The 42,160-nt window shown below is 72.0% G+C and carries 42 protein-coding genes; 16 read left to right on the forward strand and 26 right to left on the reverse strand.

The annotated features are described in order from the left end of the window. The first annotated feature begins 278 nt into the window (after nucleotides 1-278). The 4 genes from ACFXB5_RS28670 to ACFXB5_RS28685 all read left to right on the forward strand — a co-directional run bounded on the left by ACFXB5_RS28670 (nucleotide 279) and on the right by ACFXB5_RS28685 (nucleotide 3,177). A complete protein-coding gene (locus tag ACFXB5_RS28670; protein ID WP_385212850.1) occupies nucleotides 279-959 on the forward strand; it encodes a hypothetical protein in 681 nt (226 codons plus the stop codon). Nucleotides 960-1,076: 117 nt separating this feature from the next. Then, on the forward strand, nucleotides 1,077-1,328 hold the full coding sequence (locus ACFXB5_RS28675) for a hypothetical protein (RefSeq protein ID WP_044572350.1): 252 nt from the start codon (nucleotides 1,077-1,079) through the stop codon (nucleotides 1,326-1,328). Nucleotides 1,329-1,339: 11 nt separating this feature from the next. Further along, nucleotides 1,340-2,500 (forward strand): SPFH domain-containing protein, encoded by a 1,161-nt coding sequence (locus ACFXB5_RS28680; RefSeq protein WP_385212852.1) that lies wholly within the window; start codon nucleotides 1,340-1,342, stop codon nucleotides 2,498-2,500. 245 nt (nucleotides 2,501-2,745) lie between these two features. Beyond that, a complete protein-coding gene (locus tag ACFXB5_RS28685) occupies nucleotides 2,746-3,177 on the forward strand; it encodes an NUDIX hydrolase (RefSeq protein ID WP_201854125.1) in 432 nt (143 codons plus the stop codon). A gap of 40 nt (nucleotides 3,178-3,217) precedes the next feature. Here ACFXB5_RS28685 and ACFXB5_RS28690 read toward each other — a convergent pair whose 3' ends face one another. After that, nucleotides 3,218-4,108, reverse strand: coding sequence for a LysR family transcriptional regulator (locus ACFXB5_RS28690; RefSeq protein WP_385212854.1), 891 nt, complete (start codon nucleotides 4,106-4,108; stop codon nucleotides 3,218-3,220). A 108-nt stretch (nucleotides 4,109-4,216) separates the two neighbouring features. Here ACFXB5_RS28690 and ACFXB5_RS28695 point away from each other — a divergent pair, with 108 nt between their 5' ends. Both ACFXB5_RS28695 and ACFXB5_RS28700 read left to right on the forward strand, forming a co-directional pair. Continuing rightward, the gene (locus tag ACFXB5_RS28695; protein ID WP_385212856.1) at nucleotides 4,217-5,218 is read left to right on the forward strand and encodes a PhzF family phenazine biosynthesis isomerase; all 1,002 of its coding nucleotides are present in this window, start codon (nucleotides 4,217-4,219) and stop codon (nucleotides 5,216-5,218) included. 32 nt (nucleotides 5,219-5,250) lie between these two features. After that, a complete protein-coding gene (locus tag ACFXB5_RS28700) occupies nucleotides 5,251-6,264 on the forward strand; it encodes an NAD(P)-dependent alcohol dehydrogenase (protein WP_385212858.1) in 1,014 nt (337 codons plus the stop codon). Nucleotides 6,265-6,285: 21 nt separating this feature from the next. Here ACFXB5_RS28700 and ACFXB5_RS28705 read toward each other — a convergent pair whose 3' ends face one another. Further along, complete coding sequence (locus ACFXB5_RS28705; protein ID WP_385212859.1) at nucleotides 6,286-6,837, reverse strand: MarR family winged helix-turn-helix transcriptional regulator; 552 nt, start codon at nucleotides 6,835-6,837, stop codon at nucleotides 6,286-6,288. Between the two features lie 207 nt (nucleotides 6,838-7,044). On the opposite strand from ACFXB5_RS28705, the gene ACFXB5_RS28710 reads away from it, so the two are divergent. Beyond that, nucleotides 7,045-8,115: an alkene reductase gene (locus ACFXB5_RS28710; RefSeq protein WP_385212861.1), complete on the forward strand. Its 1,071-nt coding sequence runs from the start codon at nucleotides 7,045-7,047 to the stop codon at nucleotides 8,113-8,115. A 30-nt stretch (nucleotides 8,116-8,145) separates the two neighbouring features. Here the strand turns inward: ACFXB5_RS28710 and ACFXB5_RS28715 are convergent, their stop codons facing one another. From ACFXB5_RS28715 to ACFXB5_RS28775, 13 genes are all read right to left on the reverse strand, one after another. After that, nucleotides 8,146-8,916 (reverse strand): hypothetical protein, encoded by a 771-nt coding sequence (locus ACFXB5_RS28715; protein WP_385212863.1) that lies wholly within the window; start codon nucleotides 8,914-8,916, stop codon nucleotides 8,146-8,148. 16 nt (nucleotides 8,917-8,932) lie between these two features. Next, entirely contained in the window at nucleotides 8,933-9,181 is a 249-nt protein-coding gene (locus ACFXB5_RS28720; protein WP_385212865.1) for a hypothetical protein, read from the reverse strand. 102 nt (nucleotides 9,182-9,283) lie between these two features. Then, entirely contained in the window at nucleotides 9,284-10,387 is a 1,104-nt protein-coding gene (locus tag ACFXB5_RS28725; protein ID WP_385212867.1) for an ABC transporter ATP-binding protein, read from the reverse strand. Then, nucleotides 10,384-11,211: an ABC transporter permease gene (locus ACFXB5_RS28730; RefSeq protein WP_385212920.1), complete on the reverse strand. Its 828-nt coding sequence runs from the start codon at nucleotides 11,209-11,211 to the stop codon at nucleotides 10,384-10,386. Before ACFXB5_RS28730 ends, ACFXB5_RS28725 begins: the two co-directional genes overlap by 4 nt. Before the next feature lie 143 nt (nucleotides 11,212-11,354). Next, nucleotides 11,355-12,221: a molybdate ABC transporter substrate-binding protein gene (gene modA / locus ACFXB5_RS28735; protein WP_385212869.1), complete on the reverse strand. Its 867-nt coding sequence runs from the start codon at nucleotides 12,219-12,221 to the stop codon at nucleotides 11,355-11,357. 62 nt (nucleotides 12,222-12,283) lie between these two features. After that, nucleotides 12,284-12,673, reverse strand: a complete 390-nt coding sequence (locus tag ACFXB5_RS28740; protein WP_385212871.1) for a molybdopterin-binding protein — start codon at nucleotides 12,671-12,673, stop codon at nucleotides 12,284-12,286. Nucleotides 12,674-12,793: 120 nt separating this feature from the next. After that, nucleotides 12,794-14,245 (reverse strand): NAD(P)/FAD-dependent oxidoreductase, encoded by a 1,452-nt coding sequence (locus ACFXB5_RS28745; protein WP_385212873.1) that lies wholly within the window; start codon nucleotides 14,243-14,245, stop codon nucleotides 12,794-12,796. Beyond that, on the reverse strand, nucleotides 14,235-14,546 hold the full coding sequence (locus ACFXB5_RS28750; protein ID WP_385212875.1) for a (2Fe-2S)-binding protein: 312 nt from the start codon (nucleotides 14,544-14,546) through the stop codon (nucleotides 14,235-14,237). The genes ACFXB5_RS28745 and ACFXB5_RS28750 overlap by 11 nt, the downstream gene beginning before the upstream one ends. Next, nucleotides 14,527-15,765, reverse strand: coding sequence for an NAD(P)/FAD-dependent oxidoreductase (locus ACFXB5_RS28755; protein WP_385212877.1), 1,239 nt, complete (start codon nucleotides 15,763-15,765; stop codon nucleotides 14,527-14,529). The genes ACFXB5_RS28750 and ACFXB5_RS28755 overlap by 20 nt, the downstream gene beginning before the upstream one ends. A 50-nt stretch (nucleotides 15,766-15,815) precedes the next feature. Continuing rightward, entirely contained in the window at nucleotides 15,816-16,502 is a 687-nt protein-coding gene (locus ACFXB5_RS28760; RefSeq protein ID WP_385212879.1) for a GntR family transcriptional regulator, read from the reverse strand. Nucleotides 16,503-16,529: 27 nt separating this feature from the next. After that, entirely contained in the window at nucleotides 16,530-17,531 is a 1,002-nt protein-coding gene (locus ACFXB5_RS28765) for a proline racemase family protein (protein WP_385212881.1), read from the reverse strand. Between the two features lie 61 nt (nucleotides 17,532-17,592). Beyond that, the gene (locus ACFXB5_RS28770) at nucleotides 17,593-18,504 is read right to left on the reverse strand and encodes a dihydrodipicolinate synthase family protein (RefSeq protein WP_385212883.1); all 912 of its coding nucleotides are present in this window, start codon (nucleotides 18,502-18,504) and stop codon (nucleotides 17,593-17,595) included. 145 nt (nucleotides 18,505-18,649) lie between these two features. Beyond that, nucleotides 18,650-20,704: a TerD family protein gene (locus tag ACFXB5_RS28775; protein ID WP_385212922.1), complete on the reverse strand. Its 2,055-nt coding sequence runs from the start codon at nucleotides 20,702-20,704 to the stop codon at nucleotides 18,650-18,652. Between the two features lie 512 nt (nucleotides 20,705-21,216). On the opposite strand from ACFXB5_RS28775, the gene ACFXB5_RS28780 reads away from it, so the two are divergent. After that, nucleotides 21,217-22,614: a cellulose binding domain-containing protein gene (locus ACFXB5_RS28780; protein WP_385212885.1), complete on the forward strand. Its 1,398-nt coding sequence runs from the start codon at nucleotides 21,217-21,219 to the stop codon at nucleotides 22,612-22,614. 83 nt (nucleotides 22,615-22,697) lie between these two features. Then, the gene (locus ACFXB5_RS28785) at nucleotides 22,698-23,042 is read left to right on the forward strand and encodes a hypothetical protein (RefSeq protein ID WP_385212887.1); all 345 of its coding nucleotides are present in this window, start codon (nucleotides 22,698-22,700) and stop codon (nucleotides 23,040-23,042) included. A gap of 43 nt (nucleotides 23,043-23,085) precedes the next feature. On the opposite strand, the gene ACFXB5_RS28790 is transcribed toward ACFXB5_RS28785, so the two are convergent. From ACFXB5_RS28790 to ACFXB5_RS28800, 3 genes are all read right to left on the reverse strand, one after another. Continuing rightward, complete coding sequence (locus tag ACFXB5_RS28790; protein WP_385212889.1) at nucleotides 23,086-23,331, reverse strand: hypothetical protein; 246 nt, start codon at nucleotides 23,329-23,331, stop codon at nucleotides 23,086-23,088. Further along, a complete protein-coding gene (locus ACFXB5_RS28795; protein WP_385212891.1) occupies nucleotides 23,328-23,771 on the reverse strand; it encodes a hypothetical protein in 444 nt (147 codons plus the stop codon). Before ACFXB5_RS28795 ends, ACFXB5_RS28790 begins: the two co-directional genes overlap by 4 nt. A 187-nt stretch (nucleotides 23,772-23,958) precedes the next feature. After that, nucleotides 23,959-24,657, reverse strand: coding sequence for a response regulator transcription factor (locus tag ACFXB5_RS28800; RefSeq protein WP_385212893.1), 699 nt, complete (start codon nucleotides 24,655-24,657; stop codon nucleotides 23,959-23,961). 185 nt (nucleotides 24,658-24,842) lie between these two features. Here ACFXB5_RS28800 and ACFXB5_RS28805 point away from each other — a divergent pair, with 185 nt between their 5' ends. The 5 genes from ACFXB5_RS28805 (at nucleotide 24,843) to ACFXB5_RS28825 (ending at nucleotide 29,520) form a co-directional block, all read left to right on the forward strand. After that, on the forward strand, nucleotides 24,843-26,255 hold the full coding sequence (locus ACFXB5_RS28805; protein WP_385212895.1) for an aldehyde dehydrogenase family protein: 1,413 nt from the start codon (nucleotides 24,843-24,845) through the stop codon (nucleotides 26,253-26,255). A gap of 59 nt (nucleotides 26,256-26,314) precedes the next feature. Further along, entirely contained in the window at nucleotides 26,315-27,415 is a 1,101-nt protein-coding gene (locus ACFXB5_RS28810; RefSeq protein WP_385212897.1) for an AMP-binding protein, read from the forward strand. Nucleotides 27,416-27,649: 234 nt separating this feature from the next. After that, nucleotides 27,650-28,060: a hypothetical protein gene (locus tag ACFXB5_RS28815; protein ID WP_385212899.1), complete on the forward strand. Its 411-nt coding sequence runs from the start codon at nucleotides 27,650-27,652 to the stop codon at nucleotides 28,058-28,060. 87 nt (nucleotides 28,061-28,147) lie between these two features. Continuing rightward, a complete protein-coding gene (locus tag ACFXB5_RS28820; protein ID WP_385212900.1) occupies nucleotides 28,148-28,813 on the forward strand; it encodes a DUF3105 domain-containing protein in 666 nt (221 codons plus the stop codon). Beyond that, complete coding sequence (locus tag ACFXB5_RS28825; protein WP_385212902.1) at nucleotides 28,810-29,520, forward strand: DUF305 domain-containing protein; 711 nt, start codon at nucleotides 28,810-28,812, stop codon at nucleotides 29,518-29,520. The genes ACFXB5_RS28820 and ACFXB5_RS28825 overlap by 4 nt, the downstream gene beginning before the upstream one ends. A gap of 60 nt (nucleotides 29,521-29,580) precedes the next feature. Here the strand turns inward: ACFXB5_RS28825 and ACFXB5_RS28830 are convergent, their stop codons facing one another. The 8 genes from ACFXB5_RS28830 to ACFXB5_RS28865 form a co-directional block, all read right to left on the reverse strand. After that, the gene (locus ACFXB5_RS28830; protein WP_385212904.1) at nucleotides 29,581-30,192 is read right to left on the reverse strand and encodes a TetR-like C-terminal domain-containing protein; all 612 of its coding nucleotides are present in this window, start codon (nucleotides 30,190-30,192) and stop codon (nucleotides 29,581-29,583) included. Nucleotides 30,193-30,404: 212 nt separating this feature from the next. After that, nucleotides 30,405-31,883, reverse strand: a complete 1,479-nt coding sequence (locus ACFXB5_RS28835; protein WP_385212906.1) for an alpha/beta hydrolase — start codon at nucleotides 31,881-31,883, stop codon at nucleotides 30,405-30,407. A 417-nt stretch (nucleotides 31,884-32,300) separates the two neighbouring features. Continuing rightward, nucleotides 32,301-33,599, reverse strand: a complete 1,299-nt coding sequence (locus ACFXB5_RS28840; RefSeq protein WP_385212908.1) for a cytochrome P450 — start codon at nucleotides 33,597-33,599, stop codon at nucleotides 32,301-32,303. After that, nucleotides 33,596-34,240: an ATP/GTP-binding protein gene (locus ACFXB5_RS28845; protein ID WP_385212910.1), complete on the reverse strand. Its 645-nt coding sequence runs from the start codon at nucleotides 34,238-34,240 to the stop codon at nucleotides 33,596-33,598. Before ACFXB5_RS28845 ends, ACFXB5_RS28840 begins: the two co-directional genes overlap by 4 nt. Further along, nucleotides 34,221-34,580, reverse strand: a complete 360-nt coding sequence (locus ACFXB5_RS28850; protein ID WP_256655905.1) for a DUF742 domain-containing protein — start codon at nucleotides 34,578-34,580, stop codon at nucleotides 34,221-34,223. The genes ACFXB5_RS28845 and ACFXB5_RS28850 overlap by 20 nt, the downstream gene beginning before the upstream one ends. Continuing rightward, nucleotides 34,577-35,005 (reverse strand): roadblock/LC7 domain-containing protein, encoded by a 429-nt coding sequence (locus ACFXB5_RS28855; protein ID WP_201854154.1) that lies wholly within the window; start codon nucleotides 35,003-35,005, stop codon nucleotides 34,577-34,579. Before ACFXB5_RS28855 ends, ACFXB5_RS28850 begins: the two co-directional genes overlap by 4 nt. A gap of 14 nt (nucleotides 35,006-35,019) precedes the next feature. Beyond that, nucleotides 35,020-36,651: a sensor histidine kinase gene (locus tag ACFXB5_RS28860; protein WP_385212912.1), complete on the reverse strand. Its 1,632-nt coding sequence runs from the start codon at nucleotides 36,649-36,651 to the stop codon at nucleotides 35,020-35,022. 239 nt (nucleotides 36,652-36,890) lie between these two features. After that, nucleotides 36,891-39,647, reverse strand: coding sequence for a SpoIIE family protein phosphatase (locus ACFXB5_RS28865; protein WP_385212914.1), 2,757 nt, complete (start codon nucleotides 39,645-39,647; stop codon nucleotides 36,891-36,893). Nucleotides 39,648-39,942: 295 nt separating this feature from the next. Between ACFXB5_RS28865 and ACFXB5_RS28870 the strand changes: the two genes are divergently transcribed. Both ACFXB5_RS28870 and ACFXB5_RS28875 read left to right on the forward strand, forming a co-directional pair. After that, nucleotides 39,943-40,413: a hypothetical protein gene (locus tag ACFXB5_RS28870; protein WP_385212916.1), complete on the forward strand. Its 471-nt coding sequence runs from the start codon at nucleotides 39,943-39,945 to the stop codon at nucleotides 40,411-40,413. Nucleotides 40,414-40,461: 48 nt separating this feature from the next. Continuing rightward, on the forward strand, nucleotides 40,462-42,000 hold the full coding sequence (locus ACFXB5_RS28875) for an ATP-dependent DNA ligase (RefSeq protein WP_385212918.1): 1,539 nt from the start codon (nucleotides 40,462-40,464) through the stop codon (nucleotides 41,998-42,000). Nucleotides 42,001-42,160: the final 160 nt, after the last annotated feature.

The following is a 42,160-nucleotide window of genomic DNA, read 5'->3' on the forward strand; positions in this document are numbered from 1 at the left end:
CCCCCGGGGGGCCTGGGGCGGAGCCCCTGCCACGCGGCGGAGCCGCATATCGATGCTGCGGGAAGGGGCGGGGAGGGGAAAGATCCGCCGGACACCCCCTAGTAGGTCAAGTGTCCCCACACCCATAGTAAAGGTACAGTAAAGGGGCGTGCCTCCCGGGTCACCGCTGCGGCCCGCGCCGAAATCGGCTCCGCGTAACCTGCGGCTTTCCTGTGTCTGCTTGATTGGCCCCCGGGTTGCCTGTCGTCGGCACAGGTTTATCGGCAATACTTCCGGCCGTGGAGCAGAGCACTGGACCGATCATCCCGCCCATGCACACCGCCGGGACGGATCCGGGGTATATCCCCGGCCTGACGTCCCCGCGCCCTGCCGATAAGGAGGAGGACGCCCCGGACAAGGCAGCGGCGGAGCAGCCGCCGGAGGAAGTCACCGCCGAGGACGAGCCGGAGCTCGACGAGGAAGAGGGCGTCGAGGCCGAGGCGGAGTCCGACGGCGAAGCCGACGCGTCGAAGGACGTCGTCGCGTCCGATGGGGAAGCGGACGACGACGAGAAGGAGGACGCGGACGAGGACGAGGACACGGACGGCGGGGCCGTTTTCGAGGTATCCGACCGGCGCGGTGCGATACGAGCCGGGCGCCGAGGGGTCGTATTCGAACTCGACGGCGAGAAGGCCGAGTTCGGGTGGGACGAGATCGGCGCGGTGGAGGTCGACACCCCGCGGTTCGGCAAGCGCTTCGGGATCACCGTCTATACGACCAACCGGCGCTGGTACACCGCCGATGTCGAGGCACCGGCCCGCAAGCTCCTCAAGGAATGGACGGCGGAGCTGGACGCGGTACTCGACGCGTATTTCGAGGACTCGAAGGACGCCGGGGCCGAGGCCGAGACTGAGGCCGAGAGCAAGGCCGACGAAGCCGACGGCTCCAAGGACACCGACGCCAAGGACGCCACCTCGTAGCGGCCGCCCCCGCGGGTGGCGGTTCACCCGATCCCCGCTGCGCACAACCGTATCCGGCGCCGGGAAAACGGTCTAACGTCGGATTTCAGCAGCGGAACTACGGGGGGCGGCTGCCGCATGACACCGGATGATCCTGTGATCGGTCGCACCGGGGTGCTGCTTCTCGGCACCCGTGGTGCCAGTGGTCCCGGCGAGGTCCTGGTGCGCGTCAGAGGCGGCTCGGAGACGTTCCTCGCCTGGTCCTCCGACCCGCTGCCGCAAGGCGCGTCCGTCCTCGTGATCGACTTCCGCGGCTCCCGCCAGGTCGACGTCATCGAGTGGACCGATCCATTGAACGCGTCGTCCGGCGGGGCCGGCGGCGCCGGTTGAGGAGACGAAGGATGTTCGGTTACCGCGTGCCCGCACCCGACCAGGCGATGCTGATCTCGGGTGGCAGGCGTGGACATGGGGGTGCGCCGTTTCGCGTGGTGACCGGGCACGGCAAGTTCGTGCTCCCGGTCTTCCGCAAGGTCCGCTTCCTGACGCTGGCGATGTGTGAGGCCGAGGTCGCGGAGAAGTGCGTCAGCCGGCAGGGCATCACGCTGACGGTGCGCGCGGTGATCGCGTTCAAGGTGGGCAATGACACCGAGTCCATCGTCAACGCGGGGCAGCGGTTCCTCTCCGACCAGGAGCAGATGGCGGTGCTGACAGGGCGGATCTTCGCGGGTCATCTGCGGTCCATCATCGGCTCGATGACGGTCGAGGAGCTCATCACCGAGCGGCAGAAGCTGGCCACCGAGGTGCTGGACACCTCCAAGGCGGAGATGGCGAAGATCGGTCTGATCGTGGACTCGTTGCAGATCCAGTCGATCGACGACGGCGACACCGGCTATATCGACGCGATGTCCGCCCCGCACAAGGCCGCCATCCAGCGGCAGGCCCAGATCGCCCAGGCGCAGGCCAGCCAGGCGTCGGCCGAGGCGGAGCAGGAGGCGGCGCGCAACCAGGCCGAGTACGCGCGGCAGACGGCGGTGGTGCAGGCCCAGTACAACGCCGAGGTGGACCGCGCCCAGGCGCAGGCCGCCCAGGCCGGACCGCTGGCGGAGGCGCACGCACAGCAGGAGGTGCTGTCCGCACGCACGGAGTTGGCCCAGCGGGCGGCCGATCTGCGGCAACAGCAGCTGGTGGCCGAGATCGTGAAACCGGCGGAGGCGGAGGCCGAGCGGATCCGGGTGGTGGCGCTGGCCGAGGCGGAGCGGATGAAGATCCAGGCGGAGGCGGCGGCCTCACACGGTCGGGTCGCGCTCGACCGCATGCTGATCGACCAACTGCCGCAGATCGTCAAGGAGGCCGCCTCCGGGCTCTCCGGGGCGAACGTCAACGTCCTCAACGGGGCGGACGGGCTGGGCGAGATCGCGGCGGGCCTGGTCGGCCAGGGGCTGACCATCCTGGACGCGGTACGGCGCAACATGGGCGCCCCGGGCGCCGAGGGCGAGGCCAAGCGGCAGGGCGAGCCGAAGCGGCGGGGTGGGGCGGACGACGGCGCGGTCGAGGTTCGTTAGGGGGTGTCCGGCGGGTCGTGACGCCTGCGCGGGCTGCTTTCCCCTCCCCGCCCCTTCCCTCGACTGGGGCTCCGCCCCAAACCCCGGACGCCCTTCGGGCGTGTCCTCAATCTCCCCCAGCTACCGCTGGGAGGTGCCCCCTGGACGGGCCGCATGCCACGTGCCGGACACCCCGTAGGTGCCCCGGCCCTGTCCGGGCGTTGCTACCGTGAGAAACCCCAGCCAGCCGAGAGGGCCGAGGAAACGTGACCACTGACCGCCCGCACCGCGTCAGCGTCGCCGGAGTCATCGTGGACGAGCGCGGCCGGGCGCTGCTGATCAAGCGGCGCGACGGCAGCACCTGGGAGCCGCCGGGCGGTGCGCTCGACCCCGACGCCACCATCCCGGACGCCCTGCAGCGCGAGATCCTCGAGGAGACGGGCGTCAAGATCGCGCTCCCGGCCGCGCTCACCGGGGTCTACAAGGACATGACCGACCTCACCGTCTCCCTCGTCTTCCGCTGCGAGGCCCTCGACGGCACCCCCGCCACCGGCCCCCGCACCCGCGCCTGGCGCTGGGCCACCCGCGCCGAGGTCCCCGATCTGGCCGACGAGGCGTACGCCGTGCGCGTCCTGGACGCCCTGGACACCGCCACCCCACCGGCGATCCGCGCCCACGACGGCGTCACGCTGGTCTGACGTACGGCCCGCCTCGTCCGGCGGTCGTCTGACGCACGGCTCACGCCGCCAGCAGCCGCGTCAGCTCGTCCGCCACCGCCCGCGCCGCCGGGCTGGTCCAGCGGCGGCGGTGGCGGGTGAGCTGGACGGGCACCGGGGGGATGGCCGGGCCGTGGACCTCGGCGAGGTAGCCCTCGGCGAGCTGGCGTTCCACCGTGGCGCGGGGGAGCAGCGTCAGGCCGAGGCCCGCGGCGACGCAGGCGCGGGCGGCCTCGATGCTGCCGAAGCGGGTGAGGCGCGGCGCCGGGCCGGGGAGGGTGAGGAGGGTGCGGACGAGGTGGTCGCTGTAGGAGCAGCCCTGTTCGTGGACGAAGAAGCTCTGCCCGGCCAGTTCGTCCCAGCCCGCCTCACGTCCGGCCAGCGGGTCGCCGGGGGCGGCGACGTAGACAAGGGGTTCGCGGGCGATGGGGCGGGCCACCAGGTCGGCGTCGGCCACGTCCTGTTCGAGGAGGAGGACGAGGTCGAGCCGTCCCGTACGCAGCCCCTCGACGGCCGCCGCGCTGCCCGCGGGGTGGAGGTGGACGTCGATACCGGGGTGGCTGCGGCGCAGCGAGGCGATCACGCGGGGGAGGTGCGAGGCGCACAGCGACTCGCCCGCGCCGAGGGCCACCGGGCCCTCCACCGCGCCGTCGCCGTTTCCGGCCGCCGCCACCGTGCGCAGCCGGGCCTCGGCGTCCAGGACCTCCTCGGCCTCCGTCAGCAATCGGCGTCCGGCGCTGGTCGGCAGGGCGCCTGAGGGCAGCCGGTCGAAGAGGCGGGTGCCCAGTTCCCGTTCCAGGGTGCGTATCTGGACGGTGACGGTGGACTGGGCGAGATGGAGCTCGGTGGCGGTCGCGGTGAAGCTGCCGGTTCTCGCCAGGGCCGCGAACGTCTTCAGGAGTCGTGTGTCCACGAGGGTCAGGATAGATGGCCTCCGACCTGCTCTCATTGGGTTTCTCGATTGACTCCAGCGAAAGGAATCGTTGGACGCGATACCGGGGGCGGTGGAACCGTGGACGGCATGACCGCACCCACCGAACCCACCGCGTCCGCCACCACGTCCGCCAGCACGTCCGCCACATCCACCAGGCGCACCGCGCCCACGACGTCCACCGCGTCCACCGCCTCCACCCCGGGTGTCGACGTTCTGCGCTACTCCGCCTTCACCACCCGGCCCGACGGCGGCAATCCCGCCGGTGTGGTCCGCGACGCCGCGGCCGTCGCGGACGACGACGCGGCCATGACCGCCATCGCCGCGCGGATCGGCTACTCGGAGACCGCGTTCATCACCGAACGGGACGAGACCGCGCGCCGCTACCGGCTGCGGTACTTCAGCCCGCTCGCCGAGGTCGCGTTCTGCGGACACGCCACGATCGCCACGGCCGTGGCCCTCGCCGAGCGTGACGGCCCGGGTGAGCTGGTCTTCGACACGGCCTCGGGCGAGATCCGCGTCGAGACCACGGCCGACGGCGACGGCCCGCCCCGCGCCACGCTCACCAGCGTTCCCACGCGCTCGCGCCCCGCCGACCCGGGCACGGAGCTCGAGCCGACGCTGGCGGCGCTGGGTTGGTCCGCGGACGACCTGGACCCGGCCCTGCCCCCGCATGTCGCCTTCGCGGGCAACGACCACCTCGTCCTCGCCGCCGCCACCCGCGAGCGGCTGGCGGACCTCGACTACGACTTCGACGCGCTCGATGCGGTGATGCGGCGGCGCGGCTGGACGACGGTGCATCTGGTGTGGCGCGAGACGGCGGAGGGCGAGGGCTCCACGGACAGGTTCGTCTTCCACGCCCGCGATCCGTTCCCCGTCGGCGGGGTGGTCGAGGACCCGGCCACCGGCGCCGCGGCCGCCGCCTTCGGCGGCTATCTGCGGGTACTCGGCCTGGTCGGCGGCCAGACCCGGGTCCGTATCCGCCAGGGCGAGGACATGGGCCGCCCCAGCGACCTCCTGCTCGACGTCACGCCCGACGACCCCCGGGCGCGGGTCAGCGGCCAGGCCGTCCCGATCCCGCGGACCGCGTGAGAAGAGGAACGCGTGAGAAGAGGAACGGTGTGATGAAGACGCGCTACTACCACCTGCCGCGCCTCACCGGCGTGGACGCCCTCCGGCTGGACGAGCGCGAGGTGCCCGCCCCCGGGCCGCGTGAGGTGCTGGTCCGGATGCGGGCCTGGTCGCTCAACTACCGGGACTTGATGATCGCGTCGGACACGTACGGACGTGCCCTGAAGCCCGATGTCGTACCGCTGTCCGACGGCGCGGGCGAGGTCGTGGACGCCGGTTCCGAGGTCACCCGGTGGCGGGAGGGCGACCGCGTCGCCGGGATCTTCATGCCCGGCTGGCTCTCCGGGCCGCCCGCCGCGCGGAAGACGGCGGGCGCGCTGGGCGGCCCGGCGGACGGGGTGCTCGCGGAGTACGTCCTCTTCGACCAGGAGGCCCTGGTCGCCGCCCCCGCGCATCTGGACTTCGCCGAGACCGCGACGCTGCCGTGCGCCGCGGTGACCGCATGGCACGCGGTGGCGGTCACCGGTGGGCTCACCCCCGGCCAGACGGTGCTGACCCTGGGCAGCGGCGGAGTGTCGCTGTTCGCCCTGCAGTTCGCCGCACTCGGCGGGGCGAGGGTGCTCGCCACCTCCAGCGACGACACCAAGCTGGAGCGACTGCGCTCGCTCGGCGCCACCGACGGCGTCAACTACGCCCGCACCCCCGACTGGGGCCGCGTGGTGGCCGAGGCGACCGGCGGCGGGGTCGACCACGTCGTGGAGGTGGGCGGCGCGGGCACCCTGCCGCAGTCGCTGGAGGCCGTACGCGTCGGCGGGCGGATCAGCCTCATCGGCGTACTGTCCCGGGACGGCGGGGCCGACCCGGCCGCCGTACTGCTCAAGGGCGTCACGCTGCAGGGGATGTTCGTGGGCAGCCGGGAGATGTTCGAGCGGATGAACCGCGCGATCGAGCACCACCGGCTGCGCCCCGTCGTCGACCGCGCCTTTCCGTTCGCCGAGGCGCCCGCCGCGTACCGGTACTTCGCGGGGCGGGGGCACTTCGGGAAGGTGGTCATCACGGACGATTGACGGCGCTCCCAAAAGCTGGTGTCAACGCCTCGTCTCCGCCGCCCCCGCGGAGTCGGTCACGGCCTGGGCGAGGTTGCCCTCCAGGCGCTCCAGGGTGCGCAGGGCCGCGGCGCTCTCGTCGTCGGAGAGGCCCGCCGTCGACATGTCCTCAAGCCGGCTCCAGATCCGCTCGACCTCGTGGCGCAGGGCTTGGCTGGCCACCGTGGGTTCGACGATCGTCGCGCGCTTGTCGGTGGGCGAGGGGCTGCGGCGGACGAAACCCGCCTGCTCCAGGCGCCGGACGGTGCGGGTCATGGTGGCGGCGTCGGAGTCCAGCAGCCGCACCAGGTCGGTCTGCCGCTGCGGGCCGAGCTCCCACAGATGCATCATGACCAGCTCCTGGCCCGGATGCAGGCCGATACGGCGCAGCAGCTGTCCGGCGAGCATGCGGTGCAGACGGGCCAAGCGGAAGATCGCGTGACTGACCGGCCCGCCGCCGGCCGCGGTGGGCACCGGGACGGTGGCCACCTGCCCCTTCACCGCGGGCCCCGTCACCGCAGGCCCCTTCCCGGCCTCCGGCGTGGAGTGCGTCATCTCATCCTCACTTTCCTGTTTGGGCAGGGTAAGCCTACCTTCCGAGCGGCGCTCCTGCCCGTCCCTTCAGGCATTGATCGTCATATGCCCAGGCAGAAGCATGTAACCCACATCACACTCACCTCCAGGAATGGCTCCGCTCCATTTACTTGTTCGGCTAGGTGATTTACTTGTTCAGGCAGGCATCACCCATCCCAAGGAGGAGCCATGACCACCCCCTTCGATCCGATCGTCCTGGGCGGCAAGCACCTGGCCAACCGCGTCGCGATGGCGCCGATGACCCGCAGCCGCGCCTTCGGGCCCGGCGCGGAGCCGACGGAGCTGATGGCGACGTACTACGCGCAACGGGCCGGCGCCGGGCTGATCGTCACCGAAGGCATCCAGCCCTCGCCGGTCGGCCAGGGCTACCCCGACACCCCCGGACTGCACACCCCCGGGCAGGTGCGGGCGTGGCGAACGGTGACCGACGCCGTGCACCGGGAAGGCGGCGTGATCTTCGCGCAGCTGATGCACACCGGGCGGGTCGGACACCCGAGCCTGCTGCCCGACGGACTGGTGCCGGTGGGGCCTTCGGCGGTGGCCGCCGAGGGCCAGGTCTTCACCCATGAGGGGCCGAAGGACTTCGTGACGCCGAGGGAGCTGAGCGAGGCGGACATCCGGCAGACGATCGCCGACTTCGCCGAGGCGGCCCGCAACGCGGTCGAGGCCGGATTCGACGGAGTGGAGATCCACGGCGCGAACGGCTATCTGATCCACCAGTTCCTCGCGCCCAACTCCAATCTGCGTACGGATGGCTGGGGCGGCGACACCGAGGGCCGGGTCCGCTTGGCCATCGAGGTCGCCACCGCCGTGGCCGGGGCGATCGGCAGCCACCGGGTCGGTCTGCGGATCTCGCCCGGGAACCCGTACAACGACATCGCCGAGGACGCCCCGGACGAGGTCTACCTCGCCCTGCTGGACCGGCTCGCCGGTCTGGACCTGGCCTATCTCCACCTGCTGGAGGGGCCGAACCGGGATCTGACCCCGCGGCTGCGGAAGTCATGGCCGGGCGCGTTCATCATCAACCCGTTCACGCACCCCGACGCCACCGGGCCCGAGGCGCTGAAGCTGATCGAGGACGGAACCGCGGACATGGTCGCGTACGGGGCGCTGTTCCTGGCCAACCCCGACCTGCCGCGGCGACTGGCCGCCGGTGGCCCGTTCAACACCCCCGACACGGCCACGTTCTACGGCGGCGACCACCGGGGCTACACCGACTACCCGGCCCTCACCGCCTGATCGACGCCCGCGACCGGCAAAGAGAGCCCGCTACGGGAGCCCGTGCAGCTTGGCGATCAGACGCCGCAGCAGGGCCATCCGGTCACTGCCGCGCGGCCGGCAGTCCTCCAGACGCCGGACGACCCCCGACGGCACGTCCTCGACCCCGACGGCGTCCACGACCTTGTCGAGCGCGTGGATGCCCCAGTACTGGCTGAAGGCGAGCGGCTCCTTCACGACGGCGTCCGTGAGGGCGGCCAGCGCGTCCGCGTCCGGCACCGCGTACAGCCGCGCGTACGCGGCCAGGCGCAGACCGCCGTCCGGCGAGGTGAGCCAGCCGCCCAGGTCGGGCTCGGCGATCCGCTGGGTGGCGCGCACCAGCCGGGCGAAGATGCCGTTCATACGCTGCGTACGGGCGGATCCGCTGGACATCGACGTACGGACCTCGAGGTATTCGGCAGCCAGCCGGCGCACATCCGTGAGCGCCGTCGTGCCGTCGGCCTCGGGTCCGTCGTCGCCGCTCCCCACGAGGGCGGCGTCGGCGATCCGCTCGGCGGCCTCGATGCGCCGCTCGACCGCCTCCTTGAACTCCAGGCGCACCCCGCCCGGCAGTTCGATGCTGTTGAGCAGATCGCGCAACCAGGGCACGACGGCGACCACCAGGAGCGCCACGGTGACGTTGTCTATCTTCAGATCCGGCGCCAGCACATGGGTGACGGCCACCGCGATGGCCACACAGCTCACCACGGACGCGACGATGAACCGCCGCCTCCCGGCCCGCCCCGAATACCCCTCGCCCTCTCCGGGCTCCCCCTGCCTCATGCCACCAGTATTGAGGCTAATGACCGTCGACGAGGGTCGTGCCGACCACCTGGTCCATGGCCCAGCGCTGTTGGCGCACGTCCTCGTCCACCTCGACATGGTTCATCGCGTCGAGGCGGACGGCGTCACCTCCGGCGGACACCGTCCACGCCGCGTCCACCACCAGCTGCTGCAGGTCGAAGAACTCCGTGGCCGCCGACTCGAGGTCGGGGCCACCGGTGAGATAGGAGGACAGGCACGAAGCCTGCAACGCGGCACAGCTCATGCCCTGCCCGTACACCGGGTTGAACGACGAGGGTCAAGCGACCCACATCATGCTCGGGACGGTCGAGTGGACTTGAGGGCGCGTAGGTGTGCCGGGATCGGCTTACGCCGGGTATGCGTGGGTTTGCGTTGCCTTGAGGGTGGCCCAGACCGTGCGGCCCGGGTGGAGGGAGAGTTCGGCTACCGCCGCCGTCGTGAGGTCGGCCAGGAGGGGGAGTTCGCCGGTGAGGTCGACGCGGATCTGGTCGCCGTGGGACTCCATGCCGGCCACCTCCAGCCGCCACAGGTTGCGCGCGCTGGAGTCGGGGCGGTCGCGGTGGAGGGTGACCGCGGCGGGTGGGAAGGCGACGAAGACCGAGCCGGTGAGGTCTTCGGTGGTGGTGATGGTGGTGGTGCCGCCGTCGAGCGTCACGGTGTGGCCGTCGGCGCGGCCCTGGTAGAGGTTGAGGCCGACGAGGCTGGCGATGTAGTCGGTGCGGGGGCGGCGGGAGATGTCCGCCGGGGCGCCCTCCTGGACGATACGGCCGTCCTCCACGACCACGAGCCGGTCGGCGAGCACCATCGCGTCCAGCGGGTCATGGGTGACCAGGACGGCCACCGCCTCGAAGTCGGCCAGATGGCGGCGGAGTCCGGAGCGCACATCGAGGCGGGTGCGGGCGTCCAGCGCGGCGAGCGGCTCGTCCAGGAGCAGCAGCCGGGGGCGGGTGGCCAGGGCGCGGGCGAGGGCGACCCGCTGGGCCTGCCCGCCGGACAGGGCGCGGGGTTTGGCGCCCGCGCGGTCGGTCAGGCCCATCCGGTCCAGCCAGTCGGCCGCCTGCGCGCGGGCCTCCGCCTTCGGCACCCCGTGGCAGCGCGGGCCGAAGGCCACGTTGTCGAGCGCGGTGAGGTGCGGGAAGAGCAGATAGTCCTGGAAGACGACGCCGACCGGGCGGTGTTCGGGCGGCGTCCGCAGCCGATGCGACGGCTCCTCCAGGGTCCGGCCGTCCAGCCGCAGCGCGCCCTCGGTGAGCTGGGTGAGCCCGGCCAGGGCGCGCAGCGCGGTCGTCTTGCCCGCGCCGTTCGGCCCGAGCAGGGCGACCACCTCGCCGGGTGCGGCGGTCAGCCGCAGGTCGAGCCGGAAGCTGCCCCGGTCGACGACGAGCCGGGCGTCGAGGCCGTCGGTGTGCGGCGCGGCCTTCTCGGTGGGGGAGGTGTCCGTGTCGGTCATGAGGCGGCCATCCAGCGGTCGCGCAGCCCGGCCAGGACCGCGATGGAGACGGCGAGGAGGACGAGGCTGAGCGCGATCGCGGCGGCCGGGTCGCTCTGGAGCGCGAGATAGACCGACAGCGGCATCGTCTGCGTACGGCCGGGGAAGTTGCCCGCGAAGGTGATCGTGGCGCCGAACTCGCCCAGCGCCCGCGCCCAGGCCAGCACCGCGCCCGCGGCCACGCCGGGCGCGACCATCGGCAGGGTGACCCGCCGGAACGCGGTGAAGCGCGAGGCGCCGAGAGTGGTGGCGGCCTCCTCGTAGCGCGGATCGGCCGCCCGCAGCGTGCCCTCGACACTGATCACGAGGAACGGCATCGCGACGAACGCCTCCGCGACCACCACCCCCGCCGTGGTGAACGGCAGGGTCACGCCGAACGCCGAGTCCAGCCAGCGGCCCACGATCCCGTTACGGCCCAGCGCGAGCAGCAGCGCCACGCCGCCGACCACCGGCGGCAGCACCAGCGGCAGGGTCACCAGGGCGCGCAGCAGCCGACGGCCGGGGAAGCGGGCGCGGGCCAGCAGCCAGGCCAGGGGGACGCCCAGGACCAGCGCCACGGCGGTGGCGGCGGTCGCGGTGATCAGCGAGAGGCGCAGCGCCTGCCACACCGCGACGCTGGTCAGCTGGTCGGGCAGGCTCCGCCAGGGCGCGCGGATCAGCAGCGCGACCAGCGGAAGCACCAGGAAGACCAGGCCGGCGAGGGCGGGCAGCAGCAGCGGCAGCGGGACGCTGCCCGCGCGGAGGCGGGAGGTGCCGAGGCGTCGTCGCCGTGTGCCGCTGCCCAGAACCTCCGTGGGGCCGGTTGGCCCCGCTGGTTCGGTCCCGGCCCCCGGCCTGGCTCCGGCCTTCGGCTCCGCCCCCGCCTTCGGCTCCGCCCCGGCATTCCGCTCCGCCCCGGCGCTCCGCTCCGCCCCGGCATTCCGCTCCGTCACGGCTTGAGGAAACCGGCCTGGCTGAGCACCTTCTGGCCCTGTGCGGACTTCACCAGGTCGATGAAGGCCGTGGCCGCCTCCGCGTTCTGGGTGTTCTTCAGCAGGGCGATCGGATAGTCGTTGATGGCCTGCTTCGACTCGGGGAACTCCACGCCCGCGACCTTGCCGCCCGCCGCCTTCACATCGGTCTTGTAGACGACGGAGGCGTCCACCTCCTTCAGCTGCACCTTGGTCAGCGCGCCCTTGACGTCCTGCTCGTACGAGACCGGGGTGAGCTTGAGCTTGGCCGCGGTCAGCGCCTTCTGGGCCGCCGAGCCGCACGGCACCTCCTCGGCGCACAGCGCGACCTTCAGCCCGGAGCGGGTGAGGTCCTTGAGCGTCTTGATCTTCTTCGGGTTGCCCGGGAGGGTCGCGATCTCGAGCTGGTTGCGGACGAAGGTGGCCGGGGTGCCTTTGGCGTCCTTGGCGTCGGTGACGGTCTTCATGGTCTTCGGGCTCGCGGCGGCGAAGACATTGGCGGGCGCGCCGGAGGTGATACTGGCCGCGAGGGCGTCGCTGCCGCCGAAGTTGAAGGAGACCTTGGTGCCGGGGTGCTCCTTCTCGAAGGTCTTGCCCAGTGCGGTGAAGCTCTCCTTCAGCGAGGCCGCCGCGAACACGGTCACCGTGCCGGACAGTTTCTCGGAGGAGGAACCGGAGCTGGACTTCTTGGAGGAGTCACCGGAGTCACCGGAGTCGTCGGAGTCACCGGAGGAGCAGGCGGTGAGCGCCATGGCGGCGAGCGCGAAGCCGCCGACCACACGGAGCGTCCAACGGGATCGGGGTCCGGAACCTGAACCTGAACCTGATGCGGAACGGGTCGTCATGGGGTCTGTCTCTCCCTCTCTGCGACTGCTGCCTGTGCTCGCGTCGCCCGCGGCGCGCGTGTTCACGGCGTTTCCACGACCACGTTGGTCGACTTGATCACGGCGACGGCCGGAACGCCCGGCTCCAGCCTCAGCTCCTCCGCCGACTCCCGACTGATCATGGACACCACGCGGAACGGGCCCGCCTGGATCTCCACCTGCGCGGACACATCGCCGAGGATCACCTCGGTGACGATCCCCGAGAAGCGATTGCGGGCCGAGGAGCCGGGGTGGTCGCGGTCCGTGCCGCTGGCGACCTCGCGGGCGAACGCGGCGAGCGCCGGGCCCGGGATGATCCGGCGCCCCTGCTCGTCCCGTTCGGCGGTCAGCCGTCCGCTGTCGACCCAGCGCCGCAGGGTGTCGACGCTGACCCCCATCAGGGCCGCGGCCTCACCGATCCGGTACGTATGCATCCGTCGATGGTAGCGCCGCATCTGCGAGCCGGTACATGGCGATCAGGTGGTATCCGTCCAATGATTCGGGCACGGAGGCTGGCATCTGCGCAAGCTGCCAGAGGCGAGGGCTCGCGGAGGCTAGGGCTCCTCGTCCGCGTCGTCCGCCGACTCGTCCATCCCCGCCGGCTCGTCCACCTCCGCCAGTTCCCCCAGCGTCACCGGCGCCGCGAACGGCCGTGCCGAGAGCGGCCGCAGATCCTCCGCCGTGGCCGGGCGGCCGGTCAGCGACGCGGTGACGGCGGCGACCGCGAACCCGCAGATCCGCCCCTGGCACCAGCCCATCCCGGGGCGGGCCAGGAGCTTCATGGTGCGGGGGTCCTCGGCGCCGAGGTCGGTACGGGCGCGGCACAGCTCGCCGTAGGTGACCTCCTCGCAGCGGCAGACCACCGTGCGTTCGGTCAGCCGGCCGGTCCACCCGTCGGGCACGGGGTACGTGCGGTGCAGCGCGGCGGCGAAGGCCCGGCCGTGGCGGATCGCGGTGCGCAGCCGCCGTACGGTGCGCGGATCCACCGGCAGCCCGTGGGCCGCCGCCAGCGACAGGGCGGCCAGCCGTCCCTCGGCGACGGCCGACGCGGCGCCGCCCACGCCCGTGGTCTCCCCCGCGGCCAGGACGTCCGGGACGGTGGTGCGCTGTCGGGCGTCGACCACGGCGACGAGGGAGCCGTCGAGGTCGCGGCGGGTGGCGGCGCCGACCATCAGGGGCAGTTCGAGGGCGGGGGTGAACCCCCAGCCCAGCGCCACCAGATCGGCCTCGAGCACCTCGCCGCCGTCGAGCCGCACCCCGCGCACCCGGTCCTCGCCCAGGATCTCGGTCACCGTGGCCCGGGTCCGGTACGGGATGCGGTGGCGGGCCATCAGCGCCGCGTACCGCACCGCCTCGGCGGATTTGGCGGGCGCCCGCACCGCCCCGTCCAGGTGACGCAGCCAGCCGTGCGCCGGGTTGGCCTCGCATACGGCGAGGACCCGGACCCCGGCCTGCGCCAGGCCCGTCGCCACCGGCAGCAGGAACGGGCCCGTGCCCGCGACCACCGCCCGCCGACCCGCCACCGCCCGATGCCCCTTCAGCAGCGCCTGGACGCCTCCGGCCGCCATCACTCCGGGCAGTTCCCAGCCGGGGAGCGGCAGTTGGCGGTCGTACGCACCGCAGCAGAGCACCAGCGAGCGGGCCCGCACCCGGTCCCGCTCGACGGGGGCCGTGTCGTACGGACCGTTCAGGCGCAGGGTGAACGGCCCGGAGTCCGGGCGGGGGCGGTCGATCAGCCAGACCTGGTGGCCGGGGAGGTAGTGGAGACGGCCGAGGCGGCGCTGGTGGCGCAGCCGGGCGCGGAGGCGGGCGAAGAGCCGCCCGTGGTGGTGGGCAGGGGGCGTGGAGTGCTCGTCGTCATGGCGCCAGTACTGGCCGCCGGGCAGGCGCCCGGCGTCGATGAGCACCACCTCCAGGCCCGCCTCGGCGGCCCCGACGGCGGCGGCGAGCCCGGCGGGGCCCGCGCCCACGACGGCTACGTCGTACGTCGGCCGATCAGTCGCCATCGCCGCCATCACCACCGTGATCGCCCTCCGCCGACAGCCGCATTCCGTCCCGCGCCGGGACCAGGCAGGCCCGCTGTCCCGGGTGCCCGTCCACGGTGATCAGGCAGTCGAAGCAGACCCCGATCCCGCAGAACAGCCCGCGCGGTCTGCCCTCGCGCCGCGTGGTCCGCCAGGCCACGATCCCGGCCGCCACCAGCGCCGCGCCCACGCTCTGCCCTGGCAACGCGGTGACCGTCGTGCCGTCGAAGGTCAGCCGGTAGGGCGACGGCCCCGTGCGCTCGTCACTTCCCGCGTGGCTCATCCGCACCACCCTCCTCGAAGCGTTCGGGGGCGAACGGCGTCAGGTCCAGATCCATCGCCTCCCCCGTCAGCGCCTGTGCGATCAGCTTCCCCGTCCCCGCCGCGAGGCCGATCCCCGCGCCCTCGTGGCCGCAGGCGTGCCACAGCCCGGGGGCGCGCGGGTCGGGGCCGATGACCGGCAGATGGTCGGGGCAGTACGGCCGGAAGCCCGCGTACACGCGCATCGCCCGCACCGACGCCAGCATCGGGAACAGCCCGATCGCGCCCCGGGCCAGCGCCCGTACGGCGGCGGGGGACGGCCGCCGGTCGAAGCCGACCCGCTCCCGGGTGGAGCCGATCAGCACCGTGCCGCCGCCCGTGCCCTCCACGACCGGCGACGCCTGGAGCTCCGCGTCCGAACTGGCCACGGCGTCCACGTAGTCGGCCGCGTAGACCTTGTGCCGTACGGTCGCGGGCGGCAGTGGTTCGGTGACGAGGACGAAGCCCCGGCGCGGCAGCACCGGCAGCTCGACGCCCGCGAGGCCCGCCACCGCACCGGCCCAGGTGCCCGCCGCGTTCAGGACGGCGGGGGCGCTGACGGTGCCGTGCGGCGTCCGTACGCCGGTGACCGGGACACCCGCGCCGCCTCCCGAGACGGCCGGGGCACCCGTACGCCCTCCCCCCGAGATGGCCGGGGCACCCGTACGCCGGAGGAACCCCACCACCTCCGTCCGCGTCCGCACCACCGCCCCGCGCCGCCGTGCGAGCCGCAGCAGGTGGGCCGCCGCCAGCATGGGCTGCACCTGGGCGTCCTGCGGATACAGCGCGCCTCCGGCGGCCTCGCGGGTCAGCCGTGGTTCGAGGTCGTGGAGTCCGGCCCCGGACACCTCCTGTACGACGACCCCACGGGCCCGCTGCCGCTCGGCCAGCGTCCGCAGCGCGGCCAGGGCGGCGCGCGTGGAGGCCACCACCAGCCCGCCCTTCTGCTCGAACTCCCACCACTCGCCGTACGGGCCCAGGTCCTCGCCCCACACCTGCCGCGAGTACCGCGCGAGCTCCAGCTCCGGGCCCGGCTCCTTGTCCGAGACCAGGACGTTTCCCTCGCCCGCGCCCGAGGTGCCGCCCGCGATGGCGCCCCGGTCGACCACCACGACCCGCAGCCCGGCCAGGGTGGCGAACCAGGCGGCGGCCGCGCCGACGACACCGGCGCCGATGACGACGAGGTCGGCGGTCCTCGGCAAGTCCTGGGTCCTCGGCAAGTCCTGGTGTGTCGAGTCGTTCCCGCCCGGCGTCACCGGGGGCCACCGGCCCACAGCCCGCGCACATGGCCGATATGGCGATGCGTCATGGCCTCGGCGCCGCGCGCGTCCCCCGCCTCCACGAGGTCGAGGAGAGCGTGGTGCTCGGCCGCCGACTGGCCGAGCCGTCCGCTCTCCAGCAGCGGGATGAGCCCCAGCAGCCGGGTCTGGGAGCGGAGTTCGGAGACCACGTCCACCAGCCGCCGATTCCCGGCGTAGCCGAGCAGGGTGAGGTGGAAAACCCGGTCGGCCTCGATATAGCCGATGAGGTCGCCGCGTTCGGCCGCGTCCACGATGGCCTGGGCCAGCTCCCGCAGCGCGGGCAGGTCCCCGGGCGGGATGCGGGGGACGGCCTCGCGCACGGTGGGCGGCTCGATGAGCAGACGGATGGACGCCAGGTCGTCCAGGTCCCGCTCGGAGACCTCGGTGACCCGGAACCCCTTGTTGGGCACCGAGATCACCAGCCCCTCCTTCACCAGGTCGAGCATCGCCTCGCGGACGGGCGTGGGGGAGACGTCGAAGCGGGCGCCGAGGGCGGGCGCCGAGTAGACGGCGCCGGGGGCGAGTTCACCGGAGATGATGCCCGCGCGCAGGGCGTTTCTGACCCGGTCGCGCAGGCTTTCGCGCTTGCCGAGCGGCTCAATACTGGTGCCGCGGCCACGGGGAGCGGACCCGGTCATGTCCCATCCACCACCGATCTCCCCTCTCTACACCAGGAACCCGGCCGGGAACGGATCCTCGGGGTCGAGATGGAACTGCGCGGTGCCGGTGACCCACGCCCGCCCCGTGATCGAGGGCACGACGGCGGGCAGCCCCGCCACCGTGGTCTCCTCCAGCAGCCGCCCGATGAACCGCGTCCCGATGAACGACTCGTTGACGAACTCCTCGCCGAGACCCAGCTCACCGCGTGCGTACAGCTGGGCCATCCGCGCGGAGGTGCCGGTCCCGCAGGGGGAGCGGTCGAACCAGCCCGGGTGGATGGCCATCGCGTGGCGGGAGTGGCGCGCCGTCGAACCCGGGGCCTGGAGGTAGACATGGCGGCAGCCGGTGATGTCCGGCCGCTCGGGGTGGTGCGGCGGGTCCTGCGCGTTCACCGCATCCATGATCTTCAGCCCGGCGGTCAGCAGCTCCTGCCCGGCCGCCCGGTCGAAGGGCAGCCCGAGGGCGTCCAGCTCCACGATGGCGTAGAAGTTGCCGCCGAAGGCGATGTCGTAGCGCACCTCGCCGAAGCCGGGCACCCGCACCGTACGGTCGGTGGCCGGGCAGAACGCGGCCACGTTCCGGACCGTCACCGAGGTGGCGGACCCGTCGCGCACGGCGACCTCCGCGACCACCAGACCCGCCGGGGTGTCCAGGCGGATGGTGGTGACCGGCTCCCGCACCTCGACCATCCCGGTCTCGACCAGCACGGTGGCCACGCCGATGGTGCCGTGGCCGCACATGGGCAGCACGCCGGACACCTCGATGAAGAGCACGCCGTGATCCGCGTCCGGCCGGGTCGGCGGCTGCAGGATGGCGCCGCTCATCGCGGAGTGACCGCGCGGCTCGTACATCAGCAGGGTGCGCAGATCGTCGCGGTGCTCGATGAACCACTGCCGGCGCTCGGCCATGGTCACGCCCGGGAGCGTCCCCACCCCGCCGGTGACCACCCGGGTGGGCATGCCCTCGGTATGGGACTCCACGGTGTGCAACACCCGTCGCGACCTCACCGCCGCCCCCTGACCCGCGCCCCGGCCCTCACCGGTACCGCGCTCCCCACCGACACGGCCCTCACCGGTACCCCAGCGCGAGCACCGTCTCGGTCTCCCGGACGACGCGGGCCGCCACCTCCCCGGCCAGCCGCGAACGCGGCGGACGGCAGGCTCCGCCGCGCAGCCCGGCGAGGTCCATGGACGCCTTGATGGCCTGGACGAACTCGGTCCTGGAGTCCCAGCGCAGCAGCGGATGCAGCGCGCGGTACAGCGGCAGCGCCTTCTCCAGATCCGCGCCGACGCCCGAGGTGGCGAGCCGGTACAGCTCCACGGAGGCGTCGGGAATCGCGTTCGGATACCCGGCGATCCACCCCACGGCCCCGGCGAGCCCCAGCTCCAGCAGCACATCATCGGCGCCGATCAGCAGATCAAGGCCGGGGGCGCGCTCGGCGATCTCGTACGCCCGCCGCACATCCCCGCTGAACTCCTTGACCGCGACGATCAGCCCCTCCCCGTGCAGCTCGGCCAGGAGCTCCGGGGTGAGGTCGACCTTGGTGTCATGGGGGTTGTTGTACGCCACCACCGGCAGCCCGGCGCGCGCCACTTCGCGGTAGTGGCCGACCACGGCCTCCCGGTCGGCGCGGTAGCTGTTCGGCGGCAGCGCCAGCACCGACCGCGCCCCGGCCTCCCCCGCCTGCTCCGCCCACCGCCGGCTCTCCAGCGCCCCGTACGCCGCCACCCCCGGCATCACCCCGAACCCCTCGGGCGCCGCCTCCACCGCCACCCGCACCACCCGCGCCCGCTCCTCGTCCGTCAGGGTCTGGTACTCCCCCAACGACCCATTGGGGCAGACCCCGTCACAGCCGTGCTCGGCGAGAAACCGCACATGGGCGGCGTAACCCTCGTAGTCGACCGACAGCTCGTCATCGTCATGGAACGGAAGCGCCGTGGCGACATGAACGCCACGCCAGGGCGCGGAGAGATCGGGCATGCGGAACCTCCTGAGGGAGGGGACCAGGCCACTGTCCTTTGTCCTTCGTGTTTTCAACGGTAGCAGTGCAATGTCACACCGCACAGTGGTCCGATCCGCCTTCTTGTCCCCTGTCCCCTATCCCTTGTCCCCCTATCCCCGTCCCCTACGGCCGTCGGGCCGGACGGCTTCCCAGCCGGGCGACGACACCGGAGTGGAAGCGGTCCACGGCGTCGTCGACACTGCGGATGAAGCCGGACTCGGCATTGCCCCGGGCGCTGCCCATGCCCTTGAAGAGGGACAGCCGGAACCCGGTTATCCGGGCGCCGCCCTTGGGGAGCATGTCGGCGGGTTCGGGGCGGAGCCGCTCGAGGGTGCCGCGCGGGCCGCCGCCCTGCCCCTCGACCAGGGTTTCCACATGGAGGTCGGCCGGGGCCTCGGCGAGCTGCCGGACCAGGCGCTTGGCCCAGCTGAGGGGGTAGCCCTGGTCCGGGGCCGGAATCTCGATGGCGGTGCGCAGCTTGCCGGTGCGCAGATCGGCGACGATCGCGAGGATCCCGGAGGTGCCCTCGATGCGCAGCTCGGCGTAGAGACGGCCCTCCTCGCAGAGCCGGTCGGCCATGTCCGCACGACGGGAACTCTGGTCGGTCCCCCGCCTGGCACGCTGAACGGGCAGCACCTTCTGCCCGAGTTCGCCGCCCAGCCGCAGACAGACCTGGCGGATGAGCCGGTCCCAGCTCTCGACCACGTCAATGGCGCGCCGGTCCCCCTGGCACAGGGTCTCGTTGTCGATGCCGTTGCGCACCGGCACCCAGGCCGGGCCCATGTTCTGGAAGCCGTGGCAGCCGGAGTTCTCGTGCTGGAGGTACTGCAGCAGTTCCTGGAGGAGCCAGGCGTGCGCGGTGTTGCCGACGCCTTCGTGGCGGATCAGCATCTGGGCGTGGTGGGCCACCTCGGCCCAGGACAGATGCCACAGCGCGACCTTGTGCTTACGGCGTCCGTCGACCTTGACGTCGACCAGTGGGCTGCCTTCGAGAGCGACATCGTTGGACAGCGTGATCACGGCCTCGTAGCCCCGCCGGGCGGCGATGTCCATGTAGTCCTGGACCTGCTCGGACTTGAGCGGATTGCCGTTGGTCTTCGTCTCCACCAGGGCGGTCCAGAGTTTCCCGGCCCGTTCCACGCGGATCACGCCGTCGGGGCGCTTGGGGGAGTTGCCTCCGTGCGGCAGGGAGACCTCGGTGAAGGTCTCCATACGGCCGGCGGGCGCGCCGAAGGCCGCGGTGAGCCGACGCCCGAACTCGGGCACCTGCGTCATCACCGACAGCAGGACGGACGTGGCGCGCGTTTCCCGTTCCCGGTCGTATCTGAGCGAGGAGACCGGGAAGAGCCGAGCCGCCCGCCACGACTCGTTCTCCGCCAGCGACTTCTTGGCGACCCTGGGAAGCGTGACCTTCTTCTTCGCCGTACGGGGGCGGCGGGCCGGAGCCGGTGCGGGCTCCTCGCCCGTCACCCGGGCCGTGGGCGCCGCCGTCCGCACGGGGATGCCGGGCGCCCCCTCGGCCCCGGGCGCGGGCGCCTGCTCCACCGCCTCCGGCGCCGCGTCCGCCACCTCGTGGGCGGTCGCGTCGTCGGTCGTCTCCTCGTCGGCCGCGTCATCGTCGGCGGTCGCCTCGTCGGCCGCGTCATCGTCGATGTCGATGCCGAAGTCCGTGGCCAGACCGGCCAGTCCGGACTCGTACCCCTGTCCGACGGCCCGGAACTTCCACTCCTCGCCCCGGCGGTAGAGCTCGCCGAAGATGAACGCGCTCTCCACATCGGCGTCCTCGATCGAGAACCCCAGCAGGGTCTCGCCGACCCGGTCCGCGAGGGTCACCCGCAGGTCGCTGAGATCGCCGAACCTGGCGCCGCCGTACCGGCTGGCCGCCACGACGATCCGCTCGACATCCGCGGGGGCCGCCGTCAGATCGAGGCTGATGCGGTCCTCGTTCCCCTCGGCGGTCGGCGTCTTGCCCAGCAGTTGCACACTGCCATCGGCGGCGGCCGGGTTGTTGTAGAAGTAGAAGTCCGCGTCGCCACGGACCTTGCCATCACCGTTCAGCAGCAGCACGGAGACGTCGGCATCCCCGTCTCCGGTCGCCGAGCTCCAGTTCAGGCTCAGGATCACGGATCCCGTGTCCTCGCTCAGAGCGGCCAGGCCGACATTGCCACCCTTGATCATCTCCCGCATGGTTGGCCCCCCAAAAAAAAGACAGCCGCCTCGGACCCCCCGAGCGGCCTCCGCATGGCGTTGCGTGACACGCCGCACATGTCGCGTGAGCGAAGTGAACCTTAGCGCCCGAACCACGCGTTTCGGGAGGTCATGCGTCAATTGATACCGGCCTGCGGCCCCCGGAAGTCACCGAAAACGCACAGGAGTTCACGGCGCGAACTGTGCGGTCTATACCTTTTGCGGGTGTGGTCAATGTGTCGCACGAGACAGTGAACGTGACTACTATTCACGTTGATTCGGCCGGATCCCACGGCTTGCCAGGTGGCACATCATCCAAAACGGGGACTGCTCTTCGTCTCTTGTCAGCCAGGTCACCGGCGTGAAAGGCTCGGCCCGCCCCGTAAGGGGAATCCCCAACTCCGAGGCACCGCTGTGCTGTTGGCTGACCACCCCGCGGCCCGTTTGTGAGAGGGTTGCCCCCCGGCGGGGGCGCCGCTGTTCGTGAGTGAGGAATTGCCTCCATGCCCGACCACTCATCTCCCAGGGAATCGCCCGGGGACAGCTCCCCGACGCGCCGCGGGGTCGCCGAGGCGCCCGGCGAGGATGTCGATGGCGCGGCCTCCGCCACCGCGTTGCTGGGCGCGTACTGGGACGCGGTCGCCGATTACGCGGAACTGTGCACCACCACCCCGGAAGACGGGATGCGGCTCGCCACCGAGGCGTTCCGGCGGGGCATCCGGGAGACCCGCAACCGCCGCACACGGGGCTTCGGCAAGCGCCTCCCGTGGCTTCCGCTCTTTCTGACCGCCGTACGGAAGACCGCCGCCGACTGGGACGCCCACCGGCACGGGGACCGGCTCAACCCGGAGCTGCGGACCTGGCTGGGCTCCGACCTCGCCGCCCGGTTCGCCGCCCCGCCCCGCGACCAGCCGCTCGCCCTGCGCGCGCTGCGGGACCTACCGGAGGCGGACGGGGAGCTGCTGTGGCTGGTCGAGGTGGAGGCGCGGTCCACGGAGGCGGTGGCGCGGCAGCTGGGGTACGACCCGGAGTACGCCACCGATGAGATCGCCCGGGTCCGCGCGGCCTTCCGCGAACGCTGTCAGCGCGCCCATGTGGACACCCTCACCGACGAGGAGTGCCGCAGCTACGCCAAGCTGCTGGACGCCGCCACCCGGGCGCCCGACTCCCCCTCACCCGCCGACCTGTGGCAGCACCTCGCCCGTCGCCGGTTACGCAGAGCCCGTACGACGGTCATCCTGGCCGTGATAGCCGTCGTCGCCCTCGCCGCACTGGTCGCGATGACCAGAACCGCCGCGGACTCCGACAACCGCACCGGCGGTTCCATGGGCCCCGAGGTGACCCCCGGCAGCCTGGCCCCCGCCACCTCCTCGCCGTACAACCCCGGCGCCCCCGCCTCCCCCAGCCCCTCGAGGAGCGAGGGCGGGAAGGACGGGAAGGACGGGAAGAGCTCCGGCAAGGGGCACCAGAAGAAGCCCGGACGCTCCCCCGCCCCATCCTCCTCGTCCGCCAAGGGCGACTCCGGCTCCGGCTCCGCGTCCGGCCACGGCGGCAAACCGCCCTCCGGCGACCGGCAGCCCGGCGACGACGCCGACTGCACGGCCCGTTTCCAGCTGGTCAACGAATGGCCCGACGGCTTCCAGGCCGCCGTCACCCTCACCTCCCGCGAATCCCTCGATGACTGGCGGGTCACCTGGACCTTCCGCGACTCCCAGCGGGTGACGCAGATGTGGGACGGGGAGTTCACCCAGCACGGCCCGAAGGTGACCGCCACCTCGGCCGACTACAACAAGCGCGTCAAGGCCGGTGGTTCCCTCTCCATGGGCTTCCTCGGCTCCTGGAGCGACGGCAACCGGCCGCCCGGCTCCTTCACCCTGAACGGCCGCCCCTGCGCGGGCTGACGACACCGCTCCGCCCGGCCCGAACGGCGGTCCCACCCGGATGGCGGAACAAGACCTCCGCCCCCGGGGGAATCCATCCCGGAGTGAGCAGTGTCCTCAGCGGCATCGTGACCCTGCCCCCCGAGGCCCCCGCCGGGCGGGCGGCGCGGGTGGTGGTGGAGGTGCGCAACGTGTCCCGCTCCGACACCCCCGAGTCGATCGTGGCCGCGCAGGTCCTCACCGATGTGCCGCTGAGCCCGGGCGGCCATGTCCCGTTCAGCGTCACCGTCCCCGGGGAGCTGGTCCCGGGGGACAACTACGGGCTGCGGGTCCATGTGGACGTCAGCGGCTCCGGGGTCGTGGAGAACGGCGATCTGGTCAGCGCCGAGGCAGGCCCCGTACCGGCCGGATCCACCGCGGGTCTGATCGCCCCGGTCACGATCGTCTGAGGGACGGGTCCCGGCGCGGGGCCGTGCGCCGGGACCCGTTGACTCAGTTGTCGTTCGCCGCGTCGGAGTCCGCCCTGTTCGCCGCCGACTCCGCGTCGTTCACCAGCTTGTTTAGCTCATCCAGCTCGGAGGCGGACGGAGCCGGTGCGGTGGCCGACGGGGCGGACGTGCCCAATGAGCCGTCCGCGTCGTCCGAGCCGTCCGAACCGCCCTTGCCGCCGCCGCAGCCGGTGGCCAGCACGGCGCAGAGCAGGGCCGTGGCCGCCACGGCCCAGGGACGGCGCCTCACTTGGCTGATCCCTTGACCCCGCCGGATCCCTCGCCACGCGCGGCGCACCACTTCTGGACCTTCGACAGGTCCTTCTGCCGCTGCTCGAGCGTCGGCACCAGGGACCTGCGGAAGGTGAGCTTGTGGTCGAGGAACGTCTGGACCTCGGTGTGGTCCGCCTTCTTCGCCCGCTCGACCCGCTTGGTCAGCCGGGCCACGGACCCGCGGACGGTCGCCGGGCCCTTCAGCCGCTTCAGCGCCCGGTCCAGCCGCTTGTCGATCTTCTTGGCGCGCTTGCACAGCCCCCGGGAGCCGTCCCCCGCTCCCTTCGGCGCCTTCGCGCTCGGGGAGGCGGCCGGGGCGGAGGCCGGGGCGCTGCCGTCGGCCGCCGCGATGCCCACCGGACCGAGCAGGGCGGCGGTGGCCGCGCACGCCACGAGGACGCTCTTTCCACGGTGCATGGTGCTGTTCCTTCCCTTGGAGCCGGACGGCCGGGGAGGGGCCGGGCCGTCCCGGACTGGGGAAAAACCTAGGAACCTTCTTTGTGGAAACTCTGTGAGCCACCGGAACGGCCGCCGGAACAGCCGCCCGAACAGTCGGCGGAACGGCCGGCGGAACAGTCGGCGGAACGGCCGGCGGCGCCCCCGGCTACGGGGCCTCGGCGGGCCGCAGGACGAACCCCACGCCGCGCACCGTGTGCAGCATCCGCGGCCGGCCGCCCACCTCCAGCTTGCGGCGCAGATAGCTGACGAAGGTGTCCACGGCGTCCGTACGGACGTCGAAGTCATAGCCCCAGACGCGATCCAGCAGCTGATCGCGGGTGAGCACGATCCCGGCGTTGCGGACGAACACGTCCAGCAGCTCGAACTCGCGCCGGGTGAGCCGCAGCGCCACCCCGTCCAGCCACGCCTCCCGGGCCTCCGGCACCATCTCCAGCGCACCGGCCCGCACCCGGTCGGTGGCGGCGGGCGGACGGCGGCGCAGCAGGGCGTGCAGCCGCAGCACCAGCTCCTGGAGCACGAAGGGCTTGACGAGATAGTCGTCGCCCCCGGCCTGCAGCCCGGCCACCCGGTCGGCCACCTCGTCGAGCGCCGACAGCATCAGGACGGGCACGTCATTGCCGTCCGCGCGCAGGGCGCGGCACACCTCGATCCCGCTCAGGTCCGGCATGGAGATGTCCAGGACCACCACATCGGGCGCCCCGTCGCACACCGCGGCCAGCGCGGCGTGGCCGCCGTCCGCGAGGGTCACGGCGAACCCGTTGAGCCGCAGCCCGCGCTCCAGGGACCGCCGGATGGCCGCGTCGTCGTCCGTCACCAGGACGCGACCGCTGCCCGTGCCTGCCATGTCCGTACCACCTCCGGCCCGGCATGGTACGTGCCCCGCCCCGCGCGGCCCGTTCCCAGGGTCCGGGCATGGCCTTTGGGCCAATTGACTCCGTCCCGTCCGCGCCGTGGGATTGGCCTGGTTCACCCTTTTCCCGCCGCGCCCGCCCAGGAGCCGGTGTGTCCCGCGCCCGCGAAGGAGCCAGCGTGTCCCAGCCCGCCACCGCCCCGGATGCCCTGGACGCCCCGAATGCCCTGGACTCCCTGGACGCGCTGGGGCCCAAGGGGCCCTACCGCTCCCGCAACCGCCTCACCGTCAACGATGTCACCGGCGCGCCGATGGCCGAACTCTCCCTGGTGCCCCGGCTGTTCGTCACCCGGGCGCTGGCCGCCCTGCGCGCCGCCGACACCCTGCCGCTGGAGGAGCGGCTGGCCGCGCTGAAGCGCGCGGGGGAGCTGTTCGCCACCGGCACCGTGGCCGGGATGTCGGCCGAGGCGTACGAGGGCGCGGTGTGCCGGATGTCGGGCACCCCGCTCGCCAATGTGCGGATCGCCGTGGAGGCGATACGGCTCAGCGCCACCCAGGCGTACCGCAGCGTCCAGGCGGCCCGCCCGGTGGGGGCGGTGGGCGATTGGCGCGATCCGTACGCCCGGAGCGGCACCGCGGTGTGGATCCGGCGCGGCGATGTCTTCGCGGTGCACGCCGCCGGCAACCACCCCGCCGTGCACGCCCTGTGGCTGGAGGCGCTGGCGCTGGGCTACCGGGTGGCCGTACGCCCCTCCCGCCGTGAGCCGCTCACCCCGTACCGGCTGGTCAGCGCCCTGCGCGAGGCGGGGTTCGGGATGGATCAGGTGGTACTGCTGCCCACCGACCACGACGCGGCGGGCGAGATCCTGCACGGTGCGGACCTCTCCATGGTCTACGGCGGGCAGGAGGTCATCGACCGCTACGCCGCCGATCCGGCCGTGCTGCCCAACGGGCCCGGCCGCTCCAAGATCCTGATCACCGCCGACCGGGAGTGGCGCGACCACCTCGACGTCGTCGTCGACTCCATCGCCCGCCACGGCGGCACCGCGTGCGTCAACGCCACCGCCGTCCTCGTCGAGGGCGATCCGGCGCCGGTCGCCGAGGCGCTCGCGGAGCGGCTCGCCGCGCTCCCCAGCCTGCCGCCGCAGGACGAGAAGGCGGTGCTGCCGGTCCATCCGCTCGAGGTCGCGCGCGGCTTCGAGCGCCTGCTGCTCGGCAAGGCCGCGGGCGCCCGGGGGTGGCTGGGCGGCGACGGCGTGGTGGACGACCTCGGCGACGGCAGCGCCGCCCTCCGCCCCGCCGTCTTCCAGCTCGACGATCCGCGGGACGCGCGGCTGGGCGTGGAGCTGTCGTTCCCCTGCGTCTGGGTGGCCCCCTGGACGCGGGAGGCGGGCGTTGCCGCGCTCCGGGACAGCCTGGTGGTCACGGCGCTCACCGGGGACGAGGCGCTGCTGGACGGGCTGCTCGCCGAGCCGTCCATCAAGAACCTCTACATCGGCGACCATCCCACCCACTGGATCGCCCCGGGCATCCCGCACGACGCCTATCTCGGCGAGTTCCTGATGCGTACGAAGGCCGTCATCCGCGGCTGACCCCATGAGTCCGCACCCCTGCCGCCATCCGCCCTGCCGCCATCCGCGAGGAGCATCCCGTGCCGACAGCTTCCCTTTCGGTGCTCGACATCCCCTTCGACGAGCGCCCCGACCCCGATGAGTACATCCACGCCGCCATGGAGTGGCACTTCGGCCCGGACACCGGCTCCCCGTTCTGGCTGCGGAAGGCGGAGACGCTGGACTTCGATCCGCGGCGGGACGTCAAGGGCGTCGCCGATCTCGCGCTCTTCCCCAATGTCACCGGCGAGCTGCGCGAGGTGCCGGTGCGCGATCTGATCCCCCAGGGCTACGGCGCCGACGCCCGGATCGTCGGGGTCTTCGAAAGCGGCGGCACCACCGGCGCGCCCAAGCGGATCGTGTGTCTGCGCGACTGGCTGGACCGCCTCACCCACGGGCTGAGCGCCGACCTCGACGGGCTCGGCATCCCGCGCGGCGTGGACTGGCTCGCCATCGCCCCCAGCGGCCCCCATATGGTCGGCGAGATGGTCGCGGGCACGGCCGCCCGGCACGGTGGGCTGATGTTCCGCGTCGACATGGATCCGCGGTGGGTGAAGAAGCTGATCTCCACCGGGAAGGCCGAGGAGACCGACGCCTATGTGAACCATCTGGTGGAGCAGGCGGCGCATGTCCTGCGCACCCAGGACATCGGGGTGCTGATGACCACCCCGCCGCTGCTGGAGCGGCTGGCCCGGCACGACGACCTCGTCGAGCTGATCGGGGAGAAGGTCAAGGGCATCATGTGGGGCGGCGCGCATATGGACGCCGACACCCGCGATCTGCTGCGCACCGAGGTCTTCCCCGGCTGTGAGCTGTACGGCACCTACGGCAACACCATGATCCTCGGCGGTGCCACCGAGCGGCTGGGGCTCGGCCCGGACGAGCCGTGTGTCTTCGATCCGCGTACGCCGTTCGTCACCTTCTCGGTGGTGGACCCGGCGAGCGGGCGGCCGGTGCCGTACGGCGAGCGCGGCCAGGTGGTGATGAACCACGTCAGCAAGTCCGCCCTGTTGCCGGGCAACCTCGAGCGCGATCTGGCGATCCGCGTCCCGCCGCCGGAGGGCGCGGTCGGGGACTCGGTGGCCGATGTGGGGCCGGTGGCGATGTTCGACGACGAGGTCGTGATCGAGGGCGTCTACTGACCCGCGCCTCCTGAGGGGCGTCCACCGACAGACATCCGGACGTCGGGGGTGGCGGCGCGGCTGACACCGGGCCGCCACCAGCGGTCGGCACCGGGCCGCCACCAGGCGTTTGCCGCGTTCCGCCATGGACCCATTCAGTCGCGACAGTCGCAGTGGTTACGATCTGGCGCGATGGGCAGAGCGCAGCGCGGAGGAGAGGCCCGCATACGGAGGGGCCACATACGGAGGGACCCGGTGCGCGGCACCGTGCCCTCCGCCCTCTGCCGTGCCGTGCTGCTGCTCGCCGCGGCGATATGGGTGGCGCCCTCGTGCGTCAATCCCGCCGCCGCCCACAACGCCCTGTCGACGGGGTGCCCGCACCGCCTGGCGGATACCGCGTCGGCCCAGCGGCACGAGGAGCCGGTCGCGTATCCGGCTCCGGGGCACCGCCCGTTCGACACCACCGGCTCCGGCGCCGGAAGCGACAACTGTGTCGCGGGCCCCCTGGGAGTGGTCCAGGCCCTGGTGCCCACGCCGGTACCCCCGCCCTCCCTCGCCGAGGTTCCGCCGCCCGACGGCCCCCGCGACCCGGACTCCGCCCGGGCGCCGCCGGACCACCCCGTCCGCGCCCTCGGCCTCCATCAGCTCCAAGTACTTCGGACCTAGGCCGACGCCGGTCACCGCGATGCACCGCTCCACCCATCCAGTGTGCGAACAGCGCGAACTGCGCGAACTGCGAGGTTGAGGACAGCCATGGGCTCCAAGGGATCGAAGACGAAGGGCGCGGCCGACCGCCGCGCGAAGATAGAGGAGTTGCGCCGCGCCGAGAAGGCGCGCGAGCGCCGGTACCGGATCATCACCATCACCTCGGTCACGGTGATCGTCGCCGGACTGGCCGTCGGGGGCTACTTCCTCGTCGACGCGAGCGACAAGAAGGAGAAGAAGGAGGCCAAGGTCACCGCGTCGGTCGTGAAGACCGGCGAGTTCAAGGGCATGAAGACCTGGAAGAACCTGGGCCGGACGCATGTCCAGGGCTCGGTGAAGTACGCGATGTCGCCGCCGGTCGGCGGAAACCACAACCAGGTCTGGCAGAACTGCAACGGCGATGTCTACCCCAAGCCGCTGACCAAGGAGAACGCGGTGCACTCGCTGGAGCACGGCGCGGTGTGGGTGACGTACACCGACAAGGCGTCGAAGGAGGACATCGCCGCCCTCTCGGCGCGGGTCAAGAAGACCCCGTACTCGTTGATGAGCCCCTACCAGGAGCAGGACTCGCCGATCGTCCTCAACGCCTGGGGCAATCAGCTCGACGTGCAGAAGGCGTCCGACCCGCGGGTGGCCGACTTCTTCAAGAAGTTCGTCCAGGGCAAGCAGACGCCCGAGCCCGGCGCCTACTGCACCAACGGGAAGACTTCGTGAGCGACGGGACCGCCGTCGGCCGCGCCTCCCGCCAGCCGCTGGTGGCGGGGATCGCCGCCGCCCTCGCCCTGCTGACGCTGGTGGCGGTGGCGGTGCTGTGGCTGACGAGCGACCGCTCGGAGGGCTCGACCGACACGGGGACGCCGAAGGACACCTCGGCCGAGGCCGGTTTCGCCCGCGATATGTCCGTCCACCATCAGCAGGCGGTGGAGATGTCGTTCATCGTCCGCGACCGCACCGGCGACGACGAGGTGCGGCGGCTGGCGTTCGACATCGCGAGCACCCAGGCCACCCAGGCCGGGATGTTGCAGGGCTGGCTGGACATGTGGGGGCTGGACAAGACGTCCGAGGACCCGCCGATGACGTGGATGAAGCACATGTCGTCGGACGGCATGAAGGGCATGGACCACGGCTCGATGAAGGGCATGGGCTCCACGTACAAGCCGCACGACGGCTCGCTCATGCCGGGCATGGCCACCAACAGCCAGCTCGACGAGTTGCGCAAGGCCAAGGGCAAGGCGGCCGAGGTGCTCTACCTGAAGCTGATGACCGCCCATCACAAGGGCGGCGTCGAAATGGCGAAGGGCGCGGTCGAGCTGGTCAAGGACTCGACCGAGAAGCACCTGGCCCGGACGATGGTCCAGGGCCAGCAGTCGGAGATCCAGCTGATGGCCGACATGCTCAAGGCACGCGGCGCGTCCTCCTGACGCCCCGCCGATGGCGCCCCCGGCCCCTCGCCCCACGGGGCCGCGGGGCGAGGGGCGCCATCACCCCTTCCGCACGAACACCCCGGACCGGGCCGCCTGATACGTCACCTCGACGGTGGTGTGCACCAGCCGCTCGTCGATGGACCCGCGCAGGATGAGCACCCGGTAGTAAAGCGGCGCCCCCAGTGAGGCGATGACCTCCCACGCGTCGGTGTCCCCGGGGATGTCCCCGCGCTCCACCGCGTTCCGCACGATCACGGTCACCTCCTCGGTCCGCCGCATGAACGCGTTACGGAGGATCTCCTCGACCCTGGTGTCATGCGCGGCGGCCGCGATCAGCCCCTGCATCAGATTGCGGTTGCGCGGCGCGTTGTTGAAGGCCGCGATGGCCTGGGTGAGTTCCATCAGATCCCGCCGGAAGTCACCGGTGTCCGGAGTGGGCAGCGTCGAACTGCGCTCGGCCAGCAGATCGACGACCACCCCCTCCACCGTGCGCCAGCGCCGCCGGATGGTCGACACATGCACCCCCGACCGCCGCGCGAGCCGATCGAGGGTGAGCGCGGCGAACGAGTCGCGGTCGAGCTCCTCGTACGCGGCCGCCAACACGGCGGCCCGAGTCCGGGCCGTACGCCCCCCGGGGCGAGCCGACCCATGCGGTGGTCGCTCTGTCATGACGCGCCGACTCTACGGCCCCTCCACCCTCGTGAGCACCAGATCTTCACGACATCCGGGCGTCGAACGCCGGGTAACCCATTGCACGGCGTACACACCCCTCGCTAGTGTGACACCCGTTACTTAATGCTCGCGACAGCGCATTAGGCCAACATGGCGCAGAGTTTGCCGGACCTTCCTCACGAGGGGAAGGAAGGTCCAGCACGCTCCCTTCATCCCGCCGCGCAGGCGAGGTCCCGCGGCGGGCGCTGCCCGGTGGTCAGGAATGTCGTCACCGCGTCGTTCGCGCAGGTGTTGCGGCCGAACGGATAGACGCCGTGTCCGCCCTGGTCGGCCGTCACCATCGTGGCCCGCTTCCCGAACGCCCGCCTCAGCTTCCGGGCGCCGGCGAGCGGGGTCCCCGGGTCGCGCTCGTTCTGCACCATGAGCACGTTCGACGGGCCCCGGTCACCGATGCGCACCGGCGGCTCGACCCGCTTGTCCGGCCAGAACGCGCACGGTCCGATGTTGGCCGTGAACCCGCCCAGCATCGGGTACCTCAGCCGGTCGACCGCGACATTCCGCTGATACTCCCGGACCGTCCCCGGCCAGCGCGAATCACCGCATACCACGTAAAGGTTACTGGCCATGGTGTTTTCCGGGTGCTTCGGCGGCTTGGACGGCAGTGGCCTGCCCTTGTCGAGCGCCTGCCAGTTCCCGGCCAGCGAGGACATGGTCGCATCGCTGTAGAGGAGATCGAACGTCATCCCGCGGAACGCCGTCCCGTCGATGCCGTGGACCGGCTTCCTCTCCAACCGCTCCGCGAGGTCGAAGAACTTCGCGGTCACCCGCTGTGGTGTGGTGCCCAGACCGTACTGGGGGTGTGCGGCGGCGAACGCGGCGAAGTCCGGGAACCGGTCCTCCATTCCACGGGCAAACAACCGCTTGGCCGTGACGTCGTAGCCGCCGGGGCCCAGGTTGCTGTCGAGCACGATCCGGTCGCTCCGCTCCGGGAACAGTGTCGTGTACACCGCGCCGAGGGAGGTGCCGTAGGACCCGCCGAGGTACGAGAGTTTCGGCTCGCCCAGCGCCGCCCGGATCCGGTCCATGTCGCGCGCGGTGTTCGCGGTGGTGGTGTGCGGCAGCATCCACGCCGTCCGCGAGGTGGCGCACTGTTTGGCGACGGTCCGGGCGTTCCCCGCCTCCCGCGCGACATCGGCCGCGGTGTGCGGGTACGGCGGGAAGTTGCCGCGTTTCTGCTGTTCCGGCGTCAGATCGCAGGTCACCGGTGTGCTGCGGCCGACGCCGCGGGGGTCGAAGCCGATCACGTCGTAGGAGTCCAGCACCTTCTGCGGCAGCCTTGCGGTGGCGAGAAGGGCCGGGTAGTCGAGTCCCGTGACGCCGGGGCCGCCCGGATTGGTCAGCAGTACACCGCGGCGCTTCGAGGGTTCCTTGCTCGCCAGCCGGGATATCGCGATCTCGATCTGCCGGCCGTCGGGATCGCGGTAGTCCAGCGGGACTTCGAGCGTCGAGCACTGGAGACGGGGTGTGGTGGGCTTCCCCGGGCACGGGCCCCACCGCACGGTGTCCGGCGTCGCCACCGCCTTGTCCGGCGTCGACTTGTCCGGCGTCGCCACCGCCGACACTCCCGGAATCGCGATCGCCGCCACCCCCGTGGCGGCGAGGACGAGGGTCAGGGCTTTTTTGCGCATCTGATGTCCTCCTGAAGGGGCGCACAGGGGCACCGGAACGGGCGGGCTCGGATGCCCCGTCGCCGGTCGCGCCGTGGCTGAACAGGTCACCGGCGCTCTCTCGGTGGTGCCGTAGGGCGTATCCCGTTGTCCCGGCACGTGAACGAGTCTGTCCGTGCGGCGCGGCCGGTACATCAGCCCGGCGGCTCGAACCGCCTTCGACCAAGGACGAGGCGAGGATGCGACTCTGCTCCAGGGCTCATCAGCCCTGGGGCTGGCTCACCGGCCGCATGGAGTCGCGACATTGAACGACCGATGTACTACGACGATCCGGAGGCGCCCGAGCCGAACAGCTCGTTCGTCGCCACATCCGCTGTCGTCACCCACGACAGCGTGAGTCCCCCGGCGGTACGGCGACCACCGGGGGACGGCGGACAGTCAGTGCAGGTGGGCCGGGGTGAATTCGACGGGGAGGGCGGCCACGCCGCGCATCATCAGGGTGACGCGCCATGCGAGGTCGTCCGCGGGGACGGAGAGGGTGACGTCCGGGAGGCGGTCGAGGAGGACCTCGATGGCGGCGGTGGCGATGACCTCGGCGATTTCACGGGCGGCCGGGGGGCAGCCGTGTTTGCCGTGGCTGAAGGCCATATGGGCCTGGTTGCCGCCGGCGCCGGAGTGGAAGTCCGGGCGGACGTCGGGGTCGGCGTTGGCCGCGGCGAGGCCGAGCATCAGGCAGTCGCCCTTACGGACGCGGCGGCCGCCGAGCATGGTGTCCTCGGCCGCCCAGCGGCCGATCCAGAACGGGACCGGGGTGTCCTCCCACAGCACCTCGTTGAGCGCCTGCCCGACGCTGCGGCGGCCGCCGGAGAGGGTGATGGCGAACCGTTCGTCCGTCAGCATCAGCCGGAGGGCGTTGCCGATCAGGTCGCTGGTGGGCTGCTGAACGGCGTAGATGGAGCCGAGCAGATCGTTGATGATCTCGTCGTCGGTGAGCCCGGCGGAGTGGGACACCAGACGGGCGGCGACGTTGACCTGGTCGGGGTTCTCCCGGACGCGCTTGATCAGCGCCTCCATCCGGGTCTGCATCTTCTGCAGCGCGATGGGGGCGTCGTTCCCGGTGAGGTGGAGCGAATCGTCCTGGATGGCGGCGGATTCGTCGTCGTCCAGGCCGTAGAGCCGGGTCACCACCCGCAGCGGGATCTGGCTGGCGTACTCGGCCACCAGATCGGCCCGGCCGCTGCCCGCGAAGGTGTCGATAAGCTGGTCGGCGACGCGCTCGCACTGTGCGCGCAGTTCGAACTGGTCCACCGACGCGAGACCGTCGCAGATGGCATCGGACCGCCGCTGGTGGTCGGCGCCCTCGCTGAAGAGCATGGTCGGGCGGTAGCCGACGAAGGTCGTCAACTCCCAGCCGGGCGGCACCAGATGCCAGGAGTGCCAGCGGCGGGAGTCACGGGCGAACCGATTGTGATCGGTGGTGACCCGGACCACTTCGCGGTAGCCGAGCACCGTCCAGACGGGGATCTTGCCGTCCAGCAGGACGGGCACGACCGGGCCGTGGTCCCGGAGCAACTCGCGGTAGAGCGCCATCGGTTCCTCCCGGAACCGCTGGTAGTCCAGCGGCACCGACCCGGGGGGCACCACCCCGTCGGGCGGCGCGGGGGCCGATGGGAAGACGGGCTCGGGCTGGGCCCCGGGCAGGGCATCCAGCGGGGACGTGGGGTCAGGGGTGGTCACGCGGTGGTCTCCCCGGCGGAGCCGTTGGTGGACAGGGAGTAGAGGTAGCGGGCGAGCGCGACCAGTACGGCCTTGCTGGAGTCACGCTTGCGGGCGTCACATTCGATCATCGGCACCTCGGGCGCGAGGTCGAGGGCCTCCCGCACCTCCTCCAGCGTGTGCTGCGGTTCCGTGAAGTTGTTGCGGGCCACGATGAACGGGGTGTCGTGGTGCTCCAGCCGGTCCAGCGCGTACCAGGAGTCGGAGAGCCGGTTGGTGTCCACCAGGACGACCGCGCCCAGGGTCCCGGAGAACAGCCGGTCCCACAGGAACCAGAACCGCTCCTGGCCCGGGGCGCCGAACAGATAGAGCACCATCTGCTCGTCCAGGCTGATCCGGCCGAAGTCGAAGGCCACCGTGGTGGTGGTCTTGTTGCGCACGAACGAGGCGTCGTCGATGCCGACGCCCGCCTGCGTCATCGTCTCCTCGGTGCTGAGCGGGCGGATCTCGCTGACGGACTGCACCATCGTCGTCTTGCCGACGCCGAACCCGCCGACGATCACGATCTTCAGACCGTCGCTCGCGCTCTCCCGCAGCGGGGCGTGCCCGGCGCCGCCGGGGAGCGGGGTGCTGACGGTGGTCTCAGAGATTCTGGAGTGCAACGAGCACCTTCTTCAGGGTTTCGGGCCCGGGCAGCCGGCCGCCGGGGCGGGCCGTATGCGGATGGCGCGCGGTGATCCGGCCGGTGTCCAGCAGATCGCACAGCAGGATCTTGACCACGCTGACGGGCAGTTCCAGATACGAGGAGATCTCCACGACCGACAGGGGGCGGCGGCACATCCGCAGGATCTTGACGTGCTCGGACTGCATCCCGGGGGTGGGATCGCTTTCGCTGACGATCAGCGTGACCATGTCGAAGCGGCTCTCATCCGCCCGACTGCGGCCGCCGGTGACGGTGTACAGCCGGTCCGGCCCCTCCTTGTCCAGCGGCCCTCGGATCATGCCTTCGCCCCGCCACCGCTGTCGCCGGCTTCCACTCGCGGAGCGGCCCGCAGATGGTCGCCGATCTGCTCGACCAGCTCGTTCATGTTGTGGCCGATGATGCCGACATCGGCATCGTCATGGGCCACCACGGCGAGATGGGCGCCTTCGCCGGCCTCGACGATGAACAGAATTCCCCCGTGGAATTCCGTCATCGACTGCCTTACGCCGCCGCTTCCGTCGCCGAACTCGATGGACGCGCCATGGGCGAGGCTCTGGATGCCCGACGCGATGGCCGCCAGCTGATCGGCCTGGTCCACGGACAACCCGGAGGAGAGGCACAGCTTGAGACCGTCCCGTGACAGCACCAGGGCGTGGCGCGAGCCCGGGGTCTTCTCCAGCAGGTTCTCCAACAGCCAGTCCAAGCTGCGGTCGGTGGTGTTCATCGGCGTTCCTTCTGTCACGGCTTGTCGTTCTCGGCAGGCTCGGCGGACTCGGCGGACTCGGTGTGATCTGCGGATACCGAAGGCTCGGTGTCACACGGGTCACCTGCGGCGGAAGTACCGCGGGCCGCCTGGCGGAAGGCGCCGAAGCGGGCTCCGGCTTCCTCGGGTCGTGGACGGCTGGTCTTGGGCTTGGATTCCGTCTCGGCCGACTGGGCGGCCGCGCGGGTGGCGGCGGCCAGCGTCTCGCCACGGCGCCGCTTGGGCAGCCCGTTGACCCGCGAGGGCTCCGCGGAGGGCTCCGGCGCGGACGACGGCGAAGGGGACGGGGAGGGAGACGGGGACGGGGACGGGGCGGTCTCCGGCGACGTGAACGGCACGGTGGCCGGGGCGGACGCGGTCGGGGCGGGTGCGACCGTGGCGGGCGCGACCGTGGCGGTGGAGGCGCTCGTCGCGGTGGCCGTGGTGGCCGCGGTGGCCGTCTGCCGGGGGACCCCGGTGCGGACGGTGCCCGGCGTGTCGAGGACGACGGCGTCCTGGTTGATGTGCGTGACCAGCTGCTGCGGGATCAGGACCACGACACCGGTGCCGCCCCGCGCGGACGGCCGGAAGGAGACGGTGAGCCCGTGCTTGCGGGCCAGACAGCCGACGACCGCGAGGCCCAGCCGGGTGCCGGACAGGGTCATCAGGTCCAGGCTCTCGGAGGAGACGGCCTTCTGGGCACGGTCCAGGGCGGCCGGGCCCATCACCAGGCCACCGTCCTCGACGGTCACCACGACGCCCGCGTGCGTCTCCTCGACGTACACGTGCACCTCCTCGGTGGGAGGCGAGAAGCTGGCGGCGTTGTCCATCAGTTCGGCGAGGGCGTGCATGACGCCCTCAGCCGCGTAACCGGCCACCGCGGCGTTGCTGGTCGAGTGGACCCGTACCCGCTGGAAGGCGCTGATCCGGCCGATCGCGCCGCGCAGTACGGACTCCATGACGATCGGCTTGGTCCAGCGGCGCCCGGAGCGGGCACCGGTCAGCACCGCGATACTGTCCGCGATCCGGCCCGCCTGGGCGGTGGTGTGGTCCAGCTTCAGCAGATCGCCGAGGACGGTCTCGTCGTGGCGGTTCTCCATCTCCCGGAGGTCGGCCAGCATGCTGGTGGCCAGCGCCTGGACGCGGCCCGCGGCGTTGGCGCACGCGGCCATCGCGGAGGCGCGCATCCGCTCACCGTCGCCGATCTCGCGCAGCAGGGTCCGCAGCAGATACTGATGGGCGCGGCTGGTGGGGCGCTCCATGCGGGTGATCACGGTTTCCACCGAGCCGCCCTCGCGCAGTTGCCGCACCGCGGACGGAATCGTTTCCTCTGCGAGCCGGGTGGCCTCGATCTCCTTCGCGGCGGCCGCGCTCTCCAGCGAGGTGACCCGCTCCTGGAGACGGCCGATGGTCCGCGAACGGTTGGCGGCGACCGCGAGGGCCACCCCCAGCAGCACGGCGGCGGCTCCGCAGAAGACGGCGACGAAGGTGCGCTGGGCGGATGGCACCGCGGTGGTCACCCAGAGTCCCGCTCCGGCGGCGACAACTACTGCCAGCAGGGGGACGGTCAGGGCCCCGCGCGTCACCGAGGGCCCTTTGTACGGATGGCTGGATATGTGTGCTGACATCTATCAGGTCCTCATGGGCGCGTTGAGGTTTTTGGCTGGACCACGCGGACATCAAGCCGTGGGCGCCACATGTTAGTAGAGTCACGTCGGTTTGACCGGGTCATCTCAGCACACAGATCATGACGGCCCGTCAAATTGATCCTCTGAGAAGCGTCATGTTCCGGACGCATATGACGCTGCCATTGACGCAGCCCTTGGCGCGGCCCTTAACGCCGCCACCGTCGGCCCGCCCGACGGCGCTACAGAATCGCCAGCTCGGCCCAGATGACCTTGCCGTCCGCGGTGTAGCGGGTGCCCCAGCGCTCGGCGAACTGCGCGACCAGGAACAGCCCCCGGCCGCCCTCGTCCATCGTCGCCGCGTACCGCAGATGCGGAGAGGTGCTGCTGGTGTCGGAGACCTCGCAGATCAGCGCGCGGTCGCGGAGGACCTGCACCCGGATCGGGCCGGTGGCGTGCCGGATGGCGTTGGTGATCAGCTCGCTGAGCACCAGCTCGGCGGTGAACGCGGTCTCGTCCAGCCCCCACTCCGCCAGCTTCCGCATGACCTCGGCGCGCACCCCGGACACCGCGGCGGGGTCGGACGGCACCTCCCAGGAGGCCACGCGGTCGCTGCCCACGACCCGGGTCCGGGCGGCGATCAGGGCGATGTCATCGCTCGGGTTGCTGGGCAGCAGCGCGTCCAGCACCTCGGTGCAGATCTCGTCGGGGGTCCGGCCGCGACGGGACAGGGCATGGCGCAGCATCTCCAGACCGGTGTCGATCTCCCGTCGGCGGTCCTCGATGAGCCCGTCCGTGTAGAGGACGAGATCGCTGCCCTCGGCCAGCACCACCTCGGCGGTCTCGAACGGCAGCCCGCCCAGGCCCAGCGGCGGCCCCGCGGGAAGTTCCAGGAACTCCACCGGACCGTCCGGACGCACCAGCGCGGGCGGCGGATGACCGGCCCGCGCCATCGTGCAACGCCGCGTCACCGGATCGTAGATCGCGTACAGACACGTCGCCCCGGTGATGCCCTCGCCGCCGCCTCCGCCACCGCTGCCGTCGCCGTTCGGCCCACCCGGGCCCTCGTCCTGGTCGATCCGGGCGATCAGATCATCGAGATGGGAGAGGATCTCATCGGGCGGAAGGTCGAGCGTGGAGAAGTTGTGCACCGCCGTCCGCAGCCGCCCCATCGTCGCCGCCGCGTGCAGACCGTGCCCCACCACATCCCCCACCACCAGCGCCACCCGCGCCCCCGGCAGCGGAATGACGTCGAACCAGTCGCCGCCGACCCCCGACTCCGCCGGCAGATAGCGGAAGGCCACGTCCAGGGCGCTCTGTCCGGGCAGGGCGCGGGGCAGCAGGCTGTGCTGCAGGGTCACCGCCATGGTGTGCTCGCGGGTGTAGCGGCGGGCGTTGTCGATGCAGACCGCCGCGTGCGAGGCGAGCTCCTCGGCGAGGGACACCTCTTCCTCGTCGAAGGGCTCGCGCTGCTTCATCCGCCAGAAGTTGACCACGCCCAGCAGCACGCCCCGGGCCCGCAGCGGCACGGTGGCCAGCGACCGGACGCCGTATTCGAGGACCTTGGCGGTCTGCTCGGGGTCCTGGGCCTGCCAGCCGGTGGCCTCGGACAGATCGGTCTCCACGACCGGCTCGCCCTCGCTCAGCCCGAACGCCTGGGGCGAGGACGAGACGAACGCGAACACCCGGCCGACCGGATAGAACGGGTGGTCGGGCCGGATGCCGTGGACCGCCGACCGGCACATCTCGACACCGCCGACGGCCAGCGGCTCATCGCCGCGCGCCACGGGCTCCGCCAGGTCGACCGTGACGAAGTCGGCGAAGCGGTCCACCGCCACCTGCGCCAGTTCCTCGGCGGTACGGCTCACATCGAGCGTGGTGCCGATCTCCACGCTCGCGTCGTACAGCAGCTTGAGCCGCTTCTGGGCCACTTCGGCGCGGCCGGAGAGGGCGCGCAGTTCGGTGGAGTCGCGCAGGGTGGCGACGCTGCCGGGCGGGCCGCCGGCGCGGTCGGTCAGCCGGTTGTTGATGGCCAGCAGTCGGTCGCCGGCCACCAGCACCTCGTCGGTGACATCGCGCCCGGAGGCCAGGACGTCGGCGACATGGGGCTCCAGGCCCAGGTCGTCCACCAGCCGCCCCTCCGGCCGCGGCGGCAGTTCGAGCAGCCGGGACGCCTCGTCGTTGGCGAGCACCAGCCGCCCGCCGTCGCCGACGATCAGCACACCCTCGCGCACCGAGTGCAGCACCGCGTCATGGTGCTCGTACATCCGGGTCATCTCGACCGGGTCCAGGCCACGGGTCTGCCGCCGCAGCCGTTTGGTCACCAGCGCGGTGCCGCCGGTGGCGAGCACGAGTGAGGCGGAGACAGCGCCGACGAGGAGCGGCAGCTGGCGGTTGGCGAGCCCGCTCACCTTCTTGACCGTGATTCCCGCGCCGACCGCGCCGACGACCTTGTGGTGGCTGTCGAAGATGGGCGCCACCGCGTCCATCGCCTCGCCCAGTGTGCCGGGGCCGGTTTCGCTGGTGGTGTGCCCATGCAGCGCCGGGTAGATGGTGCCGACGTAGTGCTTGCCGATCCGGTTGAGCTTGGGGTGGGTGAGCCGGATGCCCTTGGTGTTCATGACCACGACGAAGTCGAGCCCGGTTTTCTTCCGGGCGGCCTCGGCCTTCGGCTGGAGCACCTTGGTGGGGTCGGGGCTGTGCAGGGCCTTGACGATACCGGGGGAGTTGGCGAACGACTCGGCGACCGCGATGGACCGGCCGCGGGCCTCGTCGGTGGCGTCGTGCCGCACCTGGAGCACCAGGGCGACGGTAGCCGCCGCGCCGAGCAGCAGCACGATCACGAGCTGCAGGATGAAGACCTGCCCGGCGACGCTGCGAACACTCAGCCACGATCGAAAGCGCCGGCCCGCCACCTCCGGGTGCTCCCGCCGTCGACTCCGTGGGCGCCGACCGGGGAACAGGCGGGCAGCCCACGATCGACCCATAAACCGGGCCATACACATACATCTACACCGGGAATTGTTGGAAGGCGAATCTCCGCTCCCGGCGACCAGGCGACCATCACGTTCCGCACATAATGCGCGACTTTCCGTTCCGATGGCGAACTCGGAGCGACCCCGGAGCGAGCTGAGGGCGAATTGCGGCGGGCTCACGGTGGGCCCACGGCGGGCTCACGGTGGGCGAGGTGCCGAAGACGGGGGTCTATGCAAATCTGAGAAAAGGGTAATTCACCCTTATTGCCGCGAATCGGTGTCGTGGCGGCGCCGATCGCGCCGGACGAAGGAGCCCGACATGGCCAGTCACGCCGGTGGAGTTCAGACAGGGGCCGCTCCCGGCCATATGCACCGGGCGGTGAGCGGATGGCTTGTCTTCGCGGGGGTCATGATGATCTTCGGTGGTCTGATGAACCTGCTCGAGGGCATCTCCGCCATCCGGACCGACCGGGTCTTCCTGGTCACGCAGAGCTATATCTTCCAGTTCGACCTCGCCGGATGGGGCTGGGTCCACCTGGCCCTCGGGATCGCCGTGGTGATCGCCGGGTTCGCGGTGTTCACCGGTGCGATGTGGGCCCGCGTCACGGGCGTGGTGCTGGCCGGTCTCGCGCTGATCGCCAACTTCCTGTGGCTGCCGTACTACCCGGTCTGGGCCACGGTGCTGCTCATCATCGACGCCCTGGTGATCTGGGCGCTGTGCGCCGGGCCGAGCCGTGGCGGCGCGGGACGCGCGGAGATGGGAGGGCCCGAGGCGGGACGCACCGCCTGAGGGACGTGATGCCTGGTTTCCCCGCAGGGCGCGGGGCAGGCTGGAGCCATGCTGCTGGCTGATGTCGCGCTGACCTCCCGCCAGGTCGCGGCCACCCCCGCCCGCTCGGAGAAGATCGCCGCACTGGCCCGGCTGTTCCGGCGCACGGAACCGGCCGAGGCGGCCGTGGTGATCACCTACCTCGCGGGCAAGCTGCCCCAGCGCCGCACCGGACTGGGCTGGTCCACCCTGCGCCACCGGCGGGAACCCGCCGCCGAGCCGACGCTCGCGGTGCTCGATGTGGACGAGGCCCTGAGCCGGGTCGCGGCGGTCGCCGGCACCGGTGCGACGGCGACCCGCAAGCGGCTGGTGGGCGAGCTGCTGGCCGCCGCGACCAAGGAGGAGCAGGGCTTTCTGCTCGGTCTGATCTGCGGGGAGCTGCGGCAGGGGGCGCTGGAGGGGCTGGCCGTGGAGGGGCTCGCCGAGGCGGTCGGCGCACCGGCCGCCGAGGTGCGGCGGGCGGTGATGGTCGGCGGGTCGCTGGGCGCGGTGGCCGAGGCGCTGCTGGCGCGCGGCCCGGAGGCGCTGGCCGACTTCCGGCTCGAGGTGGGGCGGCCGGTGCTGCCGATGCTCGCGCAGAGCGCCAAGGACCTCGACGAGGCCATGGACCGGCTGGGGGCGTGCGCGGTCGAGGAGAAGCTGGACGGGATCCGGGTGCAGGTGCACCGGGACGGCGAGGAGGTACGGATCTACACCCGCACCCTCGACGAGATCACCGAGCGGCTGCCGGAGGTGGTCACGGCGGCGCGGGAGCTGGCGGTGGACCGGGCGATCCTCGACGGCGAGGTGATCCTGCTGGACGCGGAGGGGCGGCCCCGCCCGTTCCAGGAGACCTCCGGCCGGGTCGGCTCCCGGCTCGATGTGGCCGGGGCGTCGGCCGCGCTGCCGCTGTCCCCCGTCTTCTTCGATCTGCTCGTGGTGGACGACCGCGATCTGCTCGACCTCCCGACCCGCGAGCGCCATGCCGAACTGGCCCGGATCGCCCCCGGGCCCCGGCGGGTGCGGCGGCTGGTGGCCGACGACCCGGCGGATCCGGAAACCCGGCGGGCGGCCAGTGAGTTCGCGGCGGACGTGCTGGCCCGGGGCCATGAGGGGGTGCTGGTCAAGGGGTTGGAGGCGCCGTACGGCGCGGGCCGGCGCGGGGCGTCCTGGCTGAAGGTCAAGCCGGTGCACACGCTGGATCTGGTGGTGCTGGCGGCGGAGTGGGGGCACGGCCGCCGTACCGGGAAGCTGTCCAACCTCCACCTGGGCGCGCGGGCGCCGGACGGCACGTACGTGATGCTGGGCAAGACGTTCAAGGGGCTGACCGACGTGATGCTGGAGTGGCAGACGGAGGCGCTGCTGGGGATCGCGGTCAGCGACGACGGCTGGGTGGTACGGGTGCGGCCGGAGCTGGTGGTGGAGGTGGCCTTCGACGGGCTGCAGCGATCGTCCCGCTATCCGGCGGGCGTCACACTGCGGTTCGCGCGGGTGCTGCGCTACCGGGAGGACAAACCGGCGGACCAGGCGGACACGGTCGAGACGGTGCTGGCGCTGCGCGCCGGGTGAACGGGGGCCCTCGGGACCCCACGCCCCCGAGGGCCCCCGGGGGGCGGCCGCCTGATCCGGGACCGGCCCGGGGCAGATCCCGGCGCCTGTCTCTTATAAACAACACCGAGCCCACCAGACCTTCAGGCAGCGCGGGTGGGGGGGGGTGGGGGGTAACTGG

This window comes from Streptomyces sp. NPDC059455, assembly GCF_042750115.1.
Taxonomy (GTDB): domain Bacteria; phylum Actinomycetota; class Actinomycetes; order Streptomycetales; family Streptomycetaceae; genus Streptomyces; species Streptomyces endocoffeicus.

Bases quoted from the DNA above. Each gene is read 5' to 3' on its own strand.
- ACFXB5_RS28675 (WP_044572350.1), top strand. From the start codon at position 1,077: ATGACACCGGATGATCCTGTGATCGGTCGCACCGGGGTGCTGCTTCTC.
- ACFXB5_RS28680 (WP_385212852.1), top strand. From the start codon at position 1,340: ATGTTCGGTTACCGCGTGCCCGCACCCGACCAGGCGATGCTGATCTCG.
- ACFXB5_RS28695 (WP_385212856.1), top strand. From the start codon at position 4,217: ATGACCGCACCCACCGAACCCACCGCGTCCGCCACCACGTCCGCCAGC.
- ACFXB5_RS28700 (WP_385212858.1), top strand. From the start codon at position 5,251: ATGAAGACGCGCTACTACCACCTGCCGCGCCTCACCGGCGTGGACGCC.
- ACFXB5_RS28705 (WP_385212859.1), bottom strand. From the start codon at position 6,837: ATGACGCACTCCACGCCGGAGGCCGGGAAGGGGCCTGCGGTGACGGGG.
- ACFXB5_RS28710 (WP_385212861.1), top strand. From the start codon at position 7,045: ATGACCACCCCCTTCGATCCGATCGTCCTGGGCGGCAAGCACCTGGCC.
- ACFXB5_RS28715 (WP_385212863.1), bottom strand. From the start codon at position 8,916: ATGAGGCAGGGGGAGCCCGGAGAGGGCGAGGGGTATTCGGGGCGGGCC.
- ACFXB5_RS28720 (WP_385212865.1), bottom strand. From the start codon at position 9,181: ATGAGCTGTGCCGCGTTGCAGGCTTCGTGCCTGTCCTCCTATCTCACC.
- ACFXB5_RS28725 (WP_385212867.1), bottom strand. From the start codon at position 10,387: ATGACCGACACGGACACCTCCCCCACCGAGAAGGCCGCGCCGCACACC.
- modA (WP_385212869.1), bottom strand. From the start codon at position 12,221: ATGACGACCCGTTCCGCATCAGGTTCAGGTTCAGGTTCCGGACCCCGA.
- ACFXB5_RS28740 (WP_385212871.1), bottom strand. From the start codon at position 12,673: ATGCATACGTACCGGATCGGTGAGGCCGCGGCCCTGATGGGGGTCAGC.
- ACFXB5_RS28745 (WP_385212873.1), bottom strand. From the start codon at position 14,245: ATGGCGACTGATCGGCCGACGTACGACGTAGCCGTCGTGGGCGCGGGC.
- ACFXB5_RS28750 (WP_385212875.1), bottom strand. From the start codon at position 14,546: ATGAGCCACGCGGGAAGTGACGAGCGCACGGGGCCGTCGCCCTACCGG.
- ACFXB5_RS28760 (WP_385212879.1), bottom strand. From the start codon at position 16,502: ATGACCGGGTCCGCTCCCCGTGGCCGCGGCACCAGTATTGAGCCGCTC.
- ACFXB5_RS28770 (WP_385212883.1), bottom strand. From the start codon at position 18,504: ATGCCCGATCTCTCCGCGCCCTGGCGTGGCGTTCATGTCGCCACGGCG.
- ACFXB5_RS28775 (WP_385212922.1), bottom strand. From the start codon at position 20,704: ATGATCAAGGGTGGCAATGTCGGCCTGGCCGCTCTGAGCGAGGACACG.
- ACFXB5_RS28780 (WP_385212885.1), top strand. From the start codon at position 21,217: ATGCCCGACCACTCATCTCCCAGGGAATCGCCCGGGGACAGCTCCCCG.
- ACFXB5_RS28795 (WP_385212891.1), bottom strand. From the start codon at position 23,771: ATGCACCGTGGAAAGAGCGTCCTCGTGGCGTGCGCGGCCACCGCCGCC.
- ACFXB5_RS28800 (WP_385212893.1), bottom strand. From the start codon at position 24,657: ATGGCAGGCACGGGCAGCGGTCGCGTCCTGGTGACGGACGACGACGCG.
- ACFXB5_RS28820 (WP_385212900.1), top strand. From the start codon at position 28,148: ATGGGCTCCAAGGGATCGAAGACGAAGGGCGCGGCCGACCGCCGCGCG.
- ACFXB5_RS28830 (WP_385212904.1), bottom strand. From the start codon at position 30,192: ATGACAGAGCGACCACCGCATGGGTCGGCTCGCCCCGGGGGGCGTACG.
- ACFXB5_RS28835 (WP_385212906.1), bottom strand. From the start codon at position 31,883: ATGCGCAAAAAAGCCCTGACCCTCGTCCTCGCCGCCACGGGGGTGGCG.
- ACFXB5_RS28850 (WP_256655905.1), bottom strand. From the start codon at position 34,580: ATGATCCGAGGGCCGCTGGACAAGGAGGGGCCGGACCGGCTGTACACC.
- ACFXB5_RS28855 (WP_201854154.1), bottom strand. From the start codon at position 35,005: ATGAACACCACCGACCGCAGCTTGGACTGGCTGTTGGAGAACCTGCTG.
- ACFXB5_RS28860 (WP_385212912.1), bottom strand. From the start codon at position 36,651: ATGTCAGCACACATATCCAGCCATCCGTACAAAGGGCCCTCGGTGACG.
- ACFXB5_RS28865 (WP_385212914.1), bottom strand. From the start codon at position 39,647: ATGGCCCGGTTTATGGGTCGATCGTGGGCTGCCCGCCTGTTCCCCGGT.
- ACFXB5_RS28870 (WP_385212916.1), top strand. From the start codon at position 39,943: ATGGCCAGTCACGCCGGTGGAGTTCAGACAGGGGCCGCTCCCGGCCAT.
- ACFXB5_RS28875 (WP_385212918.1), top strand. From the start codon at position 40,462: ATGCTGCTGGCTGATGTCGCGCTGACCTCCCGCCAGGTCGCGGCCACC.